44 protein-coding genes, 1 pseudogene and 1 riboswitch are annotated in these 48903 nt (G+C 44.7%); of the genes and pseudogenes, 11 read left to right on the plus strand and 34 right to left on the minus strand.

The window, feature by feature from the left end; translation table 11 throughout:
• The 3 genes from AB5170_RS14600 to AB5170_RS14610 form a co-directional block, all read right to left on the minus strand.
• On the minus strand, positions 1-2140 hold a 2140-nt coding region (locus tag AB5170_RS14600; protein ID WP_368365088.1), incomplete at its 3' end, for a Cna B-type domain-containing protein.
• Positions 2141-2586: 446 nt separating this feature from the next.
• Positions 2587-3792, minus strand: coding sequence for a bacterial transcriptional activator domain-containing protein (locus tag AB5170_RS14605; protein WP_173717401.1), 1206 nt, complete (start codon positions 3790-3792; stop codon positions 2587-2589).
• A 263-nt stretch (positions 3793-4055) separates the two neighbouring features.
• On the minus strand, positions 4056-4292 hold the full coding sequence (locus AB5170_RS14610) for a purine biosynthesis protein PurH (protein WP_118583972.1): 237 nt from the start codon (positions 4290-4292) through the stop codon (positions 4056-4058).
• A 181-nt stretch (positions 4293-4473) separates the two neighbouring features.
• Between AB5170_RS14610 and AB5170_RS14615 the strand changes: the two genes are divergently transcribed.
• Both AB5170_RS14615 and AB5170_RS14620 read left to right on the plus strand, forming a co-directional pair.
• Entirely contained in the window at positions 4474-5559 is a 1086-nt protein-coding gene (locus tag AB5170_RS14615) for a polysaccharide pyruvyl transferase family protein (protein WP_148463328.1), read from the plus strand.
• Between the two features lie 34 nt (positions 5560-5593).
• Entirely contained in the window at positions 5594-6835 is a 1242-nt protein-coding gene (locus tag AB5170_RS14620) for a lipopolysaccharide biosynthesis protein (RefSeq protein ID WP_118583966.1), read from the plus strand.
• A 72-nt stretch (positions 6836-6907) separates the two neighbouring features.
• Here the strand turns inward: AB5170_RS14620 and AB5170_RS14625 are convergent, their stop codons facing one another.
• From AB5170_RS14625 to AB5170_RS14715, 19 genes are all read right to left on the minus strand, one after another.
• Positions 6908-8272 carry a M20/M25/M40 family metallo-hydrolase gene (locus tag AB5170_RS14625; RefSeq protein WP_173717400.1) on the minus strand — a complete coding sequence of 455 codons (1365 nt, stop codon included), beginning with the start codon at positions 8270-8272 and terminating at the stop codon, positions 6908-6910.
• Between the two features lie 176 nt (positions 8273-8448).
• Entirely contained in the window at positions 8449-9405 is a 957-nt protein-coding gene (dusB, locus tag AB5170_RS14630; protein ID WP_173717402.1) for a tRNA dihydrouridine synthase DusB, read from the minus strand.
• A 176-nt stretch (positions 9406-9581) separates the two neighbouring features.
• The gene (locus tag AB5170_RS14635) at positions 9582-9932 is read right to left on the minus strand and encodes a DUF6145 family protein (protein ID WP_118583962.1); all 351 of its coding nucleotides are present in this window, start codon (positions 9930-9932) and stop codon (positions 9582-9584) included.
• 126 nt (positions 9933-10058) lie between these two features.
• Complete coding sequence (locus AB5170_RS14640) at positions 10059-10895, minus strand: biotin--[acetyl-CoA-carboxylase] ligase (RefSeq protein ID WP_173736409.1); 837 nt, start codon at positions 10893-10895, stop codon at positions 10059-10061.
• Between the two features lie 138 nt (positions 10896-11033).
• The gene (gene argF, locus AB5170_RS14645; protein ID WP_173717397.1) at positions 11034-12035 is read right to left on the minus strand and encodes an ornithine carbamoyltransferase; all 1002 of its coding nucleotides are present in this window, start codon (positions 12033-12035) and stop codon (positions 11034-11036) included.
• A gap of 151 nt (positions 12036-12186) precedes the next feature.
• A complete protein-coding gene (locus AB5170_RS14650; protein WP_173717396.1) occupies positions 12187-13131 on the minus strand; it encodes an SPFH domain-containing protein in 945 nt (314 codons plus the stop codon).
• 1 nt (position 13132) lies between these two features.
• Positions 13133-13567: an NfeD family protein gene (locus tag AB5170_RS14655; protein WP_173717395.1), complete on the minus strand. Its 435-nt coding sequence runs from the start codon at positions 13565-13567 to the stop codon at positions 13133-13135.
• A gap of 88 nt (positions 13568-13655) precedes the next feature.
• Positions 13656-14438: an RNA methyltransferase gene (locus AB5170_RS14660; RefSeq protein ID WP_118583958.1), complete on the minus strand. Its 783-nt coding sequence runs from the start codon at positions 14436-14438 to the stop codon at positions 13656-13658.
• Between the two features lie 15 nt (positions 14439-14453).
• Positions 14454-15110 (minus strand): TrkA family potassium uptake protein, encoded by a 657-nt coding sequence (locus tag AB5170_RS14665; protein ID WP_173717393.1) that lies wholly within the window; start codon positions 15108-15110, stop codon positions 14454-14456.
• Positions 15111-15185: 75 nt separating this feature from the next.
• Positions 15186-16478 (minus strand): TrkH family potassium uptake protein, encoded by a 1293-nt coding sequence (locus tag AB5170_RS14670; protein WP_368361501.1) that lies wholly within the window; start codon positions 16476-16478, stop codon positions 15186-15188.
• A 297-nt stretch (positions 16479-16775) separates the two neighbouring features.
• Positions 16776-17765 (minus strand): 6-phosphofructokinase, encoded by a 990-nt coding sequence (gene pfkA / locus AB5170_RS14675; protein WP_118583954.1) that lies wholly within the window; start codon positions 17763-17765, stop codon positions 16776-16778.
• Between the two features lie 206 nt (positions 17766-17971).
• Positions 17972-21472, minus strand: coding sequence for a DNA polymerase III subunit alpha (locus AB5170_RS14680; protein ID WP_227199192.1), 3501 nt, complete (start codon positions 21470-21472; stop codon positions 17972-17974).
• Between the two features lie 776 nt (positions 21473-22248).
• Positions 22249-23088 carry a S1 RNA-binding domain-containing protein gene (locus AB5170_RS14685; RefSeq protein WP_173718338.1) on the minus strand — a complete coding sequence of 280 codons (840 nt, stop codon included), beginning with the start codon at positions 23086-23088 and terminating at the stop codon, positions 22249-22251.
• Positions 23089-23246: 158 nt separating this feature from the next.
• Entirely contained in the window at positions 23247-23990 is a 744-nt protein-coding gene (locus AB5170_RS14690) for an amino acid ABC transporter ATP-binding protein (protein ID WP_118583574.1), read from the minus strand.
• Entirely contained in the window at positions 23990-24781 is a 792-nt protein-coding gene (locus tag AB5170_RS14695) for an amino acid ABC transporter permease (RefSeq protein ID WP_118583519.1), read from the minus strand. Before AB5170_RS14695 ends, AB5170_RS14690 begins: the two co-directional genes overlap by 1 nt.
• Before the next feature lie 129 nt (positions 24782-24910).
• Positions 24911-25768, minus strand: coding sequence for a transporter substrate-binding domain-containing protein (locus tag AB5170_RS14700; protein ID WP_173718336.1), 858 nt, complete (start codon positions 25766-25768; stop codon positions 24911-24913).
• Between the two features lie 230 nt (positions 25769-25998).
• Positions 25999-26193: a hypothetical protein gene (locus AB5170_RS14705; protein WP_148463316.1), complete on the minus strand. Its 195-nt coding sequence runs from the start codon at positions 26191-26193 to the stop codon at positions 25999-26001.
• Between the two features lie 4 nt (positions 26194-26197).
• Positions 26198-27505, minus strand: coding sequence for a glycerate kinase (locus tag AB5170_RS14710; protein WP_195379315.1), 1308 nt, complete (start codon positions 27503-27505; stop codon positions 26198-26200).
• Between the two features lie 30 nt (positions 27506-27535).
• Positions 27536-28675, minus strand: a complete 1140-nt coding sequence (locus tag AB5170_RS14715; protein WP_368361500.1) for a helix-turn-helix domain-containing protein — start codon at positions 28673-28675, stop codon at positions 27536-27538.
• A 200-nt stretch (positions 28676-28875) separates the two neighbouring features.
• Here AB5170_RS14715 and AB5170_RS14720 point away from each other — a divergent pair, with 200 nt between their 5' ends.
• Complete coding sequence (locus tag AB5170_RS14720) at positions 28876-29892, plus strand: SPFH domain-containing protein (RefSeq protein ID WP_195982925.1); 1017 nt, start codon at positions 28876-28878, stop codon at positions 29890-29892.
• On the plus strand, positions 29892-30107 hold the full coding sequence (locus AB5170_RS14725) for a PTS ascorbate transporter subunit IIC (protein WP_173719187.1): 216 nt from the start codon (positions 29892-29894) through the stop codon (positions 30105-30107). The genes AB5170_RS14720 and AB5170_RS14725 overlap by 1 nt, the downstream gene beginning before the upstream one ends.
• A 445-nt stretch (positions 30108-30552) precedes the next feature.
• On the opposite strand, the gene AB5170_RS14730 is transcribed toward AB5170_RS14725, so the two are convergent.
• From AB5170_RS14730 to AB5170_RS14740, 3 genes are all read right to left on the minus strand, one after another.
• Positions 30553-31047, minus strand: a complete 495-nt coding sequence (locus AB5170_RS14730) for a hypothetical protein (protein ID WP_173719188.1) — start codon at positions 31045-31047, stop codon at positions 30553-30555.
• A 259-nt stretch (positions 31048-31306) separates the two neighbouring features.
• The gene (locus AB5170_RS14735; protein WP_148463310.1) at positions 31307-32161 is read right to left on the minus strand and encodes an alpha/beta hydrolase; all 855 of its coding nucleotides are present in this window, start codon (positions 32159-32161) and stop codon (positions 31307-31309) included.
• Between the two features lie 228 nt (positions 32162-32389).
• Positions 32390-33274: an AraC family transcriptional regulator gene (locus AB5170_RS14740; RefSeq protein WP_173719190.1), complete on the minus strand. Its 885-nt coding sequence runs from the start codon at positions 33272-33274 to the stop codon at positions 32390-32392.
• A 420-nt stretch (positions 33275-33694) separates the two neighbouring features.
• On the opposite strand from AB5170_RS14740, the gene AB5170_RS14745 reads away from it, so the two are divergent.
• The 4 genes from AB5170_RS14745 (at position 33695) to AB5170_RS14760 (ending at position 39266) form a co-directional block, all read left to right on the plus strand.
• Positions 33695-34987 carry an ABC transporter substrate-binding protein gene (locus tag AB5170_RS14745; protein WP_173716967.1) on the plus strand — a complete coding sequence of 431 codons (1293 nt, stop codon included), beginning with the start codon at positions 33695-33697 and terminating at the stop codon, positions 34985-34987.
• 218 nt (positions 34988-35205) lie between these two features.
• A complete protein-coding gene (locus AB5170_RS14750; protein ID WP_118583552.1) occupies positions 35206-36093 on the plus strand; it encodes a carbohydrate ABC transporter permease in 888 nt (295 codons plus the stop codon).
• Between the two features lie 12 nt (positions 36094-36105).
• Positions 36106-36960, plus strand: coding sequence for a carbohydrate ABC transporter permease (locus AB5170_RS14755; RefSeq protein ID WP_173769643.1), 855 nt, complete (start codon positions 36106-36108; stop codon positions 36958-36960).
• 134 nt (positions 36961-37094) lie between these two features.
• Positions 37095-39266, plus strand: a complete 2172-nt coding sequence (locus tag AB5170_RS14760) for a glycoside hydrolase family 3 C-terminal domain-containing protein (RefSeq protein WP_226837860.1) — start codon at positions 37095-37097, stop codon at positions 39264-39266.
• A 133-nt stretch (positions 39267-39399) separates the two neighbouring features.
• On the opposite strand, the gene AB5170_RS14765 is transcribed toward AB5170_RS14760, so the two are convergent.
• The 3 genes from AB5170_RS14765 to AB5170_RS14775 form a co-directional block, all read right to left on the minus strand.
• Complete coding sequence (locus AB5170_RS14765; RefSeq protein WP_118583558.1) at positions 39400-40098, minus strand: L-ribulose-5-phosphate 4-epimerase; 699 nt, start codon at positions 40096-40098, stop codon at positions 39400-39402.
• 401 nt (positions 40099-40499) lie between these two features.
• Positions 40500-41468 carry a Gfo/Idh/MocA family protein gene (locus tag AB5170_RS14770; protein WP_295260916.1) on the minus strand — a complete coding sequence of 323 codons (969 nt, stop codon included), beginning with the start codon at positions 41466-41468 and terminating at the stop codon, positions 40500-40502.
• 122 nt (positions 41469-41590) lie between these two features.
• Positions 41591-42301 (minus strand): acyl-[acyl-carrier-protein] thioesterase, encoded by a 711-nt coding sequence (locus tag AB5170_RS14775; protein ID WP_195992601.1) that lies wholly within the window; start codon positions 42299-42301, stop codon positions 41591-41593.
• Positions 42302-42330: 29 nt separating this feature from the next.
• Between AB5170_RS14775 and AB5170_RS14780 the strand changes: the two genes are divergently transcribed.
• From AB5170_RS14780 to AB5170_RS14790, 3 genes and pseudogenes are all read left to right on the plus strand, one after another.
• Entirely contained in the window at positions 42331-42408 is a 78-nt protein-coding gene (locus AB5170_RS14780) for a DUF6783 domain-containing protein (protein ID WP_368357117.1), read from the plus strand.
• 122 nt (positions 42409-42530) lie between these two features.
• Positions 42531-42627: riboswitch (purine riboswitch) on the plus strand.
• 146 nt (positions 42628-42773) lie between these two features.
• Positions 42774-44102 carry an amidohydrolase family protein gene (locus tag AB5170_RS14785; RefSeq protein ID WP_226837857.1) on the plus strand — a complete coding sequence of 443 codons (1329 nt, stop codon included), beginning with the start codon at positions 42774-42776 and terminating at the stop codon, positions 44100-44102.
• 82 nt (positions 44103-44184) lie between these two features.
• A pseudogene (locus AB5170_RS14790) lies at positions 44185-44265 on the plus strand (DUF6783 domain-containing protein); the annotation flags it as partial.
• Between the two features lie 65 nt (positions 44266-44330).
• On the opposite strand, the gene AB5170_RS14795 reads toward AB5170_RS14790, so the two are convergent.
• From AB5170_RS14795 to AB5170_RS14820, 6 genes are all read right to left on the minus strand, one after another.
• On the minus strand, positions 44331-45347 hold the full coding sequence (locus AB5170_RS14795; RefSeq protein ID WP_226837856.1) for a GTP-binding protein: 1017 nt from the start codon (positions 45345-45347) through the stop codon (positions 44331-44333).
• 3 nt (positions 45348-45350) lie between these two features.
• Positions 45351-45536: a GHKL domain-containing protein gene (locus tag AB5170_RS14800; RefSeq protein WP_226837855.1), complete on the minus strand. Its 186-nt coding sequence runs from the start codon at positions 45534-45536 to the stop codon at positions 45351-45353.
• Between the two features lie 18 nt (positions 45537-45554).
• On the minus strand, positions 45555-45869 hold the full coding sequence (locus AB5170_RS14805; protein WP_226837854.1) for a hypothetical protein: 315 nt from the start codon (positions 45867-45869) through the stop codon (positions 45555-45557).
• Between the two features lie 6 nt (positions 45870-45875).
• Complete coding sequence (locus AB5170_RS14810) at positions 45876-47282, minus strand: MATE family efflux transporter (protein WP_313720505.1); 1407 nt, start codon at positions 47280-47282, stop codon at positions 45876-45878.
• Positions 47283-47743: 461 nt separating this feature from the next.
• Positions 47744-48247, minus strand: a complete 504-nt coding sequence (locus AB5170_RS14815) for a leucine-rich repeat domain-containing protein (protein ID WP_368365089.1) — start codon at positions 48245-48247, stop codon at positions 47744-47746.
• A gap of 1 nt (position 48248) precedes the next feature.
• Positions 48249-48903, minus strand: a 655-nt coding sequence (locus tag AB5170_RS14820; RefSeq protein WP_368365090.1) for a hypothetical protein, incomplete at its 5' end; no start/stop codon positions are given.

Genomic DNA, 48903 nt, shown 5'->3' on the forward strand with positions numbered 1-48903 from the left:
TATTTGCTTTCTTCGCAAGTCCGCTCCAGGTGTGGCTCCAATTATTCGCCGCATTCAGGTCTACCGGGGCTCCGCTTGCTTTTCCGTCTGCATAAAGCTGTACGGTGACGGAATCCGGGCGGATTCCGTCCTGGTTGTTGCTGTCATTCCATACCTTCTTGACACTTACACTGGTCTCTTCTGGTGTATCTTTTCTATTAGAAATCTTTACAGTTCCAGATTTTTCCTGATCACCAGGGAAACTATTTTTGTGAATTTCGGCTCCGCCCTGATAAACGTTTTTAGCATAAATGGAACACATTCCATTATTATTCATATATGAGCCTTCTGGAACAAGGGCAAATCCGCCCATCTTCTTTCCAGTATCTTTCACATATCCCTTATATGGAGTTCCATCTTCATTTACGAAGTTCCAAATTGTTCTTTTTGCAATTTGTTGACCTTTACTATTCGGATCCAGTTCGCTTTCTTTTTTACCAGCAACATCAACTATTTCATTTCCAACATAAAGTACTTCTGTCGCAACATCAAGTTCATTCATGCCACTTGGAATCATAACATTGATCACAAGAGCTTGATTATCTCTAACTGCTGGAAGATTTAATCGGTGCTGTTTCAGATCACTTGGGGTTAAATAAACAACTTGTGCTGAATCTGTAGATTTCGCCTTAGCAAGTTTCTTTGATAATCCAGATACTGTTGTTAAAATATTAGTAATGTTAATCAGAGAATCGAATTCTGCTGCGGTAACCTTCTTAACAGCCCCCTTATCGGTCGTCACCTCTGACGTTGTTACAAATAAATTGTTTGAGCTATTTGCAGTTAAACTTGTAACCCCTTCAATCACTTTCGCAAATGAAGTTGTATCATAGTTCATTAAGCCTTTTAAACCTTCTGAATAATCATAAGAAACTGTATAGTCTCCTATTTTTCCTCCATCTTCAAGAATATTTCCTTTTTCATCTAATTCATATACTTCATATGCACTTTTTGCATCCTTAATTGTATACGAGGTAGAGCCAACTCCGTTAGCATCAGTTGTAATGGTTACATCTGCGACTTTATTCTTGTTTGCATCAACTATTCTAAAGTTAAAAGTTTTTGCAGCTGCCGGATTAACTGATTTTTCAATATTAATTGTAAGATTAATTTTCTTTTCAGTTCCCTGTGCTCCAACCGGGTTTCCATTTCCTTTAAATTTATCTACAGCAAAATTTCCCTCAAAATGCATGGATTGCTCGAAATAATTCGCAACAACCATAAATTGGCTTGCATCTTTCAAGCCATCTTTTATATCAGCATAAGAAATAGAATTATTTCCCATCTGAGTTGCATTAATAACAACTGTGTCATGTGAAGAGTCTACTGTGTATCTGTCATTAATTGCAATTGTAAACTGATAATCAAATGTCTGGCCATTATCGACTTCTGACAAAGCGTTATTTGTATCCCAATTATTTTGTTTCTGACCTTCTACGTTTGGATTTTGATCTGGACGAGCAATTGCAAGCACTGCTTTATATTCACCAGTTTCTATGCTCTTCTGTCGATTACCATTATTATCATACAGCGCATCAAATGTTGCCTCGCCAATTCCATTTTCTACAGTTATTTTTTTAAACTGATGTAATCCATCTTTTTCAATCTTCGCATAGTATGTACCATTCTGACTTGTTGCAACGTTTCCCTGCGAATCCACAAACTGTAATCTCAGCTTAAAACTACTCAGACCTTGATCTGCGATAATAAAAGTACTAAAACTATCCGTTGTTAATGTTACTTCCTTAATTTTTCCTTTTTTATTCAGTTCAACATTATCCGTTACATCTTCCAACTGATCCAGGTTTTCATCCAAATGTAATACCTGTACACTGTCTTCTGTTGTTTCATTTGATAATTTCTGAGCCTTTTTATAAGAAATGTTTACGGAAACCTGACTTTCTGCTGGCTCGATTTCGTTTCCGTTCTCATCTTCAAAATGCATATCATAAATCAGATAACTATCATACAGAACATTCTCTAACTCTTCATATTCTTTCAGTTTCTGTTCTGCATACGCATAACCATCCTGATGATCTGCTTTATTCATTTTTGTGACAACAAATTTGGCGTTGTCCGGTACTGCATCGGCATTTTCCAACGTTGCAGTTACCGTTACCTTAGAATCCTCATAGGTATATACCGTCTGCTGATTTTCCGTCTCCGCGGCCGCACTCTTCTGCTTCACCCTTCCCACCGTCGCCGCAAACGTCGTCACAGATGAATCAGCCATGATCATCACGAGAGCGAGAAACAGTGCCAGAAATCTTCTTAAATACCCATTCTTTTTCATAATGTCTCATTCCTTTCTTTGGATATGTAGATTTATTTTAACCGAATCGGGAATTATTTTCGGTTGCATGATAGATAGTATATGATTTTTAAATATATTCTATCACTTTGCCTCTTTCTCCAACTCTTTCATTTTCCGAAAGAGTTGCAAAAACGAGCGATTTCCTATGGCATTTTTAGCATTTTTCAAGTCTTTTCCCTAAATCAGGAGCAAATGAGTTCATACTCATCACAAATCACATCGTAGACCATAATTTATCCCTCCATTTCACACATCTCTCCAATGGATGCCACATAGAAATCAACCTGAGTGAATTTCTTATCGCCAGAGAGCTTATTGAATTTTTTTGCAATTCGTTTGGAAACGATGGGGCAGTTCTCCTGGCTGATTTCGATCAGCATGACAATATACTGCCGGACATTGTATCTGGTGTAAAAATCACCTTTTCGTATGGATGACTGGATGGCCTGTCTGAGAAGTTCGGACTTTTCACGTTCCTTCTCCTCCGAAACATGATCCGCCTTATAGTCCAGTGTGCAAAGCATAACAAACACGGATAAACCAGAGCGCTCCACCATACGGCTGAATACATGATAGATGTCAACAAAGCTGGGAAACGGACAGAAATATGCTCCTACTGCAGCCTCCTTTTCCCGAAGTCTTTCCTTGATATCGCTAAGGGCACCTGCTGCCTGTGAAGTCCGTTCTCCCATCAGCTTGAAACGCTTTAACAATCTCTCCGAAGGGGCCACTCCCATTTCATCGAATAAAAGCTTTTCGGTGTTTTGGTAAACTTCAAGGCCTTCCTTATATCGTGACATTCCGATCAGGCTGTCGATTTCCCAGACCTGCCACTCGTCAAAGGGATAAATTTCGGCGGCTCTGTGCGCCACTTTATGCAGATCTTCATACCGTTCATGCCCCTTCAGCCAGCGGCACAGCTCCTCTGTAACACGGAAGTACTCATCTCTGCACCGGACATTCTCCACAGCGACCCATTGCTCCCCGATCATATCCGGGAGAAATTCACCTTTATAAATTTTCCAGGCCTGCATCCAGAGATGGAGCTTGTCCTCTTCCCGTTTCTCCTTTTTTTCTTTCTCTATCAGTTTCCGGAACTCATTTACATCAACCTGAACTTCAATATTTCCGTCCCAACAGCACATTCCGGACTGGATATTTATGTATTTGCTATCTGGAAGTCCAATATCCTTCAGCTGTTTACGAAGTCTGAAAATGGTGTTGTTCAGGCTTCCGTTCTTATTCTCCACCTCAACTCTTCCATAAAGGGCATCTATCATAGCAGCTTTGGAAATTCCGCCGTCTTCGGTATGAAACATAAGCAGCTGAAAAAGCTGTGTAGTCTTCGATGCTTTATTTCGATCCAGTACCAGTTCTTTTCCCTTATATTCCAACGAAAAGGTTCCAAGCATGCGAACCTTTAATACGTTTTTTTCCATATACTTTTCTCCATAACTAAAATAATTCTAGAACGTATTTATTGCAGACATAATTAGCAATAGCCTTTTATTTCCATATTAATTATAATACGACTTTTTTACATAATAACACCAGAATAAAAAAAGAACTATTAACATTTGGTAAAAAAAAGGCAGAAGTTTTCGTTACATGTACTGAAAACTTCTGCTCTTACTGCTTCTTTATTCTGTTACTTCGTACTGCCTCAATTCATATTTCAGTTTGGTGCCCTCTTTGATTTCTATTAGCAAAAGGACTCCGGGCACCGGCTTCTCACCGGCATGTCCTCGCTTTTTACGTATCTTGCGTTAAATTCCATATTGATCTGGCGAAGCTCTTTCTTCCCATCAATGTATTCCTGATACATCTCAGCCAGCCCTGCCATACAACCGTCGCAGTTCGCCTCAATATTTCCAAGGGATTCTGCAACAATCTTCTCCCGCTCCTCACGGGTAGTTTCTGCGATTAAATATCCCGCCATCTTTTCGCCTCCACTTTCTCAGGTAAATTTCATTATCTCTATTATAGCGTACTCCTTAACAATTTCAACTTTAACTTCCATAAACACTTTGGAATTAATTGATAAATCCACCTGCAAAAACTGTTTATTTTCTCGTTTATGTGTTATATTATATCTACCTTATATTAGCCAGGAGGACTTTATGCAGAAAAAACGAGTAGGTGTGATTACCTTCCATAACTACGACAATTACGGTGCCATCCTACAGAGCTACGCGCTTCAGAAAAAGCTGCAGGAAATCGGCACCCAGCCGGAAATTATTGATTACCGCTGCGACTATATCAGCAATCCTTTCCGCCTTGTAAACCTGAAAAAGAAAGGACTTTTTAACTATATTTACGGGACAATCGGCCATATCTGCTACATTCCCCGCCGTTTCAAATGCAACAGATTCCGCAGACACATGCGCTACAGCCAGCCTGTCACTCAGGGTAAAATGCAGCCGGTAGCTGGCAAATACGATATTTATATTGCTGGAAGCGACCAGATCTGGGATTACAAGCTTACCAATTTTGACACTACCTATTTCCTTGATTTTGTAAAAGAGGGGAAAAAGAAATGCAGCTATGCCGCAAGTATCGGTGAAAATCTTCCGCCGGAAGAATACCAGCAGAAATATAAAGAACTGCTTTCCGATTTTGATGAAATTCTGGTTCGTGAAGACTATGGGGCTGACATTGTAGAGAATCTCACAGAGAAGCGTCCTGAAGTGGTCTGCGATCCTACCCTTCTTCTCACTGCGGAAGAGTGGGATAAGCTTCTGGTTGAGCCAAAATATAAAGAAAAATACATTCTGGTTTACCAGCTGGGAATTAACAAAGAAATCGTAGACTTCGCCCGCCGTCTCCACAATAAGACCGGCTACCGTATTGTATACATTCCTTTCCCATTAGTTGGTCTTCTGAAATGTGACTGCAAGATCACGGTTGGTCCTGCAGAGTGGATGGGACTTTTCAAAAATGCAGAGTACGTGGTTTCTGATTCTTTCCATGGCGTTGTTTTTGCCCTTATTTTTAACCGCAAATTCTTCGCCAAGGTAAACGGTCACCACATGAACCGCCGTGTTCAGCAGCTTCTTAATCTGGTGAAGCTTACTGACAGAACTATGGATGATGTTTCTTACGAGAAGCTTACTGAAGAAATTGATTTCACTTATGCAAATGAGCAGATTGCCCGCTTCCGCGAGCACTCTATGGAACAGCTGCGCCAGATGACATCTGAGGATTAAGCAGCGATTACCAATAAATGGAGATTTTTAGCAAATGAATAAAGAAAAAAATGTAAAAAAAGCCTTTTTATGGAATATGATCGGAAGTACCTGTTACTCAGGCTCCTCCTTTTTGTATCTCCTGGTGGTAACTCGTGTGTGTGGCGCACAGCTGGCAGGGTTTTATTCCTTAAGCTACGCTACTGCACAGCTGCTTCTGCAGGTGGGACGCTATGGTGTCCGCACCTATCAGGCCACGGATCTGGAGCACAAATATATTTTTTCCGAGTATAAGGTTTCCCGCATTATCACCTGTGCACTGATGATGCTGTTTGGAATTATTTACAGTTCCTTCAGCTTCAAAGGCGAATATATTATCATCAGCACTTTTATTATTATGATGAAGATGATTGATGCGGTGGAGGATGTTTTCCACGGAAATCTTCAGCAAAAGTACCATGTTGAGCAGATGGGAAAAATGCTGGCGGCGAGAAATCTGTATTCCGCAGTTTTTTTCACCGCTATGCTTATTATCACTAAGAACCTGTACTGCACCTGTGTTGCTACTTCTACAACCTCCCTTATTCTGTGTCTTATCATTAACTCACAGATGACCAGAAAATACGTTGGTCATGAAGAGGATGGACGCAAGCTTCAGATGTCTCATGTGTGGGAGTTACTTCGAACCTGTACCCCTATGTTTATCGGTACTTTTCTTTCCCTGCTGCTCTACAACATTCCAAAATACGCAATGGCTGGCGTTATGACAGATGAATATCAGACTTACTATAGCATTCTGTTTATGCCTTCTTTTGTGATTTCGCTGATGTGCGAGTTCGTGTTTAAGCCTACCATCACCACCATCGCAGAATTATGGTGGGAAAATAATGTGAAAAAGTTCACACTGTACATACTGCGGATCATTGGCATCATCCTGGTCTGCTGTGTAGCTGTTGTGGCTGGAGGGCATCTCATCGGTCGAACATTGCTGGAGATTATTTACGGCGTGGATCTTTCCCCATATAAGCTGCATTTCGTAGTTCTGCTTATCGGCGGAGGAATCAGCGCGGAAGTCTACATGATCTACAATATCCTTATCGCTATCCGCTGGGGAAAATGCCTGCTTCCAGTTTATTCCATAACCGCAATTATTACCATCGCAGCTGCCCGGATTCTGGTGCAGCAGTGGGGAATTATGGGCGCAGCATTGAATTATGTACTGTCCTGCTCCATTTTGTTTGTGCTGTTTACTTTGATTCTGGTTTATGTAATTCTTCGAAAAAAACATCAGAACTAATTCAGTTAATACAACATCCCCCGGAAGGGAAATGTCCGTTTATTGGGACTATTCTTTCCGGGGGATGTTTTTTTATTTTCCTTTCGGATTTATGCGTGGAAGCTGATACTCTCGTATATTTTCATAGCCCGATAACGCCAACAGCAACAGCAAGTCACGCTGTGGTCCTTTCCAGGATTCTGCAGGTTCGTACCATTCGTGGATGGTATGCTCTCCACCGCCTTTTCCTCCCCAGCCCACGGTGATGGCAGGGATTCCAAGACTGATGGGGATGTTGGCGTCTGTGCTGGCGGCACCGATGTACAGGGTTTCCATGCCAATGGCCTGATTTGCAGCATTTGCAGCCTGGACAATCTGGCAGGATTTTTCCTGGGTACCAGCAGGGCGCCTGCCCTTTTGTTCGAAGGTGACTGTAATGCGGTCATCTTCTGCTGAGGTTTCCCTGTCTCCATTATCAGCATTCACTGGCACTGCGCCAGCTGTATCTCCCACACTGCTTTTCGCTGTCATATTATTGTCGTCAAGGATTCCTGTACTCTCAGAACTTAAAGTTCCATATCCCCAGCGGGCGTTTTCCTCATTCACGGCTTCTTCTATTGCCTGGTGGAGTTTTGCGGATAATTTCTCAAGTTCCCCTGCATCCACAGAGCGCAGATCCACCAGCATAGAACACTCTGCCGCGATTACATTTACAGACGTGCCGCCGTTTACTACGCCTACACTGAAAGTAGTTTTCGGATTCTTTGGTGTCTGGAAATCGCTGATTTTCGCAATCGCCCTTCCCATTGCGTGAATCGGGTTGGGAATTCCGAAGCCGGTGAAGCTGTGTCCGCCGGTTCCGTGGAAAGTTACCAGATAGCGCTCGCTGCCTACTGCCTGGTAAATGATTCCAGAGGTTTTTTTATCATCAATGGAAACGAAACCGTCGTAGCGCCCTTCTGTGTCTGCCATATCCTTAAATACATGCTTAATTCCCCTCAGATCACCAAGTCCCTCTTCGCACACATTTGCACAGAACACAATATCTCCCTCGCCGCGAATGCCTGTAGCATTCATTGCTCTTGCAAGACTGAGAAGCTCCGCTACCGCCCTGGTATCGTCTCCGATTCCCGGACAGCTGTAGCGTTCGCCTTCTTTCTTCAAAGTAAGGTCTGTCTCCCTTGGGAAAACAGTGTCTGTATGTCCCGCAACCATAATTCGCGGTCCATTCCCAGTCCCTTTCCAGGTTCCCAGCACATTTCCCACCTCATCAACGTGCACCTCTGAAAGACCGGCATCCACCATCTTCTTTCGGACATATTCCGCTTTCTCCCCTTCTTCATAGGAAGGCGCAGGAATCTGGCACATTTCCAGGTGCTCCTGCAAAGTTCTTTCATCATCTTCGCGCAGAAATTTTAGTGCTTCCTGCACACCGTTATATCTCAGTAATTTATCCATAATCTTTCCCTTTCAACTATAGAAAAAGTCAGCAAGTTCCAGCCTTCCCAGCCCAAACCTCCTGACTCTCATACGTCTGATTATTATCTTTTTATCACCATACAGCGGTTTTCCACTCATCTGGTCAACACTACATTTGAAATGATTTTTTGCAGAATCGGATCCACTGAACATAATTATAATCTCTCCAGCAGCTTCTCCAAATCTGCATAACTCTCAATATTATTGGATTCCCTACGAAGCCCTGCACTGTGGGGCATTCCTGCTGTATACCATGCCACATGCTTACGCATCTCCCGAATGCCGATAAACTCACCCTTCATCTCTATCTGCGCCCGCGCATGCTTCAGAATCATCGCTTTCACCTCGGCAAGAGGCGGTCTGGCCAGCTCTTCCCCTGTTGCAAAATAGTGATTCATCTCCCGGAAAATCCATGGATTTCCTTCCACAGCACGCCCGATCATCACCGCATCACATCCAGTCTGCCGGAAAAGTTTCTCCGCCTTTTTCGGCGAATCCACATCCCCATTTCCAATCACCGGAATGGAAACTGCTTCTTTAACCCTGGCAATGGTCTCCCAGTCTGCTATCCCGGAATAATACTGCTGCCGTGTCCGTCCATGAACTGCAATAGCTGCTGCCCCGGCATCCTCCACGCGCTTTGCAATCTCCACAATATCCACCGGCTCATTCTCAAAACCGATACGAACTTTCACTGTCAATGGCTTCTGAATGGCAGAAGAAATGCTTTTCACAATCTTCACAATCAGATCCGGATTTTTCAAAAGAGCTGAACCTTCACCGTTATTTACCACCTTCGGCACTGGGCATCCCATATTGATATCCAGAATGTCAAAAGGCTCCTCCTCGATTTCCTTCGCCACCTCCGTCATCAGCTCTGGCTCACTTCCAAAGAGCTGCATGGAAATAGGATGCTCCACCGGGTCGATTTCCATCAGCGCCCTGGTATTTTTGTTCTTATAGGAAATAGCCTTGGCACTGATCATCTCCATGCAGAGAAGCCCAGCGCCCTGCTCCTTGCAAAGCCTGCGAAAAGCCAGGTCGGTAACGCCCGCCATTGGTGCCAGGACGAACCGGTTAGGGATCTCCACAGTTCCGATTTTCCACTTCATCTCCTTTGGAAGCTCATATCTCAACTTAGAATCTAAATTACTACTCATATCACCTTAATTACTTTCATATTTGATGTGTAACTATTCAATCCTTTCAACAATTACTCGCTTCGTGAACTCAAATGTCACATCTGATGAGCTGCTATTTTCCCTGTTTATCAGTTTATCCACACAGCTTACTCTTCTGTCTTCTCTTTATCCACATCTTCCCCAAGGAAGAACACACGATAATACATTTCCAGAGATTCCAGAAGCTCCTCTTTCTCCACACGCAGCTTTTTAATCTTCAGTGCACCGCCAATATCATCATAAAATCCATCAGCTTCCGTAGCCTCTGTTTTAAACTGCAGGTTTCCGTGATCATCAAATTCCAGTGTGAAAATTCCTCCAATCTCTTCTGTGAAAAGAACACACATGATCTGCAGTTCCTTCTTCACATGATCAGGCAGAGAATCAAAGTCTTTATTAAAGTAATATTTCTGTTCATAGGCGCTTGCGCCGCAAAGCACTACATTCTCCTGATACAATTAAGTCCCACCTTTCTGTTTTCATCTGTGTCAACAACATTTTCGCAAGTGATATGCCCCATTCACTGTAGGATTATCGCAATCAGTGGGGAATATCATTTGCGAAAATGTGCCTAAACAATAGCCTTACACATAGCTATACAGCCCGCGAACCGAAACCTCACCGGCGCTGACAGCTACAATCGTTCCATCAGTTTTCTCTACCAACAGCTCTCCGCCATCTGTAATCCCTCTGGCCACGCCCTCGTACGGCTCTTTCGCCAGCACACGCACCGGCTGATTGTAATTAGCAAGAATACTTTCATATTCCTCTTTCAGCCCACTGAGGTCACAGGTCGCTGCAAATTTTTCATAGTATTCCTCAAAAGCTTCCATCACAAGCCCGGGAATCTGGCTTCTGTCAAATTCCTTGCCGCTCTCCAGATAAAGGGATGTAGCCTTGTCTGCCATCTCCTCCGGAAACTCTCTGATATTTACATTAATTCCCACTCCGATGACTGCATAGTCAATTTTTCCATCGCGAACCCCCATTTCGGTAAGGATTCCGCATATTTTTTTGTGGGAAACTACCACATCATTGGGCCATTTGATACTTACGTCAAATCCAAGATTCTTCACTGCTTTCGCCACAGCCATACCCATTACAAGGGTAAGGGTTGGTGCATACTGAGGTTCAAATTTCGGTCTGAGAAGAATGCTCATCATAACCGACGTACCCTCTGGTACCTCCCAGGATCTGCCAAGTCTTCCTCTTCCTGCTGACTGAAATTCTGCCAGTGCAAGAGTTCCCTCTGATGCGCCTTCCTTCGCCAGACGCTTGATCCACAAATTGGTAGAATCTGTTTCTCTTGCAAAATGGACGGTTTTGCCCGCCCATTTTGTATGTATCTGATCTGCAATTGTGGTTTCGTTATAGATACTGCCCGTGCCAATTTCTTCATATGATTCTTTTTCGGAAATCATTTCAGATACCCTTTCTATAACTCCCAATCGTCCAGGTTCTTTGAATAAATGATACATCTTATCCAGAGGATAAAAAGTAGTACATAAGAACGTAGAAACAATCGGAATTCATTAATTCATTGTTATCTGGAAGCCGAATTATTTATTCTCAGGCTCTCCCAGTGTAGCAACCATAACCGCTTTAATGGTATGCATACGGTTCTCAGCCTCATCAAATACCTTAGAAGCCGGAGACTCGAATACTTCGTCTGTTACTTCCATATCTGTCAGATTGAAGCGCTCGCCCATCTCTTTGCCAATCTTTGTCTTAAGATCATGGAATGCCGGCAGACAGTGAAGGAAAATTGCTTTCTCCCCTGCATTCTTCATAACTGCAGAGGTTACCTTGTATGGTGTCAGATCATGGATTCTCTCTTCCCATACTGCATCCGGCTCACCCATGGATACCCATACATCTGTGTAAATAACGTCTGCGTCCTTCGTTCCAGCCTCTACATCCTCTGTAAGAGTAATGGTTGCGCCGGACTCTGCAGCGTACTCTTTGCACTGAGCAACCAGCTCCTCATTTGGGAAATATTTCTTACTTGTGCAGGCTACGAAATGCATACCAAGCTTGGAGCAGGCTACCATCAGGGAGTTACCCATGTTGTAACGGGCATCGCCCATGTAAACCAGCTTGATTCCTTTCAGATATCCGAAATGCTCACGGATGGTAAGCATATCTGCTAACATCTGTGTTGGATGATATTCGTTTGTCAGACCGTTCCAAACCGGAACTCCTGCATATTTTGCAAGATCTTCTACAATTTCCTGACCAAATCCACGGTACTCGATACCATCATACATTCTTCCAAGAACTCTTGCAGTATCTGCAATGCTCTCTTTCTTGCCGATCTGGGAGCCAGTTGGATCCAGATAGGTGCTTCCCATTCCCAGATCATGGGCTGCCACCTCGAAGGAACAACGTGTTCTGGTACTGGTTTTCTCAAAGATCAGGGCAATATTTTTGCCCTTGTAATACTCGGTAAGCTCACCGGCTTTTTTCTTTGCCTTTAACTCAGCGGATAAATCAAGAAGATACAGAATTTCCTCTGGTGTAAAGTCTTTCAGTGTCAAAAAATTTCTGCCTTTTAAGTTCATAATAATCCTCCTCTGGTGCCAGGTATAGTGCCTGGCACCATTTTTCTTTCTGCCATGCTTTACAGTAAACTGTCGTACAAGTCTTTCAATTTTTCACTTTTCAGACTACCATCGTCGGCTTTCATCTCATTAATTTCTTGTTTCAAGAATGTTACTCTTCTTTTTTATCCTTTTCATCCACAACAACTTCCTTCAAAGAAGCTGCCAGTCCTGCCAGGTTCTGGATCTCTGACGGGATAATGATCTTGGTAGATTTGCCGTCTGCCACTTTCGCAAGAGCTTCGAAGCTCTTCAGGGTAAGAACTGCATTGTCAGCACCTGCCTCCTTGATCATACGAAGACCTTCTGCATTCGCCTTCTGAACCTTCAGAACTGCCTCTGCCTGACCTTCTGCCTCTTTGATCATGCGCTCTTTCTGCGCTTCCGCGCGAAGGATAGCAGCCTGCTTCTCAGCTTCGGCATCAAGAATTGCAGATTCTTTTTTACCCTCTGCAACAAGGATGGTGGACTTCTTCTCACCTTCTGCGATCAGAATTGCCTCACGTCTCTCACGCTCTGCTTTCATCTGTTTCTCCATGGCTTCCTGAATAGCGGCCGGAGGAATGATATTTTTAAGCTCTACACGGTTTACCTTGATTCCCCATGGATCAGTTGCCACGTCAAGGGAAGCACGCATCTTGGTATTGATCACCTCACGTGAGGTCAGGGTTTCATCCAGTTCCATATCACCGATAATGTTACGCAATGTAGTCGCGGAAAGATTCTCGATAGCCATGATCGGATTCTCAACGCCGTATGCGTACAGCTTCGGGTCTGTGATCTGGAAAAATACAACAGTATCAATCTGCATGGTTACGTTATCTTTTGTGATAACCGGCTGTGGTGGGAAATCTACAACCTGCTCTTTCAGATTGACTTTTCTTGCCACACGCTCTACAAATGGAAGTTTGAAGTGTACACCGGTTCCCCATGTTGCCTGATAAGCACCTAAACGCTCAAGTACGATCGCATATGCCTGGGGTACGATGCGGATGCAGGATGCCAGGATCCACAGCACCAGAATGATGACAATCAGCAAAAATAAGATACTTCCCATATTACGCCTCCTTTGGCTCCACGATCAATTTAACACCGTGGACTGCTTTTATGATTACTACAGTGTCAACCGGAATTGTTACGCTGTCATCGGATGTCCGGGCCATCCATTCAATGTCATTGATGCGAACCTGGCCTGTCTGGGCCAGATTATTGATCTTCTGGATCACGACAGCCTTTTTTCCAAGAAGACCTTCCACATTTGTTTTCTCTGTGTCTTTTCTCATAAGCTTCAGAGCTGCCGGTCTTGTAAAAAACAGCAGCACCAGTGAAACACAGAAAAACAGAAGAAGCTGCGGCACGATTCCCATTCCAATGCCGGCTGCAATAGCGGCAGCAAGTGCGCCTCCTGCAAACCAGATGGTGGTAAGTGCCGTGGTAAGCCCTTCAATAACCAGAAGCACAGCCAGGACTCCCAGCCAGATAATTGGTTCCATAAGACTCCCCCTTTCAGATAAGCGATTGTCAAAATCTGCCATACGTCATCAGATATACTTCAGCAGACAGATTCCAGATCAGCTAACCCTACCGTCTCTGCCTTGCAGCCTCATACATCAAAATTCCTGCAGCCATAGCTGCATTCAAGGACTCCACCTTGCCGCACATGGGGATCCGGATGAGACAATCGGCAGCTTCTGCTGCCTCTTCCGTCAGCCCGTTTCCTTCATTTCCAATAAGAAATGCTGTGCCGCCCTGATAATCCTCCTGATCATAGGAATTTTTTCCTTTCAGGTGGGCTGCAAAGGTACGGATACCTTTTTGCTCCAGTTCTGCTTTTAATGATACCACATCCTCCACATATAGGAAAGGCATTCTGTAAACAGATCCCATAGTTGATCGGATGACCTTTGGATTGGTAATGTCTACGCAGGTTTTCGTAAGAAAAACACCGGAAACACCAGCACCCTCACCTGTTCGGAAAATAGTCCCTGCATTTCCCGGATCCTGAAGATCCTCAAGAACCATTACCAAAGGAGCATCTCCTTTTAAAATATCTTCCACAGTCCACACCGGTTTCTTCAGAACTGTAAGAATTCCCTGTGGAGTCCTGGTATCACACATCTGGCGGAAAACATTATCTGCCACGATTTCTCTTTTTTCTTCCGGAAGTTCCATGACCTGCTTCATCAGGGACTCATCTGCAGTCAGGGATTCTGTCACATAAACCCTGGAAATCCAGTCCTTTGGAGCTTCCCCGAACATTTTCCGTCCCTCAGCCACAAACAACCCCTGTTCCCTGCGGGCCTTGGCCTTCTGGTTTAACTGTATGATATTTTTTACCTGTGTATTATTTGCACTGGTTATCATAAATTATCCTCCCTGTTACAGCGGCTTTCGGAATTTATTCAAATCCTCGTTCTTTCCTACTGCAACCAGAATACAACCCGCTTCCAGCTTCTCCGCAGGATTCAGGTTTACATTTACAGAATCTCCATGCTTCACTGCAACCAGATTTATATGATGCTGCTCACGGAGCCTGATCTCTGAAAGACTTTTTCCCACCCATTCATTCGGGATCCGGAATTCTGCCATACTGAACTCCGTAGAAAGCTCAAACACATCCTCAAATCCACTGGCTGTAAAATTACGGGCAACGCGGATGCCCATGGAACGCTCCGGATATATTACCTGATCAGCACCAATTTTCTCCAGGATCCGGCCATGAAGGGAATTCATTGCCTTCGCCAGAACAAGCGGGACGCCCAGATCCTTCACCTGCATGGTGGCTGTAATACTGGCTTCCATATTTTCTGCAACCGCAATAATCGCAACGTCTACATTCTGCACGCCCAGAGATTTCAGAATTCCAGGCTCGCGCACATCTGCACGAACTGCATAAGTGACAGTATCTGCAATTTCCTGAATATTTTCATCTTTATCATCAATTGCCAAAACATCATAATCTGCATTCGCAAGCTCTTTTGCCAGGGTCATTCCAAACTGCCCCAATCCAATGACTGCAAAGGATTTTCCGCTCATTCTAATCTCCTTTAAAATCTGCTATGAAAGCAACGGACTTTCATGCGGGATAATGTCGTCCACAGACGCCATTTTCTATCCTATCATAATATTCTCTTCTGCCAGATGTACATCTTTCGTTCGCTTCTGCGCACGGGATACAACCGCCGCGCCCAGTGTCAGCGGACCGATTCTTCCAAGATACATGGTAAAAATAACGATCCATTTGGCCGGTGTATTCAGGACCGCGGTCAGTCCTCTGGAAAGACCTACGGTTCCAATTGCAGAAGTAAGCTCATACAGCACATCCACAAAGGGTGCATCCGGCATAATTGCAAAAATCCCCAGCACGGAAATAAGCAGCACACTAACCGCCATTCCCACAACTACCTGCGCAGAACGGATATAACTGCTGCGAATCTTTCTCCCATAAACCTCTACATCCTTTTTTCCCCGAAGGTTGGCAATAATACTCAGCACAAGCACTGCAAGTGTAGTCGTCTTCACTCCGCCGGCAGTCCCCATAGGAGAACCTCCAACCAGCATAAGAAACAGACAGATTATTACGCTTCCGCTGGTCAGTGCCCCCTGATCAATTGTAAAAAATCCTGCAGTTCTTGTGGTCACAGACTGAAATGCCGCTGCCATCAGCTTCTGTCCAAAGGACAGACTTCCCAGTGTGTCCGGGTTCTTATACTCAAACAGTAAAATACAGATTGTCCCACCAAGGAGCAAAATCCCGGTTGTAGTCAAAACCAGCTTGCTCTGCAGACGAAGGGTCCGGAATAATCTGCCAGGAGAAAGCTTCTTCTGAAAAACCAGCTTTATTCTTTTTCCAAGATCCCACCATACGTTAAAGCCAAGTCCAGAAGCAATAATCAATCCCATAGTTGTCACATTCACCAGAGGATTGGTTACATAGTCTGCCAGACTGTTCTCTCCCAAGAGATCGATTCCTGCATTGCAAAAGGCTGAAACTGCTGTAAAAGCAGCCTGCCCCAGACCTTTCACCAGTCCAAGCTCTGGTACAAAGCAGAATGCATAGCCGACGGCTCCGATTCCTTCCGCTGCAAATACGCAGAGAACCACTTTTCTCACCACTGTTACCAGACCGGACATCTGCTCCAGATTATAGGATTCCTGGATCATTCTGCGGTTCTTCAGACTGATCTTCTTATTCAGGGAAATAAAAATAATGCTTGCAAGAGCGATCAGGCCAATTCCGCCAATCTGGATCAGCAAAAGGATCACCAGCTTGCCGATCAGGCTCCAGTGAGTGGCTGTGGTCACAGTTACAAGACCGGTTACACATACACAGGTGGTGGCTGTAAACATAGCATCGGAGAACGAAGTGGTCTGGCCTGCTGCCGTACAGAAAGGCAGCCACAAAATTAATCCTCCTACAAAAATTACCCCCGCAAAGCTGAGGGTAATAATCTGTGCCGTATTCAGTTTATGCAATTTATATTGCAGGTTTTGAATGAACATAAGCTTCCTTTATGCCAATGCCCCTCAGCATCTTTCGCAGAATATTCTGCTGCAGAATGTCAGGAACAATGACTCTTTTATAATTACGGTTCACCTGACGCCGACACATAGCTCAAAGAATTTCTGCAAAATGTGTATCACAGACTGTAAAACCCAATCGGAGATATGCTCTGAGACAAGTGAACCGTATTATCACTGTTATTTCCTATAGTTATGGGAAAGGGACTCACAAACCTCCCACATATATGGAGTTACGCTCTTCTCCATTGCAAGAGCTTCATTGATATCGAAATCAACGAAATCACCATGACGATATCCAACAACACGGCTCTTCTTGCCTTCCAGAAGAAGGTCTACTGCCATAGCACCCATCATGGATGCATATACACGGTCCTTACATGTTGGGCTTCCACCACGCTGCATGTGACCAAGGATAGTAGCACGTGTCTCGATTCCTGTAGCGGCCTCGATACGAGTTGCCATAGCCTGTGAATGACCGATACCCTCTGCATTGATGATGATGTGGTGTTTCTTACCCATCTTACGGCTCTCAATAATGTTATTGATCAGCTTCTGCTCATCATAGTCATACTTCTCAGGGATCAGAACATCCTCGGCTCCGTTGGCAATACCACACCACAGTGCAAGCCAGCCGGCTCCACGTCCCATAACCTCGATGATACTGCATCTCTCATGGGAAGTAGATGTATCACGAACCTTGTCAATTGCTTCCATAGCTGTATTAACAGCGGTATCAAAACCGATGGTGTACTCTGTACATGCAATGTCAAGGTCGATGGTTCCTGGAATTCCGATTGTATTGATTCCAAGGTTAGCAAGCTTCTGTGCTCCGGCAAAGGAACCGTCTCCACCGATTACAACAAGTCCGTCAATACCGTGCTTGCGGCAGATCTCTGCACCACGCTGCTGTCCTTCCGCTGTGCGGAACTCGGCACATCTTGCAGTGTAAAGAATTGTACCACCACGCTCGATGGTGTCGGATACATCTCTTGCTGTCATATCGATGATCTCTTCGTTTAAAAGGCCGTTATAGCCCTTCTGGATACCTTTTACTTTAAGTCCGCTGGAAAGTCCACGTCTTACAACTGCACGGATTGCAGCGTTCATTCCAGGAGCGTCACCGCCGCTGGTAAGGACACCAATGGTCTTAACTTTGTTTTCTGCCATAATAATCTCCTCCATCTTATGAATCGTCGGGAGCTGTGTCTCCATTTTCAGTGGAAACGCCCTCGTTTTTCTATACACATATTCAGCATTAGTTTATAGCATTTTCAAAGGTTTTTCAAGACTCTTTCCTTAAGTAATTGCCGAAATTACACTCTGTTTTCCGTGATTTTACCATAATTTTCCATATACCTGTCTGATTCTTCACTTTAAAGCGTTTTCAGAGCTCTTTCTACAACCCGGATATTGCCTTCACCATATTTTTTACTCATCTGTGCAAGCCATTCATCCTGCAGATTTACATGGTATGCAGCAGACAGTTTTTTCATTGCTTTTACATCTTTCAGATAAATAACGACAGTGTCTGTACCCTGAGAATTCCGTAGATCCTCCAGAAGCCCTTTTTCTTTCTGGCTGTAATCGTCCTTACTTTCAAACTGGATCCAGAGTTCTCTCGGAATATCGGAGAAAGGCCGTACCTTTTCCAGGATCAGTTTGCTGGCCTTGTCATCCTCGGCAGATACCCGTCCCTGGATGAATACCCTGGCGTCCTCATTGATCATATTCTGCCATTTCTCGTAATCTCTTGGGAAAACCATGACTTCCACAGTTCCAACCAGATCCTCCACGGTAAGGAACGCCATCACTTTGTTTGTTTTGGTATACTTCACGTTTTTCTCTGTGATCATTCCTCCGATGATGACTTTCTGATTGTCCCGTACTTTTGACTCATCCGGTTCACCGCCTTCACGGTCGTCTTCATCTGACGGCTGGAAATCAATAGTTCTTGCGGAAATCATTTTCTCCATCATATTACGGTAGCGATCCAGAGGATGACCGCTCAGGTATATGCCAAGGACTTCTTTTTCGTAGGACAGAACCGTCTCTTTGTCATATTCTTCCAGATTCGGCATACGGATCTCAAATTCTTTTTTTTCATCTTCGCTGGCAATGTCGAATAAGCTGAGCTGCCCTGCCATAGACTGCTTCTTGTTTCGGGAAATGTCATCTACGATCTGACCAAAAACGACCATCTTCTGATGACGGTTTCCTTCCAGACAATCCAGAGCACCGGCCTTGATAAAGTTCTCAATGGCACGCTTGTTCACAGCTTCCATATTCCGCTCAATAAAGTTCTTCACGGAAAGGTACTCGCCATGTTCTTTTCTCTCTGCAACAATAGCCTCGATGACCGGACGGCCTACGCTCTTGATTGCGGAAAGTGCATAGAGGATCGAGCCTCCTGATACAGAAAAACCATACTCGCCTTTGTTGATGTCCGGCGGCAAGATCGGAATATTCATCTGGCGGCAGACCTGAATATACTCGGCAACCTTGGTAGGCTTGTCGATTACGGAGGTCATCAGCGCAGCCATATATTCTACCGGATAATAGTATTTCAGAAAGGCAGTCTGATACGTAACATAGGCGTATGCAGCCGCATGGGATTTGTTAAATGCATACTGTGCAAAATCGATCATTTCGTCATAAATCTTATTTGCGATTTTCTCGTCAATTCCATTCTTAATACATCCAGGAACACCTTCTGCTTCATTTCCATAGACAAAAGCCTGGCGTTCTTTTTCCATAACGTTAAGTTTCTTCTTGGACATGGCCCGGCGGAGAAGATCGCTTCGTCCCAGGGTAAATCCGGCAAGGCTCTGTACGATCTGCATAACCTGCTCCTGGTACACGATACAACCGTGAGTCGCCTTCAGGATTGGCTCCAACTGAGGACAATCATAGTGGATGGTGTCTGGACGGTTCTTGCCGCGGATATACTGGGGAATAAAGTCCATCGGTCCCGGACGATACAGGGAAATTCCGGCGATCACATCCTCCAGGCTATGAGGCTTCAGTTCTTTCATAAAGCCCTTCATTCCGCCACTCTCCAGCTGGAACACACCGTCTGTACGTCCGGTTCCAAGAGAATCCAGCACTTTCTGGTCATTATAATCTATCTTTTGCATATCAAGGGATATGCCGTAATTTTTCTTTACATTTTTTACTGCGTTGTTGATTACAGTCAGGGTTCTAAGGCCAAGGAAATCCATTTTCAAAAGTCCCAGCTCCTCAAGAGTTGTCATGACAAACTGGGTGACAATGGTTCCGTCCTGCGCGCGGGAAAGGGGCACATACTCGGAGACGTCTTTCTGGCTGATTACAACTCCGGCAGCGTGCATGGAGGTATGTCTTGGAAGACCTTCCAGACGTTTGGCCATGTCAATCAGATGATGCACATCCGGCTGCTCGTCGTATGCTTTTTTCAGTTCCGGGTTTACTTCCATGGCTTTGTCGATTGTGACAAGCTTCACATTCGGTATTTTGGCAGGAACCATTTTCGCAATGGAGTCTACCTGGGCATATGGCATATCGAGGACACGGCCTACATCACGGATAACACCGCGGGCTGCCAGGGTACCAAAGGTAACGATCTGAACCACACAGTCTTTACCATATTTGCGCACAACATAATCGATTACTTCCTGTCTTCGCTCAAATCCAAAATCCACGTCAATATCAGGCATGGATACACGTTCCGGATTAAGGAAACGTTCAAACAGAAGGTCGTATTTAATTGGATCAAGTAAGGTGATTCCAAGAGTATATGCAACAATACTTCCGGCTGCGGAGCCTCGTCCGGGGCCTACCTCGATACCGTTGCTGCGGGCATAGTGAATGAAGTCCCAGACAATAAGGAAATAGTCAACGTAGCCCATGTTTTTGATAGTATTCAGCTCATATTCCAGGCGTTCCCGAAGCTGTGGGGTAACCGGATCGTACAGATGCTCCAGACCTTCAAAGCAAAGCTTATTCAGGTATTCCCAGGAAGTATAGCCGTCCGGAACGTCAAATCTAGGCAACTTGGTAACGCCGAATTCGATTTCTACGTGACAGCGCTGGGCAATTTTGTGAGTATTCTCCAAAGCTTCCAGGGCATATGGAAAAAGAGCTGCCATTTCCTGCTCAGATTTCACATAGTACTGACCGCCTTCATAGCGCATACGGTCTGTATCCGACAGCTTCTTGCCTGTCTGAAGGCATAGAAGAATATCGTGGGGATCTGCATCCTCTTTATACGTATAGTGAATATCGTTAGTCGCCACCAGGTCAATTCCGGTCTCCTGGTGCATGCGCAGGAGCTGCTGGTTCACATTCTGCTGTTCCGGGATTCCATGATCCTGAAGCTCTAGGAAAAAATTGCCTTCGCCGAAAATTTCCTGATAGCGGAGGGCCGCCTTCTTAGCGTCCGGGTACATTCCTCTGTTAAGGAACCGGGCTACTTCACCGGCCAGGCAGGCGCTCAGCGCGATGAGACCTTCGTGATATTCCCGGAGAAGCTCCAGGTCTACTCGTGGTTTATAGTAAAAGCCTTCTTTAAAGCTTTTGGATACAATTTTCATAAGGTTCTGGTAGCCCTGGTTGTTCTCGGCAAGAAGTACCAGATGGTAGTAACGGTCGTCGCCACTGCCGATCTCGCGGTCGAAGCGGGAACCAGGGGCTACATAGACTTCGCAGCCAAGGATCGGATTGATTCCGGCTGCTTTCGCTGCCCGGTAAAAATCGATGACGCCGTACATGACCCCATGGTCTGTGATGGCCGCGCTGTCCATCCCAAGCTCCTTTACACGGGCAACATATTCTTTTATTTTATTGGAACCGTCCAGCAGGGAGTATTCGGTGTGGACGTGGAGGTGGGTAAAAGCCATTGTGTGTCTCCTTCTTCGCAAATTTGCTATTTAATGTGTTGGTCGTTATCCCGGACGCGATTTCACAATGTATATTCACCGCCGCGCGTCGCAACGTTCCGGCAAGCTAATGACTAACTACGACTAAGACGCTCAGGAAAGCCTTCGCGCCTAAGTCTCCGTAAGTCATGGATCTCGCCTCCACTAAAACCGCTCCTGAAATGCGCGGCTTGCGAATATACATTGCAAAATCGCTGGTTACTGAAAAGGGAAGAAAGAAACAGTAACGACAACAACGGGGGTGGGGTGAAGTAGTTGGTATCCCGCAACTTTATTGTTTTTCTAATCTATCGTTGTCAAGAAAGTATCGGGAAACCAATCACTCCCCTCCCCCTTCGTTAAAAGTTCTTACCAGCCAGTACACAGCATTTGGGCAATGTGTATTACTCCAGCGAGCCATTTCAGGCGCGTTCCTAGCGAAGATGAAATCCAGCGCTTACGAAGACTTATGCGTGAGGGCTCTCCCGAACGCATTAGTCGCAGTTAGCGATTAGTTCATCGGAGCGTTGCGCCGGCGAGTGAGTAATACACATTGTCCAAATGCGTCCCTCCTGAAGAACTTTTCACCCTCCCAACACACTAAATAGCAAGTATGATTAATAAATAGTTTAACACAAGTTCAAGCCCTGGTAAACACCCGTTCGTGTTTTAGAGAAAAAACCTGCATACCATATTGGGGTATTCCAATATGGTATGCAGGTTTTATTATTTTCCAATAAAGGGTGTATCAGATTCCATTATTTCTTGTAGATGCGTTTGTCCTTAATCTCAATTTTACCTTCTTTCAGAAGGTGTCCCACAGCACGTTTAAAGGCATTCTTGCTGAGTCCGAATTCGCGTTTGATCACTTCTGGTGAGGCTTTGTCATCGAAGGGGAGGACGCCGGCGAATTCTTCGATTATGCTAAGGACGCTCTCGGCATCTTCGTTAATCTGGATGTAGGCTTTCTGACGGTCTGTGACGTTCATCTTGCCATCCTCTTTCACCTCGGAAACGCGAAGGTCGAGGACTTCGCCCGGGCGGTATTTGCCGCTGGCTTCTCTGGCTGGGATCAGGGCGGAATATTTGTCATCAACAGCTACAAAAACACCGAAACGATCGCTGATCTCGTAGACACGCCCTTTTACGGAATCACCTGTTACATATGGGGTTCTGGTAGAAAGGTAATGGTATACCTTCATGGTGGCGCAGAGACGGCTGCTCTTATCTACATAAAGGGCTACCAGGCACTCCTGTCCTTCCCGCACACGGCTGGTCTGCTCATGGTATGGAAGGAGCAGGTCTTTCTCTAAGCCCCAATCCAGGAATGCACCGATCTTGGTTACCTGAAGCACTTTCAGAACAGCAGTCTGTCCAACCTGAAGAAGTGGTTCTCTGGTGGTTGCAATAAGACGGTCCCTGGAATCCTTGTAAATAAATACATCCAGTGCATCGCCCTCTCTGGTTCCCTCCGGAACCTGTTTCGCAGGAAGAAGCACTCTGTCTTCCTGGCCTGCATTTTTATCTTCTGCAAGGTAAACACCGAAATCTACGGTCTTTGCCACAATAAGCTTCTGTTTTTTTCCTATTTCAATCATGGATTCTCCTTAATTCAATTACGGTTAAATATAAAATTTCTCAGTAGCTTCCCAATCTATTGTCCAGTATAGCACACATTTACCGCCACTGTGAACATTAACTTATTGAAGTAAGGATAAAAAATGCAGAATTCCCATCTGCAAAGCGACTTTCCGGCTCATGCATTGCGGAAGCGGCTCAGGAAATCTTTTGTCAGCGGGTCTTTCGGATTCTCAAACAGCTCCTTCGGCGGTCTGTCTTCTACGATAACGCCATTTGCCATGAAGATTACACGCTTGGAAACGTCACGAGCAAATGCCATCTCATGGGTGACGATGATCATGGTCAGGCCTTCGTGTGCAAGGTCTCTCATAACCTCCAGAACCTCGCCTACCATCTGGGGATCCAGCGCGGAGGTTGGCTCGTCGAAAAGAAGGATTTCCGGCTCCATGGCAAGAGCTCTTGCAATTGCCACACGCTGTTTCTGGCCTCCGGAAAGCTGTTTGGGTTTGGCGTTGATGTACGGCGCCATACCTACTTTTTCCAGATAATACAAAGCTTTTTTCTCTGCCTCTTCTTTGCTCTTTTTCAAAACCTTTACCTGACCTACGGTGCAGTTTTTCAGGGCAGTCATGTTGTTAAAAAGGTTAAAATTCTGGAACACCATACCTACCTTTGAACGGTATTCCGGAACGTTTACGTTCTTACTGGTGATGTCAGTTCCATGATAATTGATTTCTCCGGTGGATGGAGTTTCCAGCATATTCAGGCAGCGAAGAAGCGTGGATTTACCAGAACCGGACGGTCCGATAATGCACGTCACATCTCCCGGGCTTACGGAAAAATCAATATCTCTCAGTACCTGATTGCTGCCAAATGCTTTTCCCAGATGCTTGACTTCAAGGATTTTTTCACTCATGATCATTTCTCCTCCTTCTTCTTAGGGTAGGAATACAGACCACTTGTGTGAGCCAGTGTATCCGTTGTGGCAAGGTCATAATTCTGCGGACCTTCCATCTTGTGTTCCAGCAGGCGGAGCAGTCTGGAGCATACAAAAGTAAGGATAAAGTACATTACCATAGCGATGGTAAAGGATTCAAAGTAAGTATAATAGGCTCCGGCTACGCCTTTTGTTGTGTAGAAAAGTTCTACAATTCCAATAATGGAAAGAACGCAGGTATCCTTGATATTGATGATCAGGTTGTTGCCAATCTGAGGCATGATGTTGCGCAATGCCTGTGGAAGGATTACGTTCATCATAGTCTGTACATGCGTCATTCCGATTGCTTTTGCAGCTTCTGTCTGACCTTCGTCAACAGAAAGGATTCCGCCTCGGACAGTTTCTGCCATGTAGGCTCCGGTATTGATAGATACTACGAAAAATGCCGCAAACCACATAGACATGTTGATATTGAACAGGTAAGCACTTCCGTAATAGATAAACATGGCCTGTACCATCATTGGGGTGCCGCGGAAAAATTCCACGTAGCATGCCATAATAAATTTGAGAAATCCAACCAGTGTCTTTTTAACGGCGGAGTCCCGTTTATCTACAGGAATTGTTTGAATAATTCCAACTATAAAGCCAATAAGGCACCCTAAAAAGGTGCCTACAATGGCTATGATCATTGTATTTCCGGCTCCTGACAAAAAGGAGGAACCGTATTGCTGGAGCAGATACTGGATCCGGCCCCAGAAGGTTTCAGGAAGCATATTTTTCTCTCCTATCTCTCTCGACTTTATTTACAAAGACCGTCTGCGAAATATCCTGCAAAGTGAATCTTACAAAATGCAGGAATGATTTTTCAAACAGCCTCAAATGCAGCGAAATCACTGTAACCCTTACTCTGACAGCGGCTGTACGGAAATTGCTTCGTCCATCATTTCTTTGTAATCATCCTCTGTCATTTTATCCAGTACGCTGTTCAGGGCATCCAGAAGCTCTGTATTGCCTTTCTGTACGGAAATACCAATGTTGATATCCTCATCTGATACCTCAAAATCTCCGTCTGTGCCAGAAAAATCAAGAAGTTTGAAATCCGGGTAAGCTACGCAGGCAGCCATTCCGGTAGGCATATCAGTTACAACAGCGTCACATTTTCCAGATTCCAGGGCAACCAGCATGGCAGGCGCACTTTCCTGTGCAGGAAGAATGTTTGCGTCCTCAATCTGCGGCAGGCAGGAATCATACCAGATAGTGTTCTGCTGGGAAGTACAGGTAACGCCCTTCAGATCTGCCACACTTTTTGCATCTGCATAATCGCCGTCGCTTTTTACCAGGGTAATAATGGATGCATAGTAGTATGGCTCTGTGAAATCTACCATCTGCTGACGTTCGGATGTAATGGACTGACCTGCGATTACGCAGTCAACTTTTCCAGACTGGACAGCCGGTACCAGGGAATCCCAGTCCAGTTTCACGATTTCCAGATCGTATCCCAGCTCGTCACAGATTTTTTTCGCCATCATAACGTCGTATCCATATGCGTAATCAGAGCTTCCGGAAATGGGAACAGCTCCGTTGGAATCATCTGGCTGTGTCCAGTTGTATGGTGCATAGCTGCACTCCATTGCTACCTTTAATGTTTTCTTCTCTTCTGCCTGTACCATTGTAAGTCCAAGTCCCGGCATTGCTGTCACGGTAACAGCTGCTGCCATAAGACCACTTGTCATTTTTCTCCATAAATAGCTCTTCTTCATTTTTCTTTCCTCCTCTTTGTAAAAAACTCATTAATCACAGCACCACCGATATTTTATCGGTGTGTTTCCTCATTTCGAGGTTGTTTCCCCATTTCCGGGTAAAAAAAATGCAATGGCGGCGTTATCACACTAACGCGCCATTGCGTTGTAGTTCATATTACTCTTGTTTGTGGGAGAAGTCAAGAGGGGGGAGTTGCAGAATTCATGGTTTTTCTCCATATTTCTCTGGCTCACAGATTCTTTTCATCCTTCAACGCACATATTTTTTTAACCGTTAAACCAGAAATATCTGCAATTTCCTCAATCGTATACTTGCCCACTTGCAACATTTTGACGGCTGTAGCCATTTGATTTTCCAGTCTTCCAAGCTCAAGTCCTTGCTCAATCAGTTTATCCGACTCTAATTCCAGCACTTTTCCGCCCATAATTTCACCAATTCCTTTCTTTCAGCCTAATCACCCGGAACACCTGCTCTACAGCACTTTCCATATTTTTCTGTGCAGTCTGCGGATCCATGGCTTCTTCCAGAGTGGTCACCTGACGGAGGATTGGGAAAAAAGCGTCGATTCCAGCTTCATTACAAGAGGCAGCATCTTCAGTGACCGAGCCAGAAAAGGCAAGCACTGGCTTTCCATATTTCTTTGCAAGTCTGGCAATTCCGATGGGCGCTTTTCCCATAACGGTCTGGCCATCCAGACGACCTTCACCAGTGATTACGATGTCTGCATTTTTTATCTGATTTTCTATGCCGATTTCTTCCAGGACAATGCTTATACCTGGTTCCAGTTTTCCATGAAGAAAAGTACGGAAGGCAAAGCCAAGGCCTCCGGCTGCTCCGCAGCCTGGGTAGTTTGGATCATAATTAAATTTTCCCAATTGGGTTTTGGAATCTGCAAAATATTCTTCTGTTATCTTTGCATAGTTTTCCATCCACCCGTCCATCAGCTCCACCATCTCCGGTGTTGCGCCTTTCTGGGGGCCGAAGATATAGCTGCAGCCTTTTTCCCCATATAAAGGGTTGTCCACGTCACAGGCAATGCGGAAGCTGCATTCTTTTAATTCCGGAAGCAAATTTTTGCAACTGATGGAGGCAAGCTTTTCCACACCTTCTGCTCCAAATGGCACCTGTTTTCCACTTTTATCCAGAAGCTCTCCTCCCAAAGCCTGAAGCATACCGATTCCACCATCATTCGTTGCACTGCCTCCGATTCCGATGATAAAATTTCGGCAGCCTTTGGAAATGGCGTCTTTTATGACCTCTCCAACACCATAGGTTGTAGTGTTTATAGGATTCAGAAGTTCAGGTGGAACCAAAGTGATCCCGGCTGCACCAGCAATTTCTATAATGGCAGTCTTTCCGCACTTTTTCTCATTCTTGTAGCCACGTTTACTTTCTATTATAGAAGTATTTTCTACTACGGAAGCATTCTCTGAAACAGCCATCATCTCTTTTCCCACAAAATCAATTCTACCTGAACCGCCTATATTACGTTTCTCCCAAATTGCATATTCGCAGACAACCGGGGCTCCAAGTGGTCCAGTAACTGTCACATTCTCCAAGCTTCCCCCAAGTCCCTGGGCCAGTGCCCGCACTGTCCCTTCCCCGCCATCTGCCAGCGGATAAGCCTTGGTCTTGGCTTCCGAATATACTTTCCGAATGCCTGCTGCGGCAGCTTCACCCGCTTCTATAGAACTCATGCTCCCTTTGAATGAATCAATTGCAATTACTACTTTCATGTTCTTTTCTCCCGTTTTTTCAAATACGATCTACCCTTCTATTTTTTCACTCCACAAATCCATTCCAATTGCAGAACTTCCTTCTTTTATCGTAATTTTATAATCAGAATCCACCTGAATATCATAGCCATATATGCTTTCTTTTCCCGCTTCTGCGTCTTTTTGATCTGCATAATAGGAAAAACCTACACGGTAGATATCCGGATGCAGGTCAATCTGAACATAACTATATCCCCGTATCCAGTCTTCTTCAAGATTTTTTTCATTGAGCAACAGCTGTGTTGCGTACTGTTCTGCCACATCCCCCTTGCTGGTTCCCATGGCATTTTCTATGGACCTGGCAGCAAAGCCATGTAAAGTCCACGCCGTTATCAAAATCTCCAGAACCACCACAACAGCAATAAGTACCGGGTTCTTTTTTTCCTTGCACATTCTCTTTACTGCAAATCCAAATGCGTATATCACAATCGCCAGATTCACCAGACATGTGATGAGACTTGCTTCCTGTCTATGTTGTTCCCAGAATCCGTCAGGAACCAGGAAAGAACATATTGTGAAAAATATGCCGGTCAGAGTGATTGTAAAAAATCCATAAATTCTTTTGCTTTCCTTATCTTCCCGATTCACCCACAGATAATATCCACTCACAGCAGCTCCCGCGCCAAGAAGCCCGGCAAATAACGCACCGCCAAGGTTTGCATGACCAGAGAATTTAAACACAGCCACAATGAGCAGAATTACCGGTATCGCAAGATAGCCTGCGATTTTATCCTGATGCTGTTGCTGTTTTCGTATTTCTTCCATTGATTGCATCATCTCAGTCACCTCTGCAGACGTGTATTTTTTCTCTGCTTTCTCTCTCTTTTCTGCCATCCCGTTTTTTTCTGCTGCTTCATTCATTTCTACTGTCCCATCTTTTTCTGCTGCCTCATCTTTTTTCACGTTAGCCCCTTCGGTTGTCTGCATTTCTGATCTCATCAGTTCCAAAAGTGATACCCCCAGTGCATCTGCCAATGGCTCCATTGTATTAATATCCGGAAATCCAAGTCCCCGTTCCCAACGGCTGACCGCCTTATCCGTCACTCCGACTTTTCCGGCAAGATCGGCCTGTGTCATATGATGCTCTTTTCTTCTTTCCGAAATAAATGCCCCAAACCTTTTTGCGTCCACTATATGATATCCTCCATAATTCTTTTGCGTTACTCTCTTATATACACTAAAATGTGGATTTTCGTCAATCGACGATTTGTTTACCTGGAAAAAAACGAAAAATTTTCTATAACTCTCTTGTATGTATTGACATTTTGATATCTAAATGATATCATATTTGTATCTCGTAAAAGATAATTTTCATTATCAGGAGGATTGCTATGAAAGAAAAAGTTTTGGACAACAAGAAAAATGGTATGGGAATGATGGTGCTGTTTATTCTGCTCTATGCCGTGGCCGCAGTCGCTGTAATATTCGGCGCAGCCTTCGAACAGATTCCCCTTATGGTCATCGGTATCATCTGGGCTTCACTTGGATGGATCCCGTTCCTTGGCCTTAAAGTGCTGAAGCCGCAGGAAGCCCTTGTACTCACCTTATTCGGCAAATATGTGGGAACTTTAAAGAATGACGGTTTCTATTGGGTAAATCCTTTTTGTACAGCTGTAAACCCGGCTGCAAAGACGAGACTGAACCAGAGCGGTGACGTAGATGGAGGAAATGCCGCCAAATCCGTTCTCACACTGGCCACCGGAACTTCCGCTTCCACAAGCAGTACATATGTAAACAAAAAGATTTCCCTGAAGATCATGACCTTAAATAACAACCGTCAGAAGATCAACGACTGCCTGGGAAATCCGGTAGAAATCGGAATTGCCGTTATGTGGCGTGTAACAGATACTGCGAAAGCTGTTTTCAACGTAGATAACTATAAGGAATATCTTTCCTTGCAGTGTGACAGCGCGCTACGAAATATCGTGAGAATTTACCCTTATGACGTAGCACCCAATGTAGATACCACTGGGGATGGTGTAGCAGATGAGGGAAGTCTTCGCGGTTCCAGTGAAATCGTAGCCGGACGCATCCGTGATGAAATCCAGCAGAAAGTAGCAGATGCCGGTCTGGAAATTATTGAAGCCCGCATCACCTACCTTGCTTATGCACCTGAGATTGCAGCGGTTATGCTGCAGAGACAGCAGGCTTCCGCTATCATCGACGCAAGAAAGATGATCGTAGACGGTGCTGTTGGTATGGTAGAAATGGCATTAGAGCGATTGAATGAAAACAATGTGGTAGAACTTGACGAGGAGCGGAAGGCTGCCATGGTTTCCAATCTTCTCGTAGTGCTGTGCGGCAATCACGATGCCCAGCCGGTGGTTAATTCCGGCAGTCTGTACTAATGGCTGAAACCAGAGATACCCGGCCTAAGAAACAGATCCCGCTCAGGCTTTCTGCCAAGCTTTATGACCAGATTGCAGCCTGGGCGGAGGATGATTTCCGCTCCGTAAACGGGCAGATTGAATATCTGCTCACCGAATGTGTCCGCCAGCGCAAGAAAAATGGGAAATACGTTTCCGACACGATGGATAAACCGCCGGAACTGGATATCTCATGATTTCCAGCATAAAAAGCCCTTCTACTTGCCAAACCCACTATCGACAATTATAAAACAATACAAATTTTTCACATTTTAAACAAATCAGGGAGTACAGATGTTATAACAACAGTGCTGTACTCCCCGCTTTTATCTATTCGTGCACAGAGGGTAATGACTTTCTGAATGCTCTGAACACCAATTCTGTTTTGTATGGTATTTAACGCTTATAATTATAATTGTTAAGCTTATTTTCTTCGTTCTTTGTGTTAATTTATCTTTTGTATTTTAGTATTTCTATAATTCTATAAAATGATATATTACTTGCAATTTGCTTTCTCTATATGTATTTTTCTGTTTCGTTTTTCTATTTTGTTTTTCTATTACGTTTTTCTGATGCATTTTATATTTCATGTTTTCTGAGAGTATTTCTACAGCCATTCTTATGTATGAATGGTTCTGTCAATCACATACACAGCCTCTGCTTTATCGCGGTGATGTCTTTCTCATGTTTGTTCACGTAAAATAAAAGTCTTTCCTGCGTTTCCCATCTCTTTTGTTGTTCTTCCAGCTTTTGTAAAAGATTGGAATGATTCTCTGCTACAACCTGAAGCTTCCAGTCTGTAGTGTTCTCCACATGAAGCCAGAGTTCTTTTACACTTCTTTGCAATTCTGATACTGATGCATCCAATTCACATACATGCTTGTCTACGCTGCGCAAGTTCGCTTCCAGATTCTCAAAGCGGCTCTTGGTTTCGCTTTCGAAGTTGTCAACGCGAGTTTCTAAGCTGTCAAAGCGGCTTTCCAACTTGTCGAAACGGCTTTCCAACTTGTCGAAGCGGCTTTCCAAATTATCGAAACGGCTTTCCAACTTGTCGAAACGGCTTTCCAAATTCCCAATCCGTGTCTCAATGGGCACCAGCAATCCTGCAATCGCCTGTAGATCTTCTTTCGTCAACATTTCTTTCACCTCCCGTATATTTAAGATAAAAAAAGTATATCAGCAAAATAATATAAAAACAACACTTGAAGTACATTTTGTTCTGTGTTATAATCACTCCACACATGATTTGCAGCAACACATTTCAGAACAGGAAAAAAGTCCACTGTCTGGGAATCCCCAAGGCAACGGACTTTAAAGCTTCTACTCACCTAATCTATATTTTCTATTACTTTCATATTCTTACCAACTGTGGAAATTTCACCAACACCCCATCTTTTTATTCCCAAGGTGCCTTTACGACTTCCTTCGCTTCAAACAGGTGCTTCATCCAGTCACCGGCAAGCTGAATCCAGCTCTCACATTCTGCCTGGATTCCATAGCCATTGGGGCATGCTGTTTCTGCAGTGGCAAGTCCCAGACCATGACTGCCCACTGGATAAATATGCAATTCTGCCGGAATATCCAGAGCGTGAAGTGCCTGGAAAAACAGCAGGGAGTTCTCTACCGGTACAGTATCATCCGGTGCTGTATGCCACAGGAAAGTCGACGGGGTATCCTTCGTAACATTATATTCCAGGGACAGGAATCTGCGTTTCTCTTCATCTGCATAATCCTCTCCCAGAACGCTTTCAAAAGAACCCTTATGTGCTTTCTCGCCAGAAGTGATTACCGGATAGCTGAGCATAAGCCCATTGGGGCGAAACTTTTCGGAGTCCATGCCCAAAGCTTCTGCAACAAAGGGCTTGTTCCAGAATACACCAAGGCTTGCCGCCAGATGTCCACCAGCAGAAGAACCCTGGACTACGATCTTCTCTGTATCAATATGCCATTTTTCTGCATTTTCACGGAGCATTGCAACTGCTGTAGCCAGCTGAAGAAGCGCCTCCGGGAAACGTGCCGGAGCAACGCTGTAGCGCAAAATCGCAGCATGATAGCCCATTGCCATAAATCTGACGGCAAGAGCTTCTGCCTCTCTGTCAGAAGTCATCTGATAGCCGCCGCCAGGACAGATCAGCACAACCGGTCTTTTTCTCTCCGGATCGATTTCAGGTGAATTGTCCAGGAAATATGTAAATAAATTTGCTTTAAACTCAGAATCTTTTAATTGAATCTCTATTTTTTCGTGAATCATTTCGCGAACCTCCTGTTGTATATATTTCGTTCATTTTATAATGTCAGGAATAACCAGCTTATCCCCTAAAGCATGTTTGGAAAAAAGCTTTCTGTAAGACGTACGTCACAATTTTGGCGTGCAGTTTGCAATAATGCTTTTTCAAACAGGCTCTAATGCCATAATAATTTTCTTCCTATAAGAAATCAATACCTAAATAAAATTGACACCTGCTTTTTCAAACACGCTCTAGTTCCCCATCTTCTTCCTGTCATACATCTCCCTGAACTCCGTAGGCGTACAATTATTCATCAGCTTAAACATCCGAAGAAACGCCGACAGACTGGAAAACCCTGACTTAAATGCCACCTCCGTCACACTCACTCCCGGATCCTGCAGCAACGTTTTTGCAAATTCAATTCTCTTCTGATTCAAATACTTATAAAAAGTAGAATCTGTATACTGCTTAAACAACCTGGAAAAATGATACTTACTGAATCCTGCCTGGGAAGCCACTCCCTCCAGGCTCAAATCTTCCGCAAAATGATTGTTAATATAATCTGTAACCAGGATAAACTTCTCCACATATTCCTTCTGCCTGCTGTTTGCTCCGTTTTCTTTCTGCTGTCCCGCTACAGTATGTGCATTTACACGCTGTCTTCCAACGCATGTAAGAATCTCAAGGAATTTCGAAATAATCATAGTTTCCAGATAGGGAGACTCACCGAAATATTCCTCTTTGATTTCCAGCATAAGCGTTTTTACTTTTTCATAAATCTGCGGATACCCCTCCGGTGTAATCAAAGTAGCCGGGGTTATAATCATAGTAAGCAAGTTCAGCTCCTTGGTAGAAATATTGTTCAGACACGGCTGAAAAATAATCCGCTCTCCGCTTTCCGGAGCAAAAAGCTCATGAAGCATACACGGACCGATAATCAGCACATCCCCCTCACGCAGATTGTATTCCTTTCCACCGCACAGTGCCTTATAGCCATTTACGATTGGCATAAGTACCTCGAAGGAGGTATGCCAGTGCGGTGGGTAATTCTCGTATTCATCATTATAATAGAGACAAACCTGCTCATCCTCCCGGAAATCTACTGTTTCATGTATTCCACTAAGCTTATGTATCATTTCCCCATGCTCCTTCCCTGTATATTCTTATTATAATGCTCCTGAGTTTCACCCTTTTACCAGAGCATGTTTGAATTTTCCCAACATATATCATTTTCCGACGGTCAGTATCAAATATTGTCATTTAGTTCTCAAATATTGCGTTTTTCAATATGTTTGTATTGTATCAAATGTTTCTTTTTTTATCAATATATAGCCAAATTTATATTTTAAATCTAAATAAGTATCGTTTATCTTTGTATATATTGCATAATTTTCTATGTTTTAAATTATATACTTTGACATATACTTGTTTTTGTACAATTTTAGATAGCAATAATTGATAGTAAACAAACAAGAATTAGAAAGAAAACCCAGGCAATCTCTGCTATAGTAAGAATTACCAAATACGAGATCTAAATTTTTAAAAGGAGGTTCAATATGAACAAGAAACGAGCACTTTCAATATTAATGGCTGCAGCAATGGCAGCTGGAACACTGGTTACCTCTGTACCGGTTTATGCTGATGATGTTGAAGAAATCACATGGATGTTCTGGGATGACCTGGAAGCTACGGAAGATCTTATTTCCAAAGGTTACAAAGATGTCATTGATCGTTTCAACGAAGAGTACGATGGCAAATATCACGTAACTCCGATCACCACCAACCTGGAAGAGTATGATGGCAAGCTGAACGCACTGATCGCAGCCGGACAGACACCGGACGTTTACATCTGTAACCCTGGTCCAAACATGGACGTATATGTAAATGCAGGCGCAGCAGCTGATCTTACCGATATCCTTGAGAATCAGGAAGCAGACTGGTACGCATCCTTTACAGATGGTATCTTCGAGAGAATGACCTATGACGGAAAGATCATGGCAGTTCCTACCAACTTCGCAGCAGCCTGCGTTTACTACAACACAGAGATGTTCGCAGATGCCGGAGTTGAAGTTCCTACCACATACGACGAACTGATCGCTGCATGCCAGAAGCTTCAGGATGCTGGCTACACACCAATCTCCTGCTCCGCAGGTACCGCATGGTGCTTATCCATGATCGCTGGTTATCTGTGTGACCGCCAGGGCGTTGACCTCGCAGCTATCGCAGACCATACCGCTAACTGGACAGACGAGAACTGTATCGAAGCAGGCACCAAATTAAAAGACCTTTCCCAGTATTTCCAGGCTACAGCAGCCGGAGATTCCAACGACCAGGCTACAGCAGCTTTCTATAACGGCGAAGCAGCTATGCTGGTTCAGGGTTCCTGGGCAATCGCACAGATCAATGGTAACAACCCAGACTTTGAGTCCAAATGTGGTGTATTCCAGTTCCCTGGAATTGACGGTGCAAATGACCCGAACCGTATGATCGTTAAGACAGACAACCTGCTTATGAGCTCCACAACAGAGCATCAGGACGCAGCCATCGCTCTTATGAAGATGTTCACAGACGAGACAGCTCAGAAATACACAGCAGAAATCGGCGGCAAGTTCCCTATCATCAAAGACCTTGAAATCGACTACGACAAAGCTCCTGCACAGCTGAAATACGTTCAGGATATCATGGCCAAAGCAACTGGTACATTCGGATTCTACAATGAGTCCCTTGCATCTGTAGAAGCTGGTGACTGCTTTGATAACGCAATGGTTGACATCTTCCTTGGAAACCAGACACCTGAAGAAGCATTCCAGACCGTACAGACATTCTATGAGGAGAACGTTTGGGAATAAATCCTCCCTTATAAAAAATAAGTTATAAACCCAGGCACATGGCTGCCGCGGAACGGACTAAGGCATGTTCCGCGGCAGTCTTTTTACTAAAAAGGTTATCGCCAGTCAGCGAGCCCACCAAAATCAATACAATACTCATGCAGACAACGGCTTATTCTTTGCTATCATTCGGTTTTCTTTAGTAGTAAAACCGCACACATTTGACGGAAGGAGATATTATGGATAAAATTCTGCGCGACAAAAAAGCCATTTTCGTATTTATCGCCCCGGCGCTGATCATGTTCCTTCTGGTCCTGATCATCCCGACGATACAAATGGTTTACTACTCACTCTGCGATTACGCAGCACTTACACCCCCTGAATTTGTGGGATTAAAAAACTATAAGAAACTGTTTTTCGGTGATGCCACATTCCGTATTGCCCTGAAAAACTCCATCTTTTTCATGATCTTTTCAGCAGTCACACAGCAGATCTTCGGTCTTTTACTTGCTGTTATGCTCACCAACATCCCGAAAGGCCGCAACATTTTCAAGAACATTTATTATCTTCCATGCGTACTTTCCTCAGCAGCACTTGGACTTCTCTGGTCCTTCCTTTTCAATCCGAGAATTGGTATCAACAATCTGCTTGCAAAATTCGGCATTGAAGGACCTCTGTGGCTGATGGACTCTACCGGATTTATTGTACTTCCCATGTGGGTTATCGCATTTGTTGCCCTGTGGCAGTACCTTGGTCAGAACATGATGCTTTATATGGCACAGATCACCGGAATTTCCCGTGATATTTATGAAGCTTCCTATATAGACGGCGCGTCAAAGGTAAAAGCATTCCGCTATATCACCCTTCCGCTGATCAAACCAATGATGATCACATCACTTTCCCTGAACTGTATCGGTTCCCTGAAGTTCTTCGACCTGGTTTACAATATGACTCAGGGTGGTCCGAACCACAGAACAGAAGTCCTTGCAACTGAGCTTTACGCAGAAGGTTTCAACTATTTCAAATACGGCTACGCCAGCGCCATTTCCGTGGTGCTCCTGGTGCTCTGCCTGCTTGTAACCCTTCTGGTAAAGAAAGTCATCAAAGTTGAAACTTACGAGTCATAAGGAGGTGGGAAAATGAGCAACGTAAAAGTAAAAGCTCCGAAAAAGCCGGTAAAACCGGTAATCGTAGTGATTTATATCCTGCTGGTGATCCTGGCAGTTATTTATCTGGCTCCACTTCTGTGGATGCTGTCTGTATCTCTGAAAGATAACGCTGGTGTTATGTCCGCACCATTTTCCCTGCCAGAAGTATTTCATTTTGAAAACTATGCGCAGGCATGGCAGATGGGAAAACTTGGCACCGCCCTTATAAACTCTGTCATCGTCTGCGGCGCTACCCTGATTGTCAGTCTTTTCTTCGGCGCTATGGCAGCTTTTGCCATCGCCAGAATGCGCTGGAAATTATCGGAATTCATGCACACCTTCTTCCTCATCGGAATGATGGTTCCAGTACATTGTGTTCTGATTCCTCTTTTTGTAAGATTTGCAAAACTTGGTCTTACCAATTCCCAGGGCGGATTGATGATTCCTTATATTACCTTCTCCCTGCCAATGACCATTTTCCTGCTTACCGGATTTTTCCGTTCCATGCCAGGAGAAATGTTCGAGGCTGCTGCCATTGATGGTTGCGGAATCTACGGATGCTTTTTCCGGATCGCACTGCCACTTTGCAGAACCGGCTTCTTCGTATCCGGTCTGATGACCTTCATCAACAACTGGAACGAGCTGCTTCTTGCCATGGTATTTATTTCCGATCCTATGAAAAAGACACTGCCGGTTACACTAACCTATTTCGTTGGGCCTTACGCAACCAACTATGTGCAGATGTTTGCTGCGATCATTATCGCAATCGCACCTACAGTCGTTGTTTACTCCCTGTTCAGTAACCAGATCGTAGAAGGTCTTACCACAGGTGCAGTCAAGGGATGATACATAACATTGAAACCTTTTCATTTACTAAACTTTGTGACCTGTATTTGTGCAGGTCACAGAGTTTATATACCCCGATTTAACATTGTGTTTTATAGTCACCATGAATTTATGACAACAACAGGAGAAACATTATGAACAGAGAAGAGGCTAGAAAAAAAGCGACCGAACTGGTCAATCAGATGACTTTGGAGGAAAAAGCAAGCCAGCTGCGTTATGACGCTCCGGCGATCAAGCGACTGGGCATCCCGGCTTACAACTGGTGGAACGAAGCTCTCCACGGAGTCGCACGCGCCGGCCAGGCAACTGTTTTCCCACAAGCAATCGGCCTTGGAGCTACTTTTGACACAGAGCTTCTAGAGGAAATCGCAGATGTGACTGCCACTGAAGGCCGCGCCAAATACAATGCTTATTCCCAGGAAGAGGACCGTGATATTTACAAAGGGCTTACTTTCTGGTCCCCAAACGTAAATATTTTTCGCGATCCCAGATGGGGACGAGGACATGAAACCTATGGTGAAGATCCTTATCTTACCAAAGAGCTGGGTGTTTCCTTTGTAAAAGGACTCCAGGGTGATGGAGAAGTTATAAAAGCCGCTGCCTGCGCGAAACACTTTGCAGTCCACTCAGGACCGGAAGCGATCCGCCATGAATTTGACGCCATTGCTACCCCGAAGGATATGGAAGAAACCTACCTGCCGGCTTTTGAAGCCTTGGCAAAAGAAGCAGACGTGGAAGGCTTCATGGGTGCTTACAACCGCACTAACGGCGAACCTTGCTGCGGAAGTCCTACTCTTCAGAAAAAGCTGCGCGGTGACTGGAGCTTCCAGGGATATTTCGTTTCCGACTGCTGGGCGATCAAAGACTTCCATGAGCACCACATGGTAACCAGCACACCCGCTGAATCGGCTGCTCTTGCCTTAAACAACGGCTGCGATCTGAACTGTGGAAACACTTATCTTCATATTTTGAAAGCTTATGAAAAAGGGCTGATTTCAGAAGAAACTATCACAGAATCTGCGATCCGTCTTTTCACAACCAGATATATGCTGGGATTATTTGAAGAAACAGAATATGACAAGATTCCATATTCAGAGGTAGAATCCCCGGAGCATCTGGCACTTTCCAGAAAAGCCGCCGAAGAAAGCTTCGTGCTTCTGAAAAACAACGGAATCCTGCCATTACAGAAAGAGAAGATCAAAACCATTGGAATCGTGGGACCAAATGCAGACAGCCGCGCGGCACTGGTAGGAAACTATCACGGTACCGCATCCCGTTATTGTACCATTCAGGAAGGCATTCAGGATTATCTTGGTGCTGGCGGAAGCGATGTCCGGGTGCTTGCTTCCGTGGGCTGTGATCTTTTCCGCGACCGTACTGAGCATCTGGCACTTACCCAGGACCGACTGGCCGAGGCCAAGATTGTTGCCGCAAACAGTGATGTGGTAATCCTCTGTGTAGGACTTGATGAAACGCTGGAGGGTGAAGAAGGAGATACCGGAAACAGCTACGCTTCCGGTGACAAAGAGACCTTGCAGCTTCCACAGGTTCAGCTGGATCTGATGGAAGCCATGGCACAGTCAGGCAAACCGGTTGTTCTGTGCTTAATGGCCGGAAGTGACATTGATCTTTCTTATGCAGAAGAACATTTCGATGCAGTGATGGTTCTGTGGTACCCAGGTGCCGAAGGTGGAAAAGCCGCCGCAAGAATACTGTTCGGAGATGTCTCCCCATCCGGCAAACTGCCAGTGACCTTCTACAATACCCTGGAAGAACTTCCGGATTTCACCGACTACGCCATGAAGGGACGCACCTACCGCTATATGGAAAATAAGGCGCAGTTCCCATTTGGATATGGATTGACTTATGGGAAGGTAGTAGTGACAGATGCAGTTGTCAGTGAAAACAGCGCAGCCGACACAAATGGTACAAGTGTTTCCGGCAAGGCAGGTTTCGAAAGCGGCACTAATACCACAGCAGCACCAGTTACAATCCAGGCCACTGTCACCAACCAGGGCGCAATTGATACCCGGGATGTGGTTCAGGTTTACATAAAGAATGCAGATTCTTCTCTGGCCGTTCCAAACCCGGAGCTTGCTGCTTTCACTCCTGTTTTCCTGAAAGCAGGCGAAACAAAAACCGTCACACTTTCCATTGCTCCAAAGGCCTTCACCGTAGTAGATGAAACTGGAGCAAGAACAGAGGACGGCAGCCACTTCCATATTTACGTTGGCTGTACACAGCCGGACAAGAGAAGTATGGAACTTGCAGGTGCGAAACCAGTGGAAATTGAATATAGTAAATAATCTTTATAAGGCGAACTACTATCTTAGTTGTTCGTCTTATATTTTTCCTCCTTTAAAAGCATCGAATATTAAGTAACCGCCATTCATACCTATCTCAAGGTACAAACAGCGGTCACGCAATTCATCTCAGTTTTCACTCAATATTTTCCTGTCCATAATAAGCATTTGCACCATGTTTTCTATAGTAATGCTTATCCTGAAGCTCCTGCGGAGCAGGTTTCACATTCGGATTGATCAGCTCGCAGCGGGAAGCCATCTTGGCAACTTCTTCCAGAACTACTGCATTATGCACTGCCTCGTGCGCATCCTTGCCCCATGTGAAAGGACCATGATTCTTGCAAAGAACAGCCGGAACAGCCTCATAATCTCTCTTCTTGAAATAGTCGGCAATGAGAATACCAGTATTCTTCTCATAAGCTTCCGCAATCTCACTCTTATCCAGATTACGGACGCATGGAACCTCACCGTAAATATAATCAGCATGAGTGGTTCCATAGCATGGAATTGCGCGGCCGGCCTGTGCCCAGCTGGTAGCCCAGGAGGAATGAGTATGTACGATTCCACCGATCTTCGGGAAAGCATTGTACAGAACTACATGGGTCGGAGTATCAGATGATGGGTTATATTTACCTTCTACTTTATTACCTTCCAGGTCTACAACTACCATATCTTCCGGTGTCAGTTTCTCATATTCCACACCACTTGGCTTGATTACGAAAAGACCTTTTTCACGATCAATTCCACTTACATTTCCCCAGGTAAAAGTAACCAGGCCGTATTTCGGCAGGTCCATATTTGCTTTGTAAACTTCTTCTTTTAATTTTTCAAGCATAGCTGTATCCTCCTTTTTACACACGCAAATACGCATTTTATTCTTCAGATGTCTGGTTACATCTCACAAAAAGCTTCCGGTATCTTTCCATTCCCCTTGTCCATCAGAGCTCCTGCATTCTTTACCGCAGACATCATATTAAACATAATATAGCACTTGTGCGGATGTATTTCTACTTGTATCTTATATTTTTTGTATCTGTTTCTATTGTTGTTACTGTTCACTAAAGCATGTTTGAAAAAGGCTTTCTGCAAAATGTTCGTCACAATTTGCAAGAGATTGCAGGAATAATTTTTCAAACAGGCTTTGGCAGCATTTCACAAGGTGTTTATAACTATGAAGATCCCGGACGGCAGCTGTGAGAGCGCCACAGGCGCAAAATAGCTGAGCTTCCTCCCTGCCTACTCATACAACGGAATCTCATAGCCCCAGGATTTCCTGATTCCATCCATGATCTCCATCACACGCACAGTCTCATCATGAGGCATTTCCGGGCATTCCTTTTCGCCCTGTGCGATTGCTCTGGCGCAGGCCTCAACCTCATACTCATAGCCTGTGATCTGTGCCGGAGGCAAATAAGCTGCAACCTCCTTATGCTCCTTGTCAAACACTGTGATTTTCTCCGGATTATTAATATTCTGCACCTGAATATAACCTTTGGTTCCAAAAATACTTCCCATTCTGTCAGAAATTTCACGGGCACCACACTGCAAGGTAGCCATGCGGTCGCCTTCAAATACCATAGCAATCGTATCCAGCATATCCACACCTTCACGGAAAATAGCAGTTGCCTGTACATTCTTCAACTTATCCCCAAGAACCATGCTTGCGAAATTAATGGTATAAACACCAACATCCAGAAGCGCACCGCCTGCCAGCTCCGGCTTACGGATACGTTCCACCTCACTGATGGCATAGTTCAGATTGGCAGTAACAGCTGTCACTTCACCGATCACACCGCTTGAAATAATATCATCGATCATCTTTCTGGATGGCATATATCTGGTCCAGATTGCCTCTGTGATCAGCAGGTTTTTCTCTTTCGCCAGGGCAAAAAGCTTTCTTGCCTGGTCTGCATTTACAGTAAACGCCTTTTCACAAAGCACATTTTTTCCTGCCTCCAGGCACATCTTTGCATGAAGATAATGATGGGAATGAGGGGTTGCAATATAAACCAGATCCACCTGCGGGTCTGCAAGCATTTCCTCATAAGAGCCATAAGCCTTGGAAAAACCGTATTTCTCGGCAAAAGCCTGCGCCCGTTCAAAGCTTCTGGCTGCCACTGCGTAATTCTCCACATCCTTCATTCCAGCTACTGTTTTCGCCATCTGAACTGCAATTCCTCCAGCTCCAAGTATTCCAATTTTCATTTATGTAAACCGCCTTTCTAATAAAATTTCCTGTTTCGCCATTCTCAACTGACCTCCCTGTATGGAGATATCTCTAAAGCGATACAGTTATTTCGCTCACATGATATTCATATAGTCTCACCTCATGCAGACATAAACTCTACAATCGCATAAGGTTCGCCATTCTCCGTGGAAAGCGCAACCGTAACCTTTCCCATTTCCAGCTTCACTGCCGGATAAAAAACGTCTCCAAGCAGTGCCTGCTTCTTATATTCTGCCCTCATCTGGCGGATTTCAAAGCCTTCTGGCAGATAGTCTGCCCCCATGCGGATATACTGACAATTATTAACATGGTGATGGGTGTCCAGATGATGTTTCTGTATTGCAAAAGACTCCTGAGCTTCCATCCCTTCCGGAAGGGCAATCTTACGTGGCGCATAATCCATCTCCAGCTTTTCATCCAGTTCGTATCCTCTGGTGTCTTCGTCTGTAAGTCTGGCCGGCAGACCGGTCTCTGTATCAATATTGGTCCAGATACTGTTTGCATAGGATAAAAGCTCTCCATCTTCTGTTTTCAGAGTGAAGTTACGCATTCCAAGAAAGCCTTTGAAGCCATATGGCGCCGTTGATGCCACAATCGTCTCTCCCAATCCCGGATATCGGTTCACCACAATCTGCCAGGATGACAACACCCAGGCTCTCTGGCGTTCCTCCAGCGCCTTCATTCCCTGCCCTATATTCTCAGATTGAAAGGTGCAGCAATCCTGATAATAATTCTGAATTCCAGGAAGAGTCAGGCAACCATCTTCGCCTATTTCACTGTATCTGACACGGCCTTTAAAACTGTAACTCATGTTATGTCAATCTCCATTCTAGAGCCTGTTTGAAAAATCATTCCCGCAATCTGCACGCCCCACTTTGTGGGAGATTTTGCAGAAAGCCTTTTTCAAACACGCTCTAATTTCTTGTCCGCAAATTTTACTTCATTATATAACAAATCCAGCAATAAAGATATGAAAATGTAGATTTTTTTTGTGAAAATCCCCTTGATTCTGCACCCTTTACCATGTACAATAAAGGTATAAAATAAAAACAGCAAACGCTTATATATGTCCATAATCTGGTTGGACGTTTCTACCAACTACCCTAATAGTTGTCTATAAGCTGCATGCGAAGAGGTATGCAGGTATGGCATTTTCCGGGTGGTTTTTTTATTGCTGAATCAGCCCGAAATCACATTTTGCATGTTTCCGGCAGTACGTTCTCAGCCGCAAACTATCCCGGAGTTTTACTTTGCCTCGCCTCTGGCAGAAAGGATGGTCTGATATGAAAAAAGATTTGTTTGCTTTGAAAGGTACAATTTGTTACAGCAAGAATCAGAAAGAACTTGTTTTTCATGAAAACTCTTATGTAGTCTGTGAAAACAGTCTCTGTGCTGGTATTTTTTCCCAGCTTCCGGCAGAATATAAGGACATTCCGGTAGAAGACATGGGTGATCGACTGATCATCCCAGGATTCACTGACCTTCATCTGCACGCTCCCCAGTACGCTTACCGCGGAACCGGCATGGATCTGGAGCTGCTGGACTGGCTGAACACCATCACTTTCCCACAGGAAGCCAAGTACGCTGACCTGTCCTATGCGAAAAAGGCTTACTCCATTTTCGTGGATGACTTAAAGCACAGCTTCACCACCAGAGCCTGCATTTTCGCCACCTTGCACCGTCCGGCAACGGAGCTTCTCATGGACATGCTGGAGGAAAGCGGTCTAACAACTATGGTTGGAAAAGTAAATATGGATCGCAATGGAGCACTGGAGCTTCAGGAGAAAAGCGCACAGGCTTCTGCACAGGATACACGCCAGTGGCTGGAAGAGATCAAGGGACGTTACGACCACACCTACCCAATCCTAACCCCACGTTTTACCCCATCCTGTACGGATGAACTGATGACCGAGCTGGGAAAAATCCAGCGGGAATACCACATTCCAATTCAGTCTCATCTGTCTGAAAATTTCGGGGAAATTGCATGGGTAAAGGAGCTTTGTCCCACAAGCAGATTTTATGGGGATGCGTATGATATGTTTGGATTGTTTGGAACGAAACCTGCAGCAAACGAAGAAGTCTCCAATCCTGCTTCTGCAAGCAGCAATACATGCCCTACTATCATGGCCCACTGTGTTCATTCCACAGATGAGGAAATCCAGATGATCAAAGACCAGGGTGTTTACATCGCCCATTGCCCGGAATCCAACACCGACATTGCTTCCGGAATCGCTCCCATCCGCCGTTATCTTGACATGGGACTTCACGTAGGTCTTGGAACTGATGTTGCCGGTGGATTTTCCCTTTCCATGTTCCGCGCAATTGCCGATGCCATCCAGGTTTCCAAGCTCCGCTGGCGCCTGATGGACCAGACCCAGGCCCCGGTTACTCTGGAAGAAGCTTTTTACATGGCCACGATCGGTGGTGGCTCCTTCTTCGGAAAAGTCGGCAGCTTCGAAAAAGGCTATGAATTCGACGCCATGATTCTGGACGACAGCAATATCCGTCATCCCCAGGAAATCTCCACCCGTGACAGACTGGAAAGGCTTGTTTATCTGTCCGACGACCGCAATTTGGTTGGGAAATATGTGCAGGGACGGAAAGTAATTTAAATTTCAGATTTTCAAAATTACGCTTTGATATTTTCTTAAATAATGGTAATCTAGAGCGTATTTGAAAAAGGCTTTCTGCAAGATGTGCGTCACAATTTGTGGGAAATTTCGCTCGGATGAGGGCGCCGTAGCGGGCTACGGCAACCGAATTCGGGTGAAATCTCCCGCAAAGTGGGGCGTACAGATTGCGGGAATAATTTTTCAAACACGCTCTAGTCAATATGGCGGTTACTTAATATTCGCTGTCCCCAGATACTCCCGTATCCGCGCCTCATTCATATTCTCCCCGATCACGATCACGACTTCCTGGCCTGCGGAAATGGGCCTTAGGGAAAATTCTTTACGGGTGGCGTTTAATTCCAGCCAGTTATTGTCGGCGGACACTTTCTGAGCGGAGCCCGAATTCATTTTTTCGTTTTCGGTTACCGCGGCAGCATTTTCTTCTAATTTCACAAAGCCCTTAATTCGGAAAACATCCCCACATTCCGGATCATCCAGAATCTGATGCGCTGCTTTCTCCAACTGGGTCTCGGAACTCTTCAGCTCCATAAAATACAATGACTGGAACCCTTCTTTCTCATCAAAACACTGTTTCTCGAAATCTTCCATCACATACCCGCTGTTGAAAATCTTCTGAAAATCCTCATCTGTAAACTTTTCCCAATTCTTATTCAGTATCTCATTTTCCGTAAAACGTCGTTTGCATTTCACGCTTTCCAGTGCGCGATTCAGATGTTTCACAGTTCCACTAATCTCTTCCTCAGATGCCTCCTGGCTCTTGCTCAGAACAATACAACCTGCATCAGCCGCCTCTGAAGCCAGAATATACTCTGCCTGTGGCTGCAGCTTCTCCTCCAGTCTGGCATCCAGAATGGTAATCACATTTCCAATCTGATACCACTTATCCAACGGCTCTTCATAAAGGGCATCGAAAAACTCATCCACATCAAAAATCCCGGAAGGCTCAATGAGAACTCTGTCATATCCGCACATTCCCATTGCGATCAGCTTGGTCTTGAAACGTCTTCTGTGGCAGTCCGCATCACATCCACCTGAAACCATTTCCAGCTCGCAGTTCTCACCTTCCAGATCATGAAGCAGCATCATGTCCACATTCACTGCACCAAAATCATTCTCCAGAATTCCAATATTCTGCCCCTGACTCATCAGCCATGCAGCATATTTCTTTATGAAAGTCGTTTTTCCTGAGCCAAGAAAGCCTGTAATTAAATCAACTTTAACCATTTTTTAATCTTCAACCTCACTTTTCAATATAAAGCTGGCCTGGAACCTGTTGCCGACCGCTTCGAAGTGACTGGCTCCGCCGTGTTTTTCACACAGTTTTTTCATGGAAAGAATGCCGATTCCTTCCTGTTTGTTTTGCCGTTTTTTTTGAGTAAATTTTCCCATTTTCCTGGAATAATATTCCGTCAAAAGAATTGTCTACCGTAATCAGAAGCATGTCGTGTTTCTTCTCCGTAGCAACTTCAATAAACCAGGGACAAGCCAGATATTTACAGCAGCCATTACAATACAGAAAGCAATAAGATTTATCTTATAAAACGGCACGTCAATTTCCCGGTAATTTTCCACCCACATGCAGATTCCGAAGTCCACAGCCAGACCAATTGCATAGATTACAGTCAGTCTGATCCTGTCTTTATCTGAGATTTTTTCGTGAAACGGAACAATTCGCAGGATCAGAGTGGGGACATGAGCCAGGATACAGAGAAGACTTACAATCGCGATTATAATTGTATTTTCCATATATTTTTACCTCGTTTTAAAGTACTCCATGGGACGGTCCGCCTCTCCGTTTTTCTTCTCCATCCTCTTTAACTCCGGCAATATAGTCAGCAGCATTGTAACGAAACAAAGGCTTCCGCCAATTACATTAGATACCGGCTCTGCCAGGAATACTCCGTGAGTTCCCATTTTAAACACGTAGGGAAGCAGGTATGTCAACGGAACTACAATAAAAACTTTTCTCAAAAGCGAGAAGAAAATGGCCTGTTTTTTCTTATTTAAAGACTTGAAAACAGTCTGTCCAATGTACTGCAGATCCATAAAAATAAAGGCTGCAAAGTAGGTTTTCAGTGCCGGAACTGCATCCTTTATCAAGAGCTTATCGGAGCTGAAAATGGCAATCAGATAATCCGGAACAAAGATAATCACGTTCCACATTACTGCTGTATAAACCAGAACCATTACTGCCAGAGTGACCATTGCCTTGCGGACAAGCTTCGGTCTTTTTGCCCCATAATTATAGCTCAGAATAGGTGATGTTCCTTCATTTATAGCATAAATCGGCGTCTCTACCATCTGACGGACACTGGATACGATAGTCATAACGGATATGTAAACATCCCCTCCGGTGACCCCCAGAACATTGTTGCAGCAGATGGTTACCAGGCTGTTTGTCAGCTGCATAATGAAGCCTGCAGTACCAAGACTGACAATGTTTTTTGCATTCTCTTTGCAGCTTTTCAGCTCTGTTTTTTTCAAAAGCCGAGCTTTCATTTCCGCTCTTTTTTCAAGAAAAAGTAGTACATAAGCAGCTGATAGGAACTGGGAAAGAACAGTCGCAATGGCAGCTCCTTTGATTCCGAAACCAAGCACAAAAATGAATAATGGATCCAGGATCAGATTGGCGACTGCACCAATTGCTACAGAAAGCATGCCAGTTGTCGCGTATCCCTGTGCATTGATAAATGGGTTCATTCCTGTGGCGATCATGGATGGAATCGTTCCGATCAGGTAGATCATCATGTAGGGATATGCATAAACCAAAGCATCCTCAGATGCTCCAAAAAGTACCAGCAGAGGTCTTGCAAAAAGCATACCAGCTATCATCAGAATGATCCCGCTTCCGCACACCATAGTAAAGGAAGTGTTCATCACTTCCTGCGCTTTCTGGTTGTCTTTCATACCTCTGTTTATAGAAAAAACAGGAGCGCCGCCACTGCCAAACAGATTTGCAAAGGCAGTGATAATCACGATTAACGGGAAACATAAACCGACTGCGCCAAGCGCTGTAGTTCCCACTTCAGGGATTCTGGCGATATAGATTCTGTCTACAATATTATATAAAAGACTGAGTATCTGTGCCACCAGCATGGGGATTGCAGCGCTGAAAATGTTTCTGGTTACCGTGCCATTTTCAAAATCAATTCGTTTCATTTTGTTTCACAACTTTCTTTTTAATTCATATTTTTATAATACTCTTGTTCTGTCAGTACAAATTGTTCCATTTCTTGTGGAAATCTGGTAATCTCCGACATCCAGACAGTCCCCATTTTAGAGCGTGTTTTTATTCAGAATGGGTTACTGCTGCGTAGGGCATCCTGGCCGGAAAGTGTCTTCTAACTCCAGTTTTCCGGTGCCTTTAAGTGTAAAAAATCCCGCCTCATGATATAATTTCTCCTGAAATTGTTTGAACTTTATGAGTTTATTTTGCACATTACGTGGAAAAATGTCAAGAGAAAAGGGACTATAACAGATGAATGTCACTTCACACGCAACACGCATCTATTACAGTCCCTTATATATTCTCTTGTTATATTAGTTTGAACCGCCGATTGCTTTTTCGATGTTTGAAGACCCAGCTTTCTTTGAAAATCTCCCCATAACACAAACAAATATTACATCTTCTTTATTACAATCTTTTTGCTTATGCCTCGTTTTACAAAAACCGTTTTGTAGCTCTTTGCCTTTTTCCTGGGGACGTAGACTTTCATCTTGGATGGAGTGCCTTTGAAGGCATTAGAGCCTACGTATTTGGCTTTCAGGCGGGAGGTGTAGATTCTCATTTCGTTTAACTTTTTGCAGCCATAAAAGCTTTGTTTTCCGATAGCTTTTACTGAGCCTCCGATTTGTACGTAAGAGAGTTTCGTGCACTTATAAAAGGCATAGCTTTTAATCTGGATTACATTGTTTCCTATGATAGCCTTTTTCAGGTATTTATTGCTCTTGAATGCTTTGGCGGCTATTGAGGTTACTTTGTAATTCGCGCCCTTCAGGTTTACGCTGTCTGGAATTGTGACAGTGCTTACCTTTTTCTTTATCGGTTTTATATATTCTACCGTGTCTGTGGCGGTAACTTTATAATATCCGTTTGTCGCCGGATGTTTCACTGTTGTGCCCACTTTATATCCAGTCGGCGCAGGTGTGTTTGTCGGCACTGGCGTGTTCGTCGGCACTGGCGTTGCCGTTGGTACTGGCGTGTTTGTCGGCACTGGCGTGTTTGTCGGTACTGGCGTGTTCGTCGGCGTTGCCGTTGGTATTGGTGTATTCGTCGGTACTGGCGTGTTCGTCGGCACTGGCGTGTTTGTCGGCGTTGCCGTTGGTATTGGTGTGTTCGTCGGTACTGGCGTGTTCGTCGGTACTGGCGTGTTTGTCGGCGTTGCCGTTGGTATTGGTGTGTTCGTCGGTACTGGCGTATTCGTCGGCACTGGCGTGTTTGTCGGTACTGGCGTGTTCGTCGGCGTTGCTGTTGGTACCGGCGTGTTCGTCGGCGTTGCCGTTGGTATTGGTGTGTTTGTCGGTACTGGCGTATTCGTCGGCACTGGCGTGTTCGTCGGCGTTGCCGTTGGTACCGGCGTGTTTGTCGGCACTGGCGTATTCGTCGGCATTGCCGTTGGCACTGGCGTGTTTGTCGGTACCGGCGTGTTTGTCGGCGTTGCCGTTGGCACTGGCGTGTTTGTCGGTACTGACGTGTTCGTCGGTACTGGCGTATTCGTCGGCACTGGCGTGTTCGTCGGCGTTGCCGTTGGTACCGGCGTGTTTGTCGGCACTGGCGTAT

This window comes from Ruminococcus sp. RTP21484sp1_RTP21281st1_A8_RTP21281_210402 (genome assembly GCF_040914025.1).
Classification (GTDB): domain Bacteria; phylum Bacillota; class Clostridia; order Lachnospirales; family Lachnospiraceae; genus Blautia_A; species Blautia_A faecis.

Bases quoted from the DNA above. Each gene is read 5' to 3' on its own strand.
- AB5170_RS14605 (WP_173717401.1), bottom strand. From the start codon at position 3,792: ATGGAAAAAAACGTATTAAAGGTTCGCATGCTTGGAACCTTTTCGTTG.
- AB5170_RS14610 (WP_118583972.1), bottom strand. From the start codon at position 4,292: ATGGCGGGATATTTAATCGCAGAAACTACCCGTGAGGAGCGGGAGAAG.
- AB5170_RS14615 (WP_148463328.1), top strand. From the start codon at position 4,474: ATGCAGAAAAAACGAGTAGGTGTGATTACCTTCCATAACTACGACAAT.
- AB5170_RS14620 (WP_118583966.1), top strand. From the start codon at position 5,594: ATGAATAAAGAAAAAAATGTAAAAAAAGCCTTTTTATGGAATATGATC.
- AB5170_RS14625 (WP_173717400.1), bottom strand. From the start codon at position 8,272: ATGGATAAATTACTGAGATATAACGGTGTGCAGGAAGCACTAAAATTT.
- dusB (WP_173717402.1), bottom strand. From the start codon at position 9,405: ATGAAGTGGAAAATCGGAACTGTGGAGATCCCTAACCGGTTCGTCCTG.
- AB5170_RS14640 (WP_173736409.1), bottom strand. From the start codon at position 10,895: ATGATTTCCGAAAAAGAATCATATGAAGAAATTGGCACGGGCAGTATC.
- argF (WP_173717397.1), bottom strand. From the start codon at position 12,035: ATGAACTTAAAAGGCAGAAATTTTTTGACACTGAAAGACTTTACACCA.
- AB5170_RS14650 (WP_173717396.1), bottom strand. From the start codon at position 13,131: ATGGGAAGTATCTTATTTTTGCTGATTGTCATCATTCTGGTGCTGTGG.
- AB5170_RS14655 (WP_173717395.1), bottom strand. From the start codon at position 13,567: ATGGAACCAATTATCTGGCTGGGAGTCCTGGCTGTGCTTCTGGTTATT.
- AB5170_RS14660 (WP_118583958.1), bottom strand. From the start codon at position 14,438: ATGATAACCAGTGCAAATAATACACAGGTAAAAAATATCATACAGTTA.
- AB5170_RS14665 (WP_173717393.1), bottom strand. From the start codon at position 15,110: ATGAGCGGAAAATCCTTTGCAGTCATTGGATTGGGGCAGTTTGGAATG.
- pfkA (WP_118583954.1), bottom strand. From the start codon at position 17,765: ATGGCAGAAAACAAAGTTAAGACCATTGGTGTCCTTACCAGCGGCGGT.
- AB5170_RS14680 (WP_227199192.1), bottom strand. From the start codon at position 21,472: ATGGCTTTTACCCACCTCCACGTCCACACCGAATACTCCCTGCTGGAC.
- AB5170_RS14685 (WP_173718338.1), bottom strand. From the start codon at position 23,088: ATGATTGAAATAGGAAAAAAACAGAAGCTTATTGTGGCAAAGACCGTA.
- AB5170_RS14695 (WP_118583519.1), bottom strand. From the start codon at position 24,781: ATGCTTCCTGAAACCTTCTGGGGCCGGATCCAGTATCTGCTCCAGCAA.
- AB5170_RS14700 (WP_173718336.1), bottom strand. From the start codon at position 25,768: ATGAAGAAGAGCTATTTATGGAGAAAAATGACAAGTGGTCTTATGGCA.
- AB5170_RS14705 (WP_148463316.1), bottom strand. From the start codon at position 26,193: ATGGGCGGAAAAGTGCTGGAATTAGAGTCGGATAAACTGATTGAGCAA.
- AB5170_RS14710 (WP_195379315.1), bottom strand. From the start codon at position 27,505: ATGAAAGTAGTAATTGCAATTGATTCATTCAAAGGGAGCATGAGTTCT.
- AB5170_RS14720 (WP_195982925.1), top strand. From the start codon at position 28,876: ATGAAAGAAAAAGTTTTGGACAACAAGAAAAATGGTATGGGAATGATG.
- AB5170_RS14725 (WP_173719187.1), top strand. From the start codon at position 29,892: ATGGCTGAAACCAGAGATACCCGGCCTAAGAAACAGATCCCGCTCAGG.
- AB5170_RS14730 (WP_173719188.1), bottom strand. From the start codon at position 31,047: ATGTTGACGAAAGAAGATCTACAGGCGATTGCAGGATTGCTGGTGCCC.
- AB5170_RS14735 (WP_148463310.1), bottom strand. From the start codon at position 32,161: ATGATTCACGAAAAAATAGAGATTCAATTAAAAGATTCTGAGTTTAAA.
- AB5170_RS14740 (WP_173719190.1), bottom strand. From the start codon at position 33,274: ATGATACATAAGCTTAGTGGAATACATGAAACAGTAGATTTCCGGGAG.
- AB5170_RS14745 (WP_173716967.1), top strand. From the start codon at position 33,695: ATGAACAAGAAACGAGCACTTTCAATATTAATGGCTGCAGCAATGGCA.
- AB5170_RS14750 (WP_118583552.1), top strand. From the start codon at position 35,206: ATGGATAAAATTCTGCGCGACAAAAAAGCCATTTTCGTATTTATCGCC.
- AB5170_RS14755 (WP_173769643.1), top strand. From the start codon at position 36,106: ATGAGCAACGTAAAAGTAAAAGCTCCGAAAAAGCCGGTAAAACCGGTA.
- AB5170_RS14760 (WP_226837860.1), top strand. From the start codon at position 37,095: ATGAACAGAGAAGAGGCTAGAAAAAAAGCGACCGAACTGGTCAATCAG.
- AB5170_RS14765 (WP_118583558.1), bottom strand. From the start codon at position 40,098: ATGCTTGAAAAATTAAAAGAAGAAGTTTACAAAGCAAATATGGACCTG.
- AB5170_RS14770 (WP_295260916.1), bottom strand. From the start codon at position 41,468: ATGAAAATTGGAATACTTGGAGCTGGAGGAATTGCAGTTCAGATGGCG.
- AB5170_RS14775 (WP_195992601.1), bottom strand. From the start codon at position 42,301: ATGAGTTACAGTTTTAAAGGCCGTGTCAGATACAGTGAAATAGGCGAA.
- AB5170_RS14785 (WP_226837857.1), top strand. From the start codon at position 42,774: ATGAAAAAAGATTTGTTTGCTTTGAAAGGTACAATTTGTTACAGCAAG.
- AB5170_RS14795 (WP_226837856.1), bottom strand. From the start codon at position 45,347: ATGGTTAAAGTTGATTTAATTACAGGCTTTCTTGGCTCAGGAAAAACG.
- AB5170_RS14805 (WP_226837854.1), bottom strand. From the start codon at position 45,869: ATGGAAAATACAATTATAATCGCGATTGTAAGTCTTCTCTGTATCCTG.
- AB5170_RS14810 (WP_313720505.1), bottom strand. From the start codon at position 47,282: ATGAAACGAATTGATTTTGAAAATGGCACGGTAACCAGAAACATTTTC.